The following is a 53,202-nucleotide window of genomic DNA, read 5'->3' as shown; positions in this document are numbered from 1 at the left end:
GGGCGGCCGCCTGCCCCCCCCGGCCCCGCCCCGCCCGACGCGCGTGACGCCTCGGCGAGGTCATTCGACGGAGTCGAAGGTCTCCGGGCGGTGCTCGACGCCGAAGCGGTCGGTGGGCCAGAAGACGACGGCGACGCGGCCGACGACGTCGGAGACGGGCACGAACGCGTTCGAGCAGGCCTCATCGCCCGACTTCTGGCGTTCGGGGCTGCACAGATGGAAGGACGAGTCGGCGGAGTTGGCACGGTTGTCACCCATCACGAAGAGCCGGCCCTCCGGGACGACGGCCTTCCAGCCCCGGCAGCCGCCCTGGACGTAGGACCCGTTGTCCTGCGCCATCGGGCCGTCACAGGTGTCGTTGGGAGCGATGAAGGAGGACTCGTCCAAGGGCGTGCCGTTGACGACGACGCGACCCGAGTCGCAGCACTCCACGGTGTCGCCCGCGACTCCGATGACCCGCTTCACCAGGTGGTCGCCGGTCGGGTAGAGCCCGATCTTGGCGAGCACGGCCCTGAAGCCGGTCGGCGCAGGCGCGATCTGGTTGGCGGAGAGCCAGCCGCCGGGATCGGTGAAGACGACGATGTCGCCGCGCTCGGGCGTGCCGCCCATCCAGTAGGACGGCTTCTCCACCAGCACCCGGTCGTTGACCTCCAGACCGGGCTCCATCGACTCCGAGGGGATGTAGAACGCCTGGGCGAGGAACGTCTTGATGAGGACGGCGAGCAGGATCGCCGTCACCGCGATGATCGCGATCTCGGCGAGCGACCCCAGAACTCCCCGCTGCCGTCGGCCCGACCCTGCCGACGCCTCCCGCTCTGCCCCCATGGTGAGACCCTATCCAGAGGACCGGTCGGGCCCGGACGCTATCCAGAATTCACCGGCGCCGATCCACGAACACGCGTGGACCCCGCCGATAGGGTCGGAGCGTGTCCGACCTCGACCAACGGCTCAACGCTCTCGAAGCGGATCTCAAGACTCGGGGAAGCGTGCTGGTCGCCTTCTCCGGAGGCGCCGACAGCGCCTTCCTCCTGGCGGCCGCGACCAGGGCTCTGGGCAGCGACAACGTCGCCGCCGCGACCGGCTACTCGCACAGTCTCCCGATCGCGGAGAGGGACCCGGCCGCCGAGTTCGCAAGAAGCCTCGGCGTACGCCTCATCACCCCGCAGACCCACGAGATGGAGCGGGAGGGCTACCGGGCCAACGGCACCGACCGGTGCTTCTTCTGCAAGGCGGAGCTGCTCGACACCCTCGTGCCGCTGGCCCGTGAGCAGGGCCTGGTCCACGTGGCCACCGGCACCAACGCCGACGACGCGATCGAGGGGCTCGACGGTCTCCGGCCCGGTATCCGCGCGGCCGCCGAGCGCGGAGCGATCACGCCGCTCAAGGACGCCGGGCTGACCAAGGCGCAGATCCGCGAGGCCTCGCGCCGCTGGGAGCTGCCGACCTGGGACAAGCCGGCCGCAGCCTGCCTCTCGAGCCGGATCGCCTACGGCCTCGAGGTCACCCCGAGGCGCCTCGCGCGAGTCGAGAGAGCAGAGCAGGGCGTACGCAGCGTCCTGGCCGCCCGCGGCCACGACGCCGCCAGGGTGGACCTGCGCGTGCGGGACCACGGGGAGAAGGCGACGGTGGAGCTGTCGGCTACCCTCCTGCCTCTCGACCCCCACCATGCCGACGAGGTGCTCAGGACCGTGACAGACGCAGGATTCCCCGCCGCGGAGATCGACCCACGGGGCTTCCGCTCCGGATCGATGAACCAGGCGGCGAAGTGATCGAGTTCTGGGAGACGATCACCGCGACCCAGACAGTTCCGGAAGCACCGTGGCTGATCGGCGCCGGGCTCGTCGCCCTGGTGCTGGTCGTGTGGCGTGGCACCTGGCGCACCGTACGCCTCGGCGTCACGGTCGTCCACGAGGCCGGGCACGCGGTCGTAGCGGTCCTGGTGGGCAGGCGCCTGGCCGGGATCAAGCTCCACTCCGACACCTCGGGCGTGACCCTCTCGCGCGGCAAGCCCTCAGGACCGGGGATGGTGGCGATGCTCGCCGCCGGCTACCTCGCCCCGGCGCTCCTCGGCCTGTTCAGCGCGACCATGCTCGCCGCGGGTCATGCCCTGGGACTGCTGTGGCTCCTGGTGGCGGCGATGCTCGTGCTGCTGCTGTGGGTACGCAACGGCTACGGCCTCGTCGTCGTCCTGGTGCTCGGCGCGGCGCTGGGCGCGATCAGCTGGTACGCCGACGGTCGCCTGCAGACCATCGTCGCCACGCTGGTCACCTGGCTGCTCCTGCTCGCCTCGCCGAGGCCGCTCCTGGAGCTCCTCGGCCGCGGCGAGCGAGGTCGTCGCGGCTCCGACCCCGACCAGCTCGCCGGCCTGACCGGCATCCCGTCAGTGCTCTGGATACTCGTCCTGCTGGCGGTGAACGTCGCCGGGCTCGTGGTGGGCGTGCAGACCCTGATCCCCGACCTGAGCTGGATCTAGAGCTCGAACTCGTCGGCGATCTGGCGCAGCGCGGGGGAGACCTTCTTGGCCAGCTCGCGCGTGGGCGGGCGGCCCTGGGCGTAGCCGTCGCGGATGTCGTCGAGGAGCTTGATGACGTTCTCGACGATCAGCTCCATCTCCTCGGGGTTGCGGCGCTTGGCGGCCCGCTGGCGTCCGGAGACGGACGGGGAGCGCTCGAGCACGGTCACCGACAGCGCCTGCTCACCGCGGCGCCCCTGGGCGATGCCGAACTCCACCCGGGTGCCGGCCTTCAAGGTCTTGGCAGCGCCCTCGGGGAGCGCGTCGGCATGGACGTACACGTCCGGACCGTCGTCCTGCGACAGAAACCCGAAGCCCTTGGTGGCGTCGAACCACTTGACCTTGCCAGTAGGCACGGCAGCTTGCCCCTTCCTCGCGCATCAGCGCTTCAAACGTACGTCGCCCGGCGACTGTGACGGCCGACGCGGGAGAGCCTAGTCCTCAGCGCCCAGGGACGCGTGAGGTATTCCCCGCTCCGGCATCGACGGCCTCCACGGATGGGTCGCCGTCTCGTCCCTCGGGCAGGTGGGGCCTATACTCCGCCTACCCCTCCATAGATTTGCAAATGATTTCGTACACCATTGGTAATCGAGACCAGTTATGACGTAAGTTTACGTCGCCAAAGACTGCAGACAGGCACGCCCGGGTGCCAGCAGACTTCGCGGCGGGGGACTGGGGTGTGCGCCACAGATGGCGCATGCCTCTCGGGAATGATGTGACATGGCCACGAGAGGGAGTAATGGCCGAGCCATACGCAAGCACAACCCACCGTCCGGAACGTAAGCCCTGGCAGGGAATTCGAGCGCGCCTCATCTTCGTGCTGCTCGTCCCGACCATCGCGGCGATGGTGTTCGGCGGGTTGAGCATTTCGAGCGCCCTCACCGCCCAGGCACAAGCACGCCAGGCCGAGACCGTCGCCCAGGCACTGCCTGACACCTACAACCTCGCGATCAACATCCTGTTCGAGCGTGATGGTGCGCTCGCGGGTGTGCCCGAGGTCGTCATGCGGCCGCTGCAGCAGACGACCGACGAGTCGATCGCGGCCTGGAGCGCCAAGGCCAAGGAGATCGACGCCGGCGACGACAAGGGCCTCGAGAACAGCATCGTCGAGATCCAGCAGGCGCTGAACGGCATCGACGATCTGCGCGCGCAGATCCAGGAGAAGGACACCCAGGTCGAGGCGCAGCTGGCCTACACCACGGTGATGAACAACCTCTTCGGGATCTCGGCCCAGATGCCGACCCTGGAGAACGACGAGGTCTTCTCCAAGATCTCCGCGATCAGCAACGTGCGCCCGGCTTCCGAGGCCATGGGTGTCGAGCGCATGATCATGATGGAGGCGCTGAGCAAGAAGGCCATCGCAGAGTCGAAGGGGGAGACGAACCCGGACGTCCTCAGCGACGAGCAGTTCGCCGAGCTCGCCCGCGCCGAGGCGAAGTGGCGACTCTCGACCGCGGACTACTACGAGAAGACGTCCGACGAGATCCGCCAGCAGCTCGACGAGCTGACCAACGAGACCACCGATCAGGGTTCGGTCGGGGCCCCGGCGCACCGGGTCGTCAACCAGGTCATCTCCAGCGGCAGCATGGACCGGGTCAAGATGACCCCGGACCAGTACACCGGCGCCAGCACGGAGTTCATCCGTGGTCTGCAGAAGATGATCGTCGCGACCGCGCAGGAGATCAGTGACGATGTCGGTGACATCAAGACCGACTCGACCCGCGACGCGGTCGGCATCGGTCTGGTCGTTCTCTTCGTCCTCATCTTCGCCCTCGCCGTCGGCCTGGTCGCGGCCCGCTCGATCCTCTCGCCGCTGAGCCAGCTGCGTCGTCTGGCCTACAACCTGGCCAACCACGACCTGCCGGAGCGAGTCGCCTACATGAACCAGGCCGAAGGCCCGGTGGATACGCATGTGGAGCCTCTGGACATCGCGCGCCGAGACGAGATCGGTGACGTCGCGGACGCGTTCGACGCGGTCCACGTCGAGGCGATCCGGCTGGCCGGTGAGCAGGCAGAGCTGCGAACGAACGTCGACAAGATGTTCATGAACCTCTCCCGCCGTTCGCAGAGCCTCGTCGAGCGTCAGCTCCAGCTCATCGACCAGCTCGAGGCCAACGAGCAGGACCCCGACGACCTCGCGAACCTGTTCCGCCTGGACCACCTCGCCACCCGAATGCGCCGTAACGACGAGTCCCTCCTGGTCCTCGCCGGCGGCGAGATCGGCCACGCGGCTCGTGGTCCGGTCCCGGTCCTCGACGTGCTCCGTGCCGCCGCCTCCGAGATCGAGCAGTTCGCCCGGGTCGACATCGACTCCGACGAGAACGCCGAGTTCGAGGGCGCGATCGCGGGTGACCTCGTGCACCTGCTCGCGGAGCTGATCGAGAACGCCACCAACTTCTCCCCGCCCGACACCGCGGTCACGATCCGCACCTTCCGCGCCGGCCCCGCCGCGCCGCTGCTGGTCGAGATCGAGGACCTCGGTATCGGCATGACGCCGGAGGAGCTCGACGCGGCCAACATGAAGCTGCGCCGTGCGACCGGCCTCGACGCCGACGTCGCCCGGATGATGGGCCTGGTCGTGGTCGCGCGCCTGGCGGCGCGTCACGGCCTCTACATCGAGCTCGTTCCCAACCGCCCCCGCGGTGTGGTCGCGCGTGTCGAGATGCCGGTCACCACGATCGTCGGCGCTCACGCTGAGACCCCGTCCGGCCAGCAGCAGGGCTTCGACGCCTACGCCTTCCAGCAGGGCGGCTACGGCCAGCAGACCGGCGCCTACCCGACCACGGGCGAGCTCCCCTACGAGATGCAGTACGGGATGCCCGCCTACGACGCCCAGCCGTACGCCGGTGGCAACCCCTACGACGTGCCGGTCGGCGCCCTTCCGGCGCCCGAGGCGCCTGTGGCCTCCGCCGCAGCGCCACCGGCGCTGCCGAGCCGTACGCCCGGCGCCTCCAACCACCCCAACCTCTCCGGTGGTGGTGGGTCGGCCTTCTCGCAGCAGCCTGCCAACGGCCTCTCCGGCCAGCACAACGGCTTCGGCCAGAGCGGGCCGCAGACGGGCCAGCAGCCCTCATACGGTGGTGTTCCGCCGATGCCGGGCGATCCGGGCTTCGAGGGTCCGGGCGCGCGCACGGGCAGCTTCCCGGCGCAGCCGCAGCAGTTCAGCGGTGGCCAGCCGCAGTACGGGGGAGACCCGTTCGGTGGCGACCCGTTCGGCGCCAACCAGCCGCCGGCCCCGCAGCAGAGCCCCAGCGGCCAGCAGCAGAACTTCCTGTCCAACATGCTGCCGGTCCGCAAGGCCGAAGACCTGGCCGCGCGCTTCCCCGACGGTCGCTTCGACCCGAGCACCGAGACCGGCGAGCTGCCGCGTCGCGACCCGGGCATCCAGGGCGGCAGCCCGTTCGGCACCGACACCGGCGCGTTCCGCACCTTCGAGCGCCCCAACGAGCGCACCGTGCCGCGTACGCCGCCGCCGGGCTTCGGCCCCGACGACGACCCGTTCGGTCCCGCCGGTGACGCGATCGCCCCGATGGGCCCGATGGCTCCGGAGCCGACCAACTCGCCGAACCCGCTCGACTCGACCACCGAGGTTCCGATCCTCGATGACGAGGGCAGCTCGATCTTCGACGACCTGCAGTCCGAGTGGTTCACCCGTCGTCGCCCGCTCGGTGCGCGCCGGGCGATGGAGTCCAAGGGCGACCCGCTCAGCGACCCGATCGCCCCCGCCGCCAAGGCCGGCCCGGGTCCCGACGTCGACGAGGCCCGTCCGGCGGCCGCCCCCGTGGGCGCCCCCGTGGGCGACCCGCTCGGCGAGCCGCCGGCCCCTCAGGACGACGAGCCGACCACGCCGGTGAGCTGGTCCTCGCCGGGCGACGAGGGCTGGCGCCGTGCGCAGGAGCTGGAGCACCTGCAGGAGCAGGAGCCGGCGACGATCACCCAGGGTGGTCTCCCGGTCCGTGTCCCGGGTCAGAACCTGATCCCAGGTGCGGCACCTGCGGTCACACCACCGTCATCAGGTCCGCGTAACATGGACGCGCGCCGCACCCGTGGCATGTCCAGCTTCCAGAAGGGCGTCAGCCGCGCCCGCAACAACCCCGCTGATGCGGAAAGCAACCCCGAAGGTGAGGAGCAGCAGTGACAACGGCCCCCGCAGGACTGGACTGGCTTGTCGACAGCCTGACCCAGCGCACCCCTGACATCGCTCACGCGATCTTGGTGTCGGCTGATGGCATGCCGATGGCCAGCTCCGTCGACTTCCCCCCGGACCGGGCCGACCAGCTCTCGGCGATCGCCTCCGGTCTCACCAGTCTTACCCAAGGAGCAGCTCGGTGCTTCGCGGCGGGTAATGTCCAGCAGATGGTCATCGAGATGGACGGTGGCTATCTGGTCCTCATGGCGGTTGGTGAGGGTTCCAGCCTTGCTGCCCTCGCCGCCCCCGACTGCGATCTGGGACAGGTTGGCTACCAGATGCAGCTGTTGATCTCGCGTGTTGCCAGCGCCCTCACCCCCGATACCAGAACTGGCGCCTGACCGCGCCCGACCTTAGGACCGAGATCGTGAGCAACCACGCATCCGAACCGCCGCCGCTGGTCAGGCCGTATGCCCTGACCCGTGGCCGCACGCAACCCAAGCGCGTCTTCCCGATGGAAGCCCTGGTGATCACCGACCGTTACGTGATCGATGGCTACGTCCGGTCGCCGGAGGAGCGGACGATCGCGGAGCTCTGCCGCGAAAGCCGTTCCGTCGCTGAGGTTGCGGCGCTCATCCGGGTGCCCCTGGGTGTCGCCCGAGTCCTGATCGGTGACCTTGCGGAGCGCGGCGTGGTGCAGGTGCACGCCAGCAAGGTCCCGGACGCCCCGGACACCGCTCTCCTCGAGCGCGTGCTGTCCGGCCTGAGGAAGCTTTGACAGGAGTAATGCAGTGACCACCGACTCCAAGCAGGCGACGATGTCTGCGAAGATCGTCATCGCCGGAGGGTTCGGCGTCGGTAAGACGACCTTCGTGGGCTCCGTCTCGGAGATCGTCCCCCTGACGACCGAGGCCGTGATGACGCAGGCGACCGCCGGCGTCGACGACCTCTCCGCCGTGCCCAACAAGAAGACGACCACGGTCGCGATGGACTTCGGTCGAGTCTCCCTCGACTCCGACCTGATCCTCTACCTGTTCGGCACGCCCGGTCAGAACCGATTCTGGTTCATGTGGGACGACCTGACCCAGGGCGCCATCGGCGCTGTGGTGCTCATCGACACCCGTCGCCTCGCCGACTCCTTCGGCGCGATCGACTACTTCGAGTCCCGCAACGTGCCGTTCGTCGTGGCCCACAACGTCTTCGGCGCCAACCAGGCCTACAAGCCGGAGCAGATCCGCGAGGCCCTGGCTCTGCGCCCGGACATCCCGATCGTCACCTGTGACGCTCGCGACCGCCAGTCGACCAAGGCGACGCTGATCTCGCTCGTCGAGTACGTCCTCTCCATGGTCTCGACGCGCGCTCTTCAGTAGCAAAGCGTCACCAACACCCGCCGCAGCCACGCTCCGGCGGGTGTTGGCCGTTCATGAGAGGCCGTGACTGTGCAGTAGAGGCGTACGTCTGGGAGGATCACGCGTTGTGCGGAAGTTCAGGTTGTGGTGGCGCAAGGTGACCCCGAAGTGGCACCTGAGGCGCATGTGGGTGAAGATGTGGTCCGTGATCACGACCCCGTACGCCGATGCGACGGCCGTCGCTGCCGTCGACGAGGCCCGCGCCGCGCTCCTGTCCGACGTGCCAGCCGGTGACGTCGGAGAACATCTCGGCCATGTGGTCGAGAAGGGTGCTGGCCCGGGCGTCGTGACCCACCTGTTCGCCTGCAGCCGCAAGGGCTACGTCGGCTGGCACTGGTCGGTCACGGTCGTCTACGTCCCCGTCCTCGGTGACAAGACCGAGCTGACCGTCAACGAGGTCGTCCTCGTCCCCGGAGACGCCGCCATCGTTGCGCCGGCCTGGGTGCCCTACCGCGAACGGATCAAGCCGGGCGACCTCTCGCCCGGTGATCTGCTCCCGGTCGAGGACGACGACGCGCGCCTGGTCCCGACGTACGCCTTCGGCGACGACCCGCTCGACGCCGACGAGAAGGCTCAGGTGCGTGAGGTCGCCAAGGACCTCGGCCTCGGCCGTGTCCGGACCTTGTCCACCTCCGGCTTCGACGCCGCCGCCGAGCGGTGGTACGCCGGTGACGGCGGCCCCGACGCGCCGCTCGCGCAGGCAGCCCCCGACCAGTGCCACAGCTGCGGCTTCCTGGTCCGGCTGACCGGTCACCTGGCCACGAGCTTCGGTGTCTGCGCCAACGGCGACGCCAACGACGACGGCAAGGTGGTCAGCCTCAACCACGGGTGCGGTGCGCACTCGGAGGTGCGGCTGGCGAAGAAGCACGAGCCGCAGCCGCTGCCGGACCCGGTCTTCGACACGATCAGCGTCGACGTCGAGGGCTTCTAGTCGAGGCCCTCGGCGCGTAGCCGGCGGGCCTTGCGGCGGCGGGTCAGCTCGATGCCGATCGCGCCGATGCCGAAGGCGGCCAGGCAGGTCCAGATCCACCAGGTCCAGCCGCGGTCGTTGAGCAGGCCCCAGAAGGGGAGCAGGGCCACGAACCCGACCAGCCAGCCGAGGGTGGCGAGCTCGAAGGCGCGGATGCCGTCCTGGTCGACGAGCTCGATCTTCGGCTCCGGAGCGGCCTGGACCGGCTCCTCGGCAGGCGGCTCGTCGTAGCCGTAGTCCTGGGGGTAGCCGCCGTCTTCGGTGTAGTAGTCGCCGTCGTACCCGTCGTACTGCTGCTCCGGGTAGGTGCCGGAATAGTCGTCGTCGCGGTACTGGTCGCTCATGGGACCTCATCTTATGGGTCGCCGCCAGCCGGTAGGGTGGTGAGGAACGCTGACGACTTTGGAGGTCCCCGATGGCTTCGCTCCGCTGCCCCTGTGGCACCAACTTCCGCACCGAGACCGACGACGAGCTGGTCGAGAAGGTGCAGGAGCACCTCGCGGAGGCTCACCCCGGCCGCACCTACAGCCGCGACGACATCCTGATGCTCGCCGCGATGTCCTGACCCTGTGACGGCGCCCTCACCCGGGCGCCGTCTCTTGCCGGAATAGTTAGCGCCGGTAAGCAGTTATGCTTACCTACATGCCTACCGGACATCCCGCTTCCGCGCCCGACGCGGCCTCCGACATCCCCGAGGTCGCGTCGGTGCTGCGCACCTCTGTCATGCGGATGCGTCGCCGCCTGGCCAACGAGCGCCACCCCGACAACGACCTCTCGCTGGGGTCGATGGCGGTGCTCGGGGCGCTGTACGCCAACGACGAGATGACCCTCGGCGCCCTCGCCGGGCGCGAGCGCGTGCAGCCGCCGAGCATGACCAGGATGGTCAACTTCCTCGAGGAGGGCGGCTTCGTCGTCCGCCGCCAGGGTGAGACCGACCGCCGCCAGGTGCTGGTCTCGATCACCGACAAGGGCCGCCGGACCGTACGCAAGGACCGGCTCAGCCGGGACGCCTGGCTCGCCCAGCAGCTCGTCGACCTCGATGCGGACGAGCTCGCCGCCCTCCGCACAGCCGCTTCGATCATGGAGAGAATAGCCACCAGTTGAGTCCCACGTTCCGTTCCCTGCGCAGCCACAACTACCGCCTCTACCTAGCCGGCAGTGTCGTTTCCAACGTCGGCACCTGGATGCAACGCATCGCCCAGGACTGGTTGGTCCTGAGTCTTGGCGGCGGGGGAGCGGCACTCGGTATCACCACCGGCCTGCAGTTCCTGCCCATCCTTCTGCTCAGCCCCTACGCCGGGGTCATCGCCGACCGCTTCCCGAAGCGCCGTCTGCTGCAGGTGGCCCAGGGCTGGATGGCCCTGATGTCGTTGCTTCTCGGTGTGCTGGCGGTGAGCGGCCACGCCGAGGTGTGGATGGTCTACGTGATCGCGTTCCTCTTCGGCACCGGTGCCGCCTTCGACGGCCCGGGCAGGCAGTCGTTCGTCTCGGAGATGGTCCACCCCGACGACCTCACCAACGCCGTCGGCCTGAACTCGGCCTCGTTCAACCTCGCCCGACTGATCGGGCCGGCACTGGCCGGGCTGCTCATCGGCTCGCTGGGGAGCGGCCCCGAGGCGACCGGCTGGGTGATCCTCATCAACGCCGTCTCCTACCTCGCCGTGATCGGCCAGCTGCAACGGATGAACATCGCCGAGCTGCACTCGCCCGACCCCGTCGCCCGGCGGAGCGGGATGCTGCGCGAGGGCATCGGCTACATCCGTACGCAGCCCAAGATGCTGATGGTCCTCGTGATCATCTTCTTCGTCGGCACCTTCGGGGCGAACTTCCCGATCACCTCGGCGCTGATGGCGACCGAGGAGTTCGGCAAGGGCGCCAGCGAGTACGGCCTGCTCGGCACCGTCCTGGCGATCGGATCGCTCTCCGGCGCCCTGCTCGGCGCCCGCCGCACCCGGATCCCGCTCAAGCTGATCGTGCTGGCGGCGACCGGGTTCGGCCTCACCGTCATCGTGTCCGGGCTGATGCCGACGTACGCACTCTTCGCCCTGGTCGCGCCGGTGCTCGGCTTCTTCACGATCACGACCCTCAACGCCTGCAACGCCACCATGCAGACCGAGGCGGCCCCGGAGTTCCGCGGCCGGGTGATGGCGATCTACATGACCGTCCTGATGGGCGGCACCCCGCTGGGTGCCCCGCTCATCGGCTTCGTCGGCGAGCACTTCGGTGCCCGCGCGACCCTCTACGGCAGTGGCGCTCTGGTGCTGGTGGGTACGCTTGCGGGGGTGCTGCTCCTCGCCGCACTCAGAGGTGGTATCCGGGCCGTTTTGACCCCCTCTCAAGCCGCCGGGTAGCCTCTGAAGCGTGTCTGGGACAACCAGGCCGTCGCGCGTGCTCGGAACAAGTTCGAGAAATGGGTCTCGGACCCGGGTTCGGCGCCCTCAAGTGGGAACTCGGTTCGAAAGATCCGTCTTCGTGCTGTTGAGGTAAGGGCGACACGCCCGACCTCGGGGGCGAGGCGGGACCAGTTGGTATCGCACCACCTGGACGCACAAACATTGGATCCTTCGCGGCAGAGCGCCGCGTAGTGAGAGCAGAAAAGAAGGGGAACCACCAAGGTGCCCACCATTAACCAGCTGGTCCGCAAGGGCCGCGAGGACAAGGCGACGAAGTCGAAGACGCCTGCCCTCAAGGGATCGCCGCAGCGCCGTGGCGTCTGCACGCGCGTCTACACCACCACCCCGAAGAAGCCGAACTCCGCCCTCCGGAAGGTCGCCCGCGTGCGCCTCTCCTCCGGCGTCGAGGTCACCGCTTACATCCCGGGTGTGGGCCACAACCTTCAGGAGCACTCGATCGTGCTCGTCCGCGGCGGTCGTGTGAAGGACCTCCCCGGTGTGCGTTACAAGATCATCCGCGGCACGCTCGACACCCAGGGTGTCAAGAACCGCAAGCAGGCCCGTTCGCGCTACGGCGCGAAGAAGGAGAAGTGACATGCCTCGTAAGGGTCCCGCTCCCAAGCGTCCGCTCGTCGTCGACCCCGTCTACGGCTCGCAGCTCGTAACCCAGCTCGTCAGCAAGGTCCTCCAGGACGGCAAGAAGCAGGTCGCTCAGCGCATCGTCTACTCCGCGCTCGAGGGCTGCCGCGAGAAGACCGGCACCGACCCCGTGGTCACGCTCAAGCGCGCCATGGACAACGTGAAGCCGGCCATCGAGGTCAAGTCCCGCCGCGTCGGTGGCGCGACCTACCAGGTCCCGATCGAGGTCAAGGGCACGCGTGGCACCACGCTCGCGCTGCGCTGGCTCGTCGGTTACGCCCAGGACCGTCGTGAGAAGACGATGGCCGAGCGCCTCATGAACGAGATCCTCGACGCGAGCAACGGCCTCGGCGCCGCTGTGAAGAAGCGTGAGGACACCCACAAGATGGCCGAGTCCAACAAGGCCTTCGCGCACTACCGCTGGTGACGTACGGCGGGGTGTCTGCCGCACAATGTGGACACCCCGCCCATCCAGACCGAAGACAATCTCTTTAAGGAACGCTGAAGACAGTGGCCGTCGACATCACCACGGACCTCAATGTGGTCCGCAACATCGGCATCATGGCGCACATCGATGCTGGTAAGACCACCACCACCGAGCGCATCCTGTTCTACACCGGTATCTCCTACAAGATCGGTGAGGTCCACGACGGCGCTGCCACGATGGACTGGATGGAGCAGGAGCAGGAGCGCGGCATCACCATCACGTCCGCCGCGACGACCTGCTGGTGGAAGGACCACCAGATCAACATCATCGACACCCCCGGGCACGTCGACTTCACCGTTGAGGTCGAGCGCTCGCTGCGCGTCCTCGACGGCGCCGTCGCCGTCTTCGACGGTGTCGCCGGTGTCGAGCCGCAGTCGCAGACCGTGTGGCGTCAGGCGAACAAGTACGCCGTCCCGCGGATGTGCTTCGTCAACAAGCTCGACCGCACCGGTGCCGACTTCTACATGGTCGTCGACTCCATCGTCGACAAGCTGCACGCCACCCCGCTGGTGCTGCAGCTGCCGATCGGTGCCGAGTCCGACTTCATCGGTGTCGTCGACCTGGTCGAGATGCACGCCAAGGTCTGGCGCGGCGAGACCGAGATGGGCGAGGACTACGTGATCGAGGAGATCCCGGCCGACCTCGCCGACAAGGCCGCGGAATACCGCGAGAAGCTGGTCGAGACCCTCGCCGAGGCCGACGACGACATCATGGAGGTCTACCTCGAGGAGGGCGACGTCTTCGACGTGCCCACCCTGAAGGCCGCCATCCGTCGCGCGACCCTGGCCGACAAGCTCAACCCGATCCTCACCGGCACCGCGTTCAAGAACAAGGGCGTCCAGCCCCTGCTCGACGCTGTCGTCGACTACCTGCCCTCGCCCCTCGATGTCGAGTCGATCATCGGCCACGACGTCAAGGACGAGGAGATCGAGGTCACTCGCAAGCCTTCCGACACCGAGCCGTTCTCCGGCCTGGTCTTCAAGATCGCCTCCGACCCGCACCTGGGCAAGCTGTTCTACCTGCGCGTCTACTCCGGCAAGGTCGAGGCGGGTGCGACCGTGGTCAACCCGATCAACGGCCGCAAGGAGCGCATCGGCAAGATCTACCAGATGCACGCGAACAAGCGTGAGGAGATCAACTCGGTCGGCGCCGGCCAGATCGTCGCGGTCATGGGTCTGAAGGAGTCGAAGACGGGTCACACCCTCTGCGACCCGACCCACCCGGTGGTCCTCGAGTCGATGAGCTTCCCGGCCCCGGTGATCGAGGTCGCCATCGAGCCGAAGACCAAGAGCGACCAGCAGAAGCTCGGCACCGCGATCCAGCGTCTCACCGAGGAGGACCCGACCTTCACGGTCAAGTCCGACGAGCAGACCGGCCAGACGATCATCGCCGGTATGGGCGAGCTCCACCTGGAGGTCTTCGTCGACCGGATGAAGCGCGAGTTCAAGGTCGAGGCCACCGTCGGCAAGCCGCAGGTCGCCTACCGCGAGACGCTTCGCAAGAAGGTCCAGAACCACAGCTACACCCACAAGAAGCAGACCGGTGGTTCGGGTCAGTTCGCGAAGGTCGTCATCTCCGTCGAGCCCAACATCGACGAGGAGACCGGTCTCGGTGCGGGCTACGAGTTCGCCAACAACGTCACCGGTGGTCGCGTGCCGAAGGAGTACATCCCTTCGGTCGACCAGGGTGCTCAGGACGCCATGGAGTTCGGCATCCTCGCCGGCTTCCCCATGGTCGATGTGAAGGTTTCGCTCGAGGACGGCGCCTACCACGACGTCGACTCCTCCGAGCTCGCCTTCAAGATCGCGGGCAACCAGGCCTTCAAGGAGGCCGCGCGGATGGCGAAGGCCGTTCTGCTGGAGCCGATGTTCGCGGTTGAGGTGACGACCCCCGACACCTACCTCGGCACGGTCATCGGCGACATCAACTCCCGCCGCGGCCAGGTGTCTTCGCAGGAGGAGCGCCACGGCGACATGGTCGTCCAGGCTCTCGTCCCGCTCTCAGAGATGTTCGGGTACGTCGGTGACCTGCGGTCCAAGACCAGCGGTCAGGCGTCGTACTCGATGGAGTTCGACTCGTACGCCGAGGTTCCCACGAACGTCGCCGACGAGATCATCAAGAAGGCCCGTGGCGAGTGACCTTCGGGTCGCCCGTCCAGGGACTTCGGCAGCAACACATTTCAGTACGAGTCAGTAAGAAAATCACACCAGGAGGAGCCCACAGTGGCTAAGGCGAAGTTCGAGCGGACGAAGCCGCACGTCAACATCGGCACCATCGGTCACATCGACCACGGTAAGACCACCCTTACCGCGGCGATCTCGAAGGTGCTGCACGCGAAGTACCCGGACCTGAACCCGGAGTTCGCGTTCGAGGACATCGACAAGGCCCCCGAGGAGCGCCAGCGCGGGATCACGATCTCGATCGCGCACATCGAGTACCAGACCGAGTCGCGTCACTACGCTCACGTCGACTGCCCGGGTCACGCGGACTACATCAAGAACATGATCACCGGTGCCGCGCAGATGGACGGCGCGATCCTCGTGGTCGCCGCCACCGACGGCCCGATGCCGCAGACCAAGGAGCACGTGCTCCTGGCCCGCCAGGTCGGCGTGCCGTCGATCGTCGTCGCGCTCAACAAGTGCGACATGGTCGACGACGAGGAGCTCATCGAGCTCGTCGAGATGGAGGTGCGCGAGCTCCTCAGCGAGTACGAGTTCCCGGGTGACGACATCCCGGTCGTGCGCGTTGCCGCCTACCCCGCCCTGCAGGGCGAGGAGAAGTGGATGGACTCCGTCGCCGAGCTCATGCAGGCCGTCGACGACTACATCCCGACCCCGGCTCGTGAGACCGAGAAGCCGTTCCTGATGCCCGTTGAGGACGTCTTCACGATCACCGGTCGTGGCACCGTCATCACCGGTCGTATCGAGCGCGGCATCGTCAAGGTCGGCGAGGAGGTCGAGATCGTCGGCATCCGCGAGGGTTCGCAGAAGACCACCGTCACCGGTGTCGAGATGTTCCGCAAGCTGCTCGACGAGGGCCAGGCCGGTGAGAACGTCGGTCTGCTCCTCCGTGGCACCAAGCGCGAGGACGTCGAGCGCGGCATGGTTGTCATCAAGCCGGGCACCACGACCCCCCACACCAACTTCGAGGGCTCTGTCTACATCCTCTCGAAGGAGGAGGGTGGCCGTCACACCCCGTTCTTCAACAACTACCGTCCGCAGTTCTACTTCCGGACCACGGACGTGACCGGCGTTGTGACCCTCCCCGAGGGCACCGAGATGGTCATGCCGGGTGACAACACCGAGATGTCGGTCGAGCTCATCCAGCCCATCGCGATGGACGAGGGTCTGAAGTTCGCTATCCGTGAGGGCGGTCGCACCGTCGGCGCGGGCCGCGTCACCAAGATCACGAAGTGATCGTCTGATCCAACGTGGAAGGTCCCCGGAGCCGCAAGGCGAAGGGGGCCTTTCGCGTTGGACCAGATGCTCCTTGCTGCTTAAGTAAGCGCTGACTCGGCGCAAACGGACCGGAGCGAAGCGAGGACCGGATTGCGCCGCGTCGGCGCGCCACGAGACCAAGGTAAGAAAGTGACTGACCCGATCCGCCCAGCAAGACCCCACCAGAAGCTGCTAGAAGACGGCCGCACGGTAAGAGAGGTCCTCACCTACACCCGCCGAGGCAGCCGTCTGGACGCCAAGCAGCAGAAGGCCTGGGACGCGTACGCCGAGGAGTGGGTGATCCCGGACGAGGCAGTCGACGAGCCAGGCTTCTCCCTGGAGAGCTGGTTCGGTCGCAAGGCTCCTCTGATCGTCGACATCGGCGGAGGCGTGGGGGAGGCCACGGCCGTGCTCGCGGCGGCACGCCCGGCGTACGACATCTTGGCGCTGGAGGTATGGCGGCCCGGCGTCGCGGAGAGCCTCGCCCGGGTGGGCGCGGCGGGTGCGACGAACGTGCGGTTCTGCAGCGTCGATGCGCTCTGGACGCTCGAGAACCTCCTCACCCCGGGGTCGGTCAGCGAGATCTGGACGTTCTTCCCCGACCCGTGGCACAAGACCCGCCACCACAAGCGGCGCCTGGTGACGCCCACCAACGCGCGGATGATCGCGGAGCGGCTCGCGCCCGGCGGGATCTGGCGGCTGGCGACCGACTGGGTCGAGTACGCCGAGCAGATGGTCGAGGTCCTCGACGCCGAGCCGCTGCTGAGCGGTGGTGTCGTCGAGCGTTGGGACGAGCGCCCGGTGACCAAGTTCGAGCGCAAGGGACTGGCCAAGGACCGGGTCATCACCGACCTGCTCTACCGACGTTGATCCGAACTACCCGTGTCGTGACTGATCTGTAGGCGCGGAACCGCCAAGATCGGCGACATGAAGTTGTACGCCGACAGGCCCCCGCGCCTCGCCGCCCAGTTGTTCGCCGATCTGCTGACGGTGGCGTGGATCGTCGGCTGGATCCTCATCGGCAGGTTCGTCCACGAGATGATCTCGGCGCTCGCCGTCCCCGGAGAGAAGATGGACGACGCCGGCACCTCGCTCTCGGCGAAGCTGCTCGAGGCGGCGGGGAAGGTCGATGACCTGCCGCTGGTCAAGGACGGCATCGCGGTCCCGTTCGAGGGCGCCGCGAAGGCCGCCGACCAGCTCCGCGCGGCGGGGGAGGCCCAGGTCGAGGCCGTCTCCACCATCGCGATCTGGCTGGCCGTCGGGGTCGCGGTCGTACCGGTGCTGATGTGGCTGATGGTCTACGTGCCGCTGCGGTGGCGGTTCATCCGCAACGCCACCTCGACCCAGCGGTTCCTGGAGGCCGGCACCGCGGCCGATCTGGTGGCGCTGCGGGCGATGGCGACCCAGCCGCTGCACAAGCTGGTCAAGATCAGCGACGACCCGGTCAGGGCCTGGCGTGACCGTGACGCCGACGTGGTGGCGAGGCTGGCTGAGCTGGAGCTGAGGTCGGTCGGGCTGAGCGGGAAGCGGCTGAAGCAGGCGACGAAGGGGTAGTCCGGGAGCGAACTGCCTATTACTCGCCAGTATTCGGGCAGTTCGCTCCCGGACTACCCCCGCGTCCCGGCATCCACCACACGCGCTCGACTACCTCCAGCTGACCCCGGTCCGCTGAGAGCGGGCTGATCAGGAGCGCGCGGTGAGGCGGGTTCGGAGCTCACCGTCCCGGGCCAGCCTCGCCGCGTCGCGATCACGTCGGGTGGCGAGCACGGCGGCCAGGTAGGCCTCGGGTGGTGTGCCCGGAGGCGGGCCAGGGGCGACGTACGTCTGCATGTGGGTGGCGAGACGCTCGGCGAGAGCATGGCGGCGGACCGGGTCGGTGTAGGTGCCGACCTCGCCGGAGAGGAACCGCCGCACCGCCAGGCTGAGGCCGACGGGGATGGTGGCGACATCTGTCCGGGAGGCCCAGGCGGCGAGCCCTGGGGGCATCTGGATCGGTGTCGGCGGACGGAGCGGCACCCGTACGCGGATGACGTACGTCCCGGCCGCGATGTCGCCGAGCCGCTTGCCGCGGGGGTGGATCATCGCGGTGAGGAAGGCAACGGCGCCGCTGGTGGCGTAGATCTCGACGACGCCGATCAGGGCGCGTACGAACGCGTGGTGGAAACTGATCGCCCCGCCGTCGTCGCGCACCGTGCGCAGGCCGAGCGCGAGCTTGCCGAGCGAGCGGCCGCGGGTGAGCGTCTCGAGGACCGTGGGGAAGACCACCAGGACCGAGGCGGTGGCCGCGATGTAGGCGGCCCAGCCCAGGGCCTCGTCGGTCGCGGGAGCGGCGGTCATGAAGACGAACAGCGTCACGATCAGCAGTGCCATCACCACGACCACATCGATGAGGCCCGACAGGAGCCGCATCCCCAGCCCGGCGGCCGGCAGGTCCAGGGCGACCGCATCCCCGGTGATCAGGTCGTCGTCGGTGAGCAGCTCCCGCTCTTGCGATTGCGGCGCGGAGGTCATGGCCGTCAGCGTACGCTGCGGGCGTGGATCTCGATGCGTATCTGGCCGCTACCGCCGCCGACCGGACCAGGCTCGAGCAGCTGCTGGCCGAGCGCCGGCTGAGCGGTGCGCAGGCCGACGAGCTGGTCGAGCTCTATCAGCGGGTGAGCACCCAGCTCTCGGTCGTACGCAGCAACGCCCCCGACCCCACGGTCGTCCAGCATCTCTCGGTCCTGCTGGCCGCTGCCCGCAACCGCACCACCGGCACCCGGACGAGCACCTGGTCAGGCTTCCTGCGGTTCTTCACCCACCGATTCCCGGCCGCGCTCTACCGGCTGCGTTGGTGGTGGCTGGGGATGATGGCAGCCAACGTGGTGGTCACCGCGGTCATGATCTGGTGGCTGCTGCGCCACCCGGAGGTCGAGCAGTCGTTGCTCGGGCCGGAGCAGGTCAAGCAGCTGGTCGAGCACGACATCGAGGGCTACTACAGCGAGCACGCGGCATCGTCGTTCGCCACCCAGGTCTGGGTCAACAACGTCTGGGTCTCGTTCATCTGCATCGCGCTGGGTGTGCTCGGGCTGCCGGTGATCTACTCGATGTTCCAGAACATCTCCAACCTGGCGATCCTCGGCACCCTGATGCACCGCCACGACCGCGGCGGACTCTTCTGGGGCCTGATCCTTCCCCACGGGCTGCTCGAGCTGACCGCCGTCTTCGTCGCCGGCGGCGTCGGCCTGCGGATCTTCTGGTCCTGGATCGACCCCGGCTCGCTGACCCGTGGGCAGTCGATGGCCCGTGAGGGCCGCACCGCCGCCGGCATCGCCCTCGGCCTCATCGTCGTGCTCCTGATCTCCGGCATCATCGAAGCCTTCGTCACCCCCTCGCCCCTCCCCACCTGGGCCCGGGTCGGCATCGGCGTCCTCGCCGAGCTCGCCTTCTTCGCGTACGTCTTCATCGTCGGCCGCGCCGCCGCCTCCCACGGCGAGACCGGCGACATCGACGACCGCCTGCTCGAGGACCGCGTCGCCACTCAGGCCTAGCTCTCAGAGCTGGCCGGTGGCCTTGAGCTGTAGGTAATGGTCGGCGAGAGCGGGTGGGAGGGACTCGGCGTCGGCGTCGACGATGTCGACGCCGAGGGTGCGGAGCATGGCGGCGGTGTGGTCGCGGCGGCGGAGGGTCTGCTCGGCGGCGGCCGCGGCGTAGACGTCCTCGAGGGTGTCGCGGGAGGCGGCGGTCGCCTCGAGCTCGGGGTCGCGGACCGAGGCGATGACGACGCGGTGGTGCTGGGTCAGGACCGGGAGTACGGGGAGGAGCGACTCCTCGATCGCGTGCGGGTCGAGGGGCGTCAGCAGGACGACGAGCGCGCGGTGACGGCCGAGGCCGGCGACCGCGCCGGCGAGGTTGGACCAGTCGGCCTCGGCGATGACCGGCTCGAGGTCGGCCATCGCCTCCTGCAGCCGCTGGGTGACGTCGCGCTGGCCGGCGAAGCGGACCCGGGAGCGTACGCGCAGGTCGCCGGCGATGAAGTCGATCCGGTCGCCGGCCCGGGAGGCGATGGCGGCGAGCAGCAACCCGGCATCCATCGCGGAGTCGAGCCGCGGCACCCCGCCGCCGGCGCCCTCGATCCGGCCGGCCGAGGTGCGGGAGGTGTCGAGCACCAGCACCACGCGACGGTCCCGTTCCGGCTGCCAGGTGCGGACCACGACGGTGCGGGAGCGGGCGGTGGTGCGCCAGTCGATGGAGCGTACGTCGTCACCGCGGACGTACTCCCGCAGCGAGTCGAACTCCGTCCCCTGCCCGCGCACCCGGACCGCGGCCCGGCCGTCGAGCTCGCGCAGGCGCTGCAGCCGCGACGGCAGGTGTTTGCGCGACTCGAAGGCGGGCAGCACCCGCACCGATCCCTCCACCGGGATCGTGCGCTGCCGGGCCCCCAGACCCAAGGGCCCGTACGCCCTCACCGTCACGCCCGACGCCCGCAGATCTCCGCGGCGCCGCGGCCGCAGCGGCGTACGCAGCCGGGTGCTGTCGCCGCGACCGAGCCGGATCCGATGCCGATTCTGAGCGGCGCCGGCGGTCGGCTGCCAGGCATCACGCACGAGCGCCCGGAAGTGGCGCGCGGGGGAGCGGACGACCAGCTCCGACGTCGTCGACTCGCCCAACCGGATCCCGCCCAAGGGCACCCTGCGGATCTCCAGGGTCGCCGGCTTGGGCGCCAGGAACATGTCGAGGAGCGCCAGCACCACCACGAGCAGGATCCAGACTGCCGCCGTGCCGGCGCTCGGCCGCAGCACCACCGGCACGATGCCGGCCAGCATCAGCAGCGGGACCCGCCAGGTGATGGTCATCGGGGGACGGGGACGGCGCCGATGGCGGAGGAGAGGACCTGGGAGACCTGGACGCCCTCGAGCTCGGCCTCGGGGCGCAGCGCAAGGCGGTGGGCGAGGGTGGCGTGGGCGAGAGACTTCACGTCGTCGGGGGTCACGAAGTCGCGGCCCGCGAGCCAGGCCCAGGCGCGCGCGGAGCGGAGCAGGGCGGTGGCGCCTCGCGGCGACACCCCGGCCGAGAGCGACGGGGACTCGCGGGTCGCCCGGGCGATGTCGACGATGTAGCCGGTGACCTCGGGGGACACCTGGACGGAGCCGACGTGCTGCCGGGCGGCCTCGATGTCGGCGCCGGACGCCACGGCGGTGACGCCGGCACCGGCGACGTCGCGCGGGTCGAAGCCGGAGGCGTGCCGGTTGAGGATCTGCACCTCGTCGGAGCGCGACGGCACCGGCAGGACGACCTTCAGCAGGAACCGGTCCAGCTGGGCCTCGGGAAGGGGGTAGACACCCTCGTACTCGATCGGGTTCTGGGTCGCGGCCACCAGGAACGGGCGCGGCAGCGCGCGGGTGACCCCGTCGACCGAGACCTGGCCCTCCTCCATCGCCTCGAGCAGCGCCGACTGTGTCTTCGGCGGGGTTCGGTTGATCTCGTCGGCCAGGAGCAGGTTGGTGAAGACCGGCCCCTCCCGGAAGGTGAGCTCGCCGTGGGACGACTCCACCACCATCGACCCGGTGATGTCGCCAGGCATCAGGTCGGGGGTGAACTGCACCCGGCGGGTCTCCACCGAGAGTGCCGCCGACAGGGACCGCACCAGCAGGGTCTTGGCGGTGCCGGGTACGCCTTCCATGAGCACGTGGCCGCCACAGACCAGCGCGACCAGCAGCCCGGAGACCGCGGCGTCCTGCCCGACGACCGCCTTGGCGACCTCGGCCCGGACCGCGGTGAGTCGCTCGCGCGCGCCGTCGGGCGAGACGTTGGCGATGGTCTCGGATTGGGTCATGGGTGTCGTACCTCTTCCTCAAGGGCCGCCAGCGCGTTGGCCAGCGTGATCAGGTCTTGGTCGGTCTCGATCGGGGCGTCGGTGAGCAGCGCGGAGACCTCGAGATCGGGGCGTCCGGTGTGCTGGGCGACGGCGCGTACGACGGCCTCCGGGGTGGCATCGCGACCCAGCCGCAGCCGCCGGGCGAGGCGGGTGCGGGCAGCCTGCCGCAGGGTCGTCGCGGCGTGCGTGCGGTCGCCGGAGCGGCGGTAGAGCCGGCCCAGGCTGCGGGTCGTCTCCCCGGCACGGACGTGGACCGGCAGCGGCTCGACCGCCAGCGGACCCAGCCGCCGTCCGTGGGCGATGGCGAAGGCGACGACCGCGAGCAGCAGGAGCCACAGCGCCGGGTTGATCCAGCGTGGCAGCAACGAGTTGGGGGAGTGGGTCTCGTCGGGGGCGAGGTCGTCGAGGGAGGGGACGTACCAGACCAAGTGATCGTTCTCGCCCAGCAGCCGCAGGGCCACCGCCGCGTTGTCCGCCCGCAGGATCTGGTCGTTGGTCAGCACCTGCGGCGCACCCCAGACGGTGAGGCCCTCCGCTGGTGCGAGCACTGCGCCGCCCTCGTGCGCGAAGCAGGTGCCGGCGTCGTACGCGGTGACCGCATCGGCCTGGATGCTGAGCCCTTCCCAGCGCTGGTCGTCGCAGCCCGCCTCGACCTTCTCGGGCGTCTGGGCGACCGCGTAGGGGATGCCGAGCATCGCCGACACGTAGGGGGTGGGCTCGGCCAGGATCAGGTCGGCGGCGTCGCCGGTGCGCTCACGCAGCCGGGTGGCGGTGTCCTCTCCGAGCGCGTCGGTGCCGGTCACGAAGACCGTCGTGTCCCGCCCGATCTCGGTGCTCTCCAGACGCTTCGACGAGCGGACGATCTCCACCTCGACCCCGTGGTCCTCGAGCACCTGGACCAGGGCCCGGGTGCCGTCGGGGTCGGGACTCTCGGGGTCGTAGGCGGCAAAGGAGTCGCCGCCCTTCGGCGTCGCGACGTATGCCAGCACGACCGCGATCATGAAGGCCAGCGCGACGATCAGGATCGGCCGGTTCCGTCGGAACCAGCTCAGCGGTCCGGCGGCCGAGTCCGCGGTGGTCGTCGGGGCCGGGGTCTGCGTGGTCATCGCGCCACCGCCAGCTCCTGCTCGAGAGCGAGTACGCCCTCGGCCTGTTCACGCGTGGCGGGGTGGTCGCCGTAGAGGACCTCGTTGAACAGCTCCGCGGCCCGTCCGGCGCGGCCCTCGAGCGACATCTCCCGCTCCAGGCTCGCCGCGACCTCGGCGGCGGTCAGCCCGGGGTCCTCGGCGAGCCGGCCGCGCTCGACCTGTCGCCTGGCCAGGGCCCGGAATCCGTCGACCACCGCGGCGCCATGATCTCCCGAGGCGTACGCAGCCTCGGCCCTCGCCCGGAGCGCGGCCGCGGAGAGCGACTCGTCGGTGAGGACGTCGCCGTTGCGGTCGCGGGCGACCCGGGGACTGCGCCGGGCCCGCGAGACCAGCAGACCGATCCCGACCAGGAGCGCCGCGAAGACGACCATCGCGGCGACGGTCTGGGCCCAGGGTACGTCGCCGACCGACGGCAGGCCGTCGGACAGGGTGCGCTCGATCCAGCGCAGGATCCGCTCGATGAGGTCGAGGTCGTGGTATTCCGGTCCGGCCAGCTCGCGCCGGAGCCAGGAGCGACTCTCCTCGGGCGTCGGGGTCAGAGGAGGAGTCGGTTGGAGGAGGATCATCTGCTCAGCAGCCCGGCCTGCTCCATCAGTTCGACCTCGTAGGACTCCTTGCGGATCCGCTGGTCGAGATACTGCAGGTTGGTCACCGCGCCGCTGAACGGCGCCACGATCGCAGCGGAGACCACGGTCGAGACGGCGCTGCCGGCGATGGTCGCGAGGAAGTAGAGATCGGGCTGCACGATGCCCACGATGCTCGCGACCAGGCTGATCGGGAAGGCGACGACCTGGGAGGCGAACCCGACGATGATGGCGGCCAGCAGCCAGATCCCGAAGAGCCGCCAGAACTGTCTCGCCGACAGCTGCCAGGCCCGCTTGATGGCACCGAAGACCCCGGTGCTCTCCAGCATCAGCGCGGGCACCGCGAGCAGATAGAGCCGCACCGTCAGGAAGAGGGTGGCCACGATCAGCAGCAAGAACATCAGGATGCCGACCAGGATGGCCGGGACGGGACTGTCGACGACGATCGCGAGGACCACCACCGGGGTGGCTGCGACCGCCAGGACCAGGGTGAAGACCACCCCGCTCAGCAGCGCCAGCCCGATCAGCCGCCAGCGGTTGCCATGGGTCGCCGCCCACGCCTGCGCGAGGGTGAGCTTGCGGCCGATCGCCGCGGCGTGGGCGACATGGGAGATCATCCCCGCCACCAGGATCGCGCCGATCGCCTGCAGGACCGAGCCGAGGAAGAGGGAGCCGACGGCGATCAGCATGCCGATGATCTCGGAGCCGCCGGGCGCGTAGTCAGGGTCCTCGAGGCCGGCCCCGAGCCCTTCCAGGGCGTCGCCGGTGAACGTCATCGCCGCGGTCACGCCCAGCGGGATGGCCATCGCGACCGCCGCCACGAGGACCGAGGCGCCCACCGTCGCGCCGGGGTTGAAGCGTACGAGCCGGAAGGCGCCGTCGAGCATGTCGCCGAGGCCCAGAGGACGCAGCGGGATCGCTCCCGGCTTGTGGGCCGGCGGCAACGGCTGGGCCCATGCCGGTGGCGCCGGTCGGGGCTGCACCGGGTAGCCCGGCGGGGGCGGGGCCGACGGGTTCGTCGCGCCCTGTTGAGGTTGCTCACCCGGTGGGGGTGGCCACACTCCTGACATCTGGATGCTCCTCGTCGCGACGACCGGCGAACTCGCTCGGTTGGGGGCATCCTCTCAGAGCGACCCAGGCGACATCGTTGATTTGGAGCCACCTGCGTACGCGTGACAAGATTCTCTGGTTGCTCCAGTGAACTGTTCGCTGGGGTGTGCACACCTTGACTACTGAATCGCGTCACCTGAGCAGGCTGATCAGCCTGTCCGGATGTGGTCTGTGGTCGTCGTGTGCCCATCCCGAAGGCGTGGTTCCAGTGAAGCTGATGGTGAAAGTCTCGTCGAGAAGTCGGCGTTCGCTTGTGAAAAATAAGCGACACGCCCGACCTCGGGGGTCGGAGCCAGAGGTGAGCAACCGGGCCGACTCAGCCGGAGGAAGCCTGTAGCACGCGGCACGCTGACCAAGAAGGACGAGAGAGACAGATGGCGGGACAGAAGATCCGCATCAGGCTCAAGGCCTATGACCACGAGGTGATCGACACCTCGGCGCGAAAGATCGTGGACACGGTCACCCGTACGGGTGCCAAGGTCGCCGGCCCGGTGCCGCTGCCGACCGAGAAGAACGTGTACTGCGTCATCCGCTCGCCCCACAAGTACAAGGACTCGCGCGAGCACTTCGAGATGCGCACCCACAAGCGCCTCATCGACATCATCGACCCGACCCCGAAGACTGTTGACTCCCTCATGCGGCTCGATCTGCCTGCTGGTGTCGACATCGAGATCAAGCTCTGAGGTTGACGACATGACGATCGAACGCAACGTGAAGGGTCTCCTGGGCACCAAGCTCGGCATGACCCAGCTGTGGGACGAGAACAACGTCGTCGTCCCCGTGACCGTCATCGCGGCGAACACCAACGTCGTGACCCAGGTCCGCACCCCCGAGGCCGACGGCTACAACGCCGTGCAGATCGGCTACGGCGAGATCGACGGCCGCAAGGTGAACAAGCCGGGCGCCGGCCAGTTCGAGAAGGCCGGCACCACGCCGCGCCGCCACCTGGCCGAGATCCGCACCGCCGACGCCGCGTCGTACGCCGCCGGCCAGGAGCTCCCCGTCGACACCTTCGCCATCGGCGAGGAGATCGACGTGACGGGCACCTCGAAGGGCAAGGGTTTCGCTGGTGTCATGAAGCGTCACGGCTTCCACGGCGTCGGTGCCTCCCACGGTGCCCACCGCAACCACCGCAAGCCGGGATCGATCGGCGCCTGCGCCACCCCGGGTCGCGTCTTCAAGGGCGTCCGCATGGCCGGTCACATGGGTACTGACACCGTCACCACCCAGAACCTGACCGTGCACGCCGTCGACACCGAGAAGGGCCTCATCCTGGTCAAGGGTGCCATTCCTGGCCCCAAGGGTGGCCTCGTGGTCCTCCGCTCGGCTGCTAAGAAGCTGGAGGCCTGATCATGGCTATCAAGACCGTCAAGGTCGACTTCCCGGCTGAGATCTTCGATGTTGAGGTCAACATCCCGCTGATCCACCAGGTCGTCGTCGCGCAGCGGGCCGCTGCGCGCCAGGGCACGCACTCCACCAAGACCCGCGGCGAGGTCCGCGGTGGTGGACGCAAGCCCTACAAGCAGAAGGGCACCGGTCGCGCCCGCCAGGGTTCGACCCGCGCGCCGCAGTTCGCCGGTGGTGGCGTCGTCCACGGCCCGCAGCCGCGTGACTACAGCCAGCGCACCCCCAAGAAGATGAAGGCTGCCGCCCTGCGCGGTGCCCTCTCCGACCGGGCCCGTGCCGGCCAGATCCACGTGGCCGAGTTCGCCCTCGAGGCGCCCTCGACCAAGACCGCGCTGACCGCCCTCAAGGCGATCTCGGACGTCAAGCGTTACCTCGTCGTCCTGGACCGCTCCGAGTCCGTCGCCGCGCTGAGCCTGCGCAACGCCCCTGAGGTGCACCTGCTCTGGGCCGACCAGCTCAACACCTACGACGTCCTCGTCTCCGACGACGTTGTCTTCTCCAAGCCGGCCTTCGAGGGGTTCATCTCGGGCAAGCCGGTCGTCGCCGCCAAGGAGACCGTCACCATCGGTGAGGTCGAGAAGGACGCGATCAAGGAGGCTGCCGTCGAGCCCGCCAAGGAGATCGACCTCCCCGAGGGCGCTGTCGCGCCGCTCGAGGACGGCTCGGCCCCCGAGGGCTTCGACATCAAGGGCAACGTCAAGGGCAAGGACAAGAAGTTCCACGCCCCGGGCGGCCGTTGGTACGAGTCCACCAAGGCGGAGTTCTACTTCAAGTCCGCCGAGGACGCTATCGCGGCTGGTTTCGTTGAGGCCGGCAAGAAGAAGGAGGCCGACAAGTGAGCACGCTGCACTACGACCCCCGCGACATCCTGATCGCGCCGGTGGTCTCCGAGAAGAGCTACGGCCTCCTCGACCAGAACAAGTACACCTTCATCGTTCGCCCCGACGCGAACAAGACCGAGATCAAGATCGCGGTCGAGAAGGTGTTCGACGTCAAGGTGACCTCGGTCAACACGATCAACCGCAAGGGCAAGGCCCGTCGTACGCGTTACGGCCTGGGCAAGCGCCCCGACACCAAGCGCGCGATCGTCTCCCTGGCCGTGGGCGACCGCATCGACATCTTCGGCGCGTGAGAAGGACTGACTGAACATGGCTATTCGTAAGTACAAGCCGACCACCCCGGGCCGTCGTGGCTCGTCGGTGGCCGACTTCGCCGAGATCACTCGGACCACGCCGGAGAAGTCGCTGACCAAGCCCCTTCCCAAGAAGGGCGGCCGCAACAACCAGGGTCGCATCACGACCCGCCACATCGGTGGCGGTCACAAGCGTGCGTACCGGATCATCGACTTCCGTCGCTACGACAAGGACGGCGTGCCGGCCAAGGTCGCTCACATCGAGTACGACCCGAACCGCACCGCCCGTATCGCCCTGCTGCACTACTTCGACGGCGAGAAGCGCTACATCCTCGCGCCCGTCGGCGTCAGCCAGGGCACCGTCGTCGAGTCCGGCCCGACCGCCGACATCAAGCCCGGCAACAACCTCCCGCTGCGCAACATCCCGGTTGGTACCACCATCCACAATGTTGAGCTGCGTCCTGGTGGCGGCGCGAAGATCGCCCGCTCCGCCGGTATGAGCGCCCAGCTGGTCGCTCGTGAGGGCTCCAAGGCAACGCTTCGCATGCCTTCGGGTGAGATGCGCTTCGTCGACGTGCGCTGCCGCGCCACCGTCGGCCAGGTCGGCAACGCCGAGCAGTCCAACATCAACTGGGGTAAGGCCGGCCGCATGCGGTGGAAGGGCGTTCGCCCGACCGTCCGCGGTGTCGTCATGAACCCGGTCGACCACCCGCACGGTGGTGGTGAGGGTAAGACCTCTGGTGGCCGTCACCCGGTCAGCCCCTGGGGTAAGCCCGAGGGCCGTACGCGTAAGCGCAAGGCCTCTGACTCGCAGATCATCCGCCGCCGTAAGAGCGGGAAGGGTAGGAAGTAAGCAATGCCTCGCAGCCTGAAGAAGGGCCCCTTCATCGACGACCACCTTCAGAAGAAGGTGGACGCCGAGAACGAGAAGGGCACCCACAACGTGATCAAGACCTGGTCGCGCCGCTCGATGATCGTGCCCGAGATGATCGGTCACACCATCGCGGTGCACGACGGTCGCAAGCACGTCCCGGTCTTCGTGTCCGACTCGATGGTCGGTCACAAGCTGGGCGAGTTCGCCCCGACCCGCACGTTCAAGGGTCACATCAAGGACGACCGGAAGGGACGCCGTCGATGACCACCACCGAACGGCAGCGCATCAGCGCCCGCCGCGACTCCCTGCTCGGCGACCAGCCGGGTGCCTTCGCGAGTGCCCGCTTCGTGCGGATCACCCCGCTGAAGGCACGCCGCGTCGTCGACCTGGTCCGCGGTCTGCCCGTCGACGAGGCTCTGTCCCTGCTGCAGTTCGCGCCGCAGGCAGCCTCCGAGACTGTTTACAAGGTTCTCGAGAGCGCCATCGCCAACGCGGTGTCGACCGAGGGTCTGGACCGTGACGACCTCGTCGTCTCGGTCGCCATGGTCGACGAAGGTCCGACCATGAAGCGCTGGCGCCCCCGCGCCCAGGGTCGTGCGACCCGCATCAACAAGCGGACCTCGCACATCACCCTGGTCGTGCAGCCGGCCGACGTCGTCGAGAAGGGCGGTAAGAAGTAATGGGTCAGAAGATCAACCCGAACGGCTTCCGCCTGGGCATCTCGACCGACCACAAGTCGCGTTGGTACGCCGACAAGCAGTACAAGGAGTACGTCGGCGAGGACGTCAAGATCCGCAAGCTGCTCAGCAAGGGCATGGAGCGGGCCGGCATCGCCAAGGTCGAGATCGAGCGCACCCGTGACCGCGTCCGTGTGGACATCCACACCGCGCGTCCCGGCATCGTCATCGGTCGCCGCGGCGCCGAGGCCGACCGCCTCCGCACCGAGCTGGAGAAGCTCACCGGCAAGCAGGTTCAGCTGAACATCCTCGAGGTCAAGAACCCCGAGGTCGACGCTCAGCTGGTCGCTCAGGGTGTCGCCGAGCAGCTCAGCGGTCGCGTGCAGTTCCGTCGCGCGATGCGCAAGGCCATGCAGACCACCATGCGCTCCGGTGCCAAGGGCATCCGGATCCAGTGCTCGGGTCGTCTGAACGGCGCCGAGATGTCGCGTACCGAGTTCTACCGCGAGGGCCGCGTTCCGCTGCACACGCTGCGTGCCGACATCGACTACGGCTTCTACGAGGCCCGCACGACCTTCGGCCGCATCGGCGTGAAGGTCTGGATCTACAAGGGCGAGGTCTCCGGCTCGCGCGCCGAGCGTCAGGCCGCCCAGGCCGCCCGCGCCGGCGTCCCGGGTCGCGGTGGCAACGACCGTCGCGGTGGCCGCGGCGACCGTCCGTCGCGTGGCTCCCGTGGTGACCGCCCGAACCGCGCTGACCGCGCGGCGAAGACTGAGGCGCCGGCTGCCGCTGAGGCTCCCGCCGCCGAGACCACGACCCAGGAGGGCTGATCCATGCTGATGCCCCGTCGAGTCAAGCACCGCAAGCAGCACCACCCGAAGCGCACTGGCGTTGCCAAGGGTGGCACGAAGCTGGCCTTCGGTGACTACGGCATCCAGGCGATCGAGGGTCACTACGTGACCAACCGCCAGATCGAGGCAGCGCGTATCGCGATGACTCGTCACATCAAGCGAGGCGGCAAGGTGTGGATCAACATCTACCCCGACGTCCCGCTGACCAAGAAGCCCGCCGAGACCCGCATGGGTTCCGGTAAGGGTTCGCCCGAGTGGTGGGTTGCCAACGTCAAGCCGGGCCGCGTCATGTTCGAGCTCTCCGGTGTCGACGAGACCACGGCCCGCGAGGCGATGCGCCGCGCGATCCACAAGCTGCCCATGAAGTGCCGTTTCATCACGCGAGAGGCTGGTGAGTTCTGATGGCTAACTCCCTGCAGGCGTTCGAGCTGGACGAGCTCACCGACGTCGACCTCGAGGCGAAGCTGCGCGAGGCGAAGGAGGAGTTGTTCAACCTCCGGTTCCAGGCGGCCACCGGCCAGCTGGAGAGCCACGGTCGGCTCCGCACCGTCAAGAAGGACATCGCCCGGATCTACACCGTGGTGCGTGAGCGCGAGCTCGGCATCCGCGTGGCCCCGGGCACCGAGACCACCGAGGAGGCCTGAGATGGCTGAGACCACCACTGAGGGCACCGAGCGCAACACGCGCAAGGTGCGCGAGGGCCTCGTCGTCAGCGACAAGATGGACAAGACCATCGTCGTCGAGGTCGAGGACCGCGTGAAGCACCCGCTCTACGGCAAGGTCATGCGCCGTAGCAGCAAGCTCAAGGCTCACGACGAGCAGAACACCGCCGGCATCGGCGACCGCGTCCTGGTCATGGAGACCCGGCCGCTGTCCGCCACCAAGCGGTGGCGCCTCGTCGAGGTCGTCGAGCGCGCCAAGTGATCCTCGTCTCCTAGGAGACGGATCCGGCCGGCTTCAAACGCCGCCAAATTGACCAAAGGGCGCAGGTCCAGCGACCATTGTTCGCTGGGCCTGTGCCCATCAAATCCCATTACGTTCGGCAAGGCTCACCCGCCCTGGAGCGGGGAGAGAACCAGCTCGACAAGGAGAAGTAATGATCCAGCAGGAGTCGCGACTCAAGGTCGCCGACAACACTGGTGCGAAGGAGATCCTTTGCATTCGTGTGCTCGGTGGTTCCGGTCGTCGCTACGCCGGCATCGGCGACACCATCGTCGCCACCGTCAAGGACGCTATCCCCGGTGGCAACGTGAAGAAGGGTGACGTCGTCAAGGCCGTCATCGTGCGCACCGTCAAGGAGCGCCGCCGTGCAGACGGCTCGTACATCCGCTTCGACGAGAACGCCGCCGTCATTCTCAAGAACGACGGCGAGCCGCGAGGCACCCGCATCTTCGGCCCGGTCGGCCGTGAGCTGCGCGACAAGAAGTTCATGAAGATCATCTCGCTCGCGCCGGAGGTGCTGTGATGGGTCGCTCGCACATCAAGAAGGGCGACACCGTCAAGGTGATCGCTGGTAAGGACAAGGGCGGCTCCGGCAAGGTGATCGCTGTCCTCACCCAGGAGGACCGTGTGATCGTCGAGGGCATCAACCTCGTCAAGAAGCACACCAAGGTCCAGGACCAGGGCGGTCGCGCCGGCACCACCGGCGGCATCGTGAACACCGAGGCCCCGATCCACGTTTCCAACGTCCAGCTGCTCGAGGGTGGCGAGCCGGTTCGCGTCGGCTACCGCCGTGAGACGGTCCAGAAGCGTCGCCCCGACGGGTCGACGTACGCCGCCGAGCGCAGCGTTCGCATCTCGCGCAAGACCGGTAAGGACATCTGATCATGACCGACACCGCTGTGGCCCCGCGCCTCAAGACGAAGTACCGCGAGGAGATCGCCCCGGCCCTGCAGGCCGAGTTCGAGATCCCGAATGTCATGCAGATCCCCGGTCTGACCAAGATCGTCGTCAACATGGGTGTGGGCGAGGCTGCTCGCGACTCCAAGCTGATCGAGGGCGCTGTCAACGACCTGACCGCGATCACCGGCCAGAAGCCGCTGATCAACAAGGCGAAGAAGTCCATCGCGCAGTTCAAGCTGCGTGAGGGCATGCCGATCGGTGCGCACGTCACGCTGCGCGGCGACCGCATGTGGGAGTTCCTCGACCGCCTGCTCTCGCTCGCTCTGCCCCGGATCAGGGACTTCCGTGGTCTCAACGGCAAGCAGTTCGACGGCAACGGCAACTACACCTTCGGTCTCACCGAGCAGGTCATGTTCCACGAGATCAACCAGGACAAGATCGACCGCTCGCGGGGCATGGACATCACCCTCGTGACGACTGCCACCAACGACGACCAGGGTCGCGCGCTGCTCAAGGCGCTCGGCTTCCCGTTCAAGGAGAACTGAGATGGCGAAGACCGCTCTCAAGGTGAAGGCCGCCCGCAAGCCGAAGTTTGCGGTCCGCGGTTACACCCGCTGCCAGCGCTGCGGCCGCCCGAAGGCTGTGTTCCGCAAGTTCGGCCTGTGCCGTATCTGCCTGCGCGAGATGGCCCACCGCGGCGAGCTGCCCGGCGTCACCAAGTCCTCCTGGTGAGCGATCACCGTTCCAACCACTGACGTTGAAGGTCCTCATGACTCCGTGTCGTGAGGAAACCACTACGAGAAAGGGCCGTTCGGCCAATGACGATGACTGACCCGATCGCAGACATGCTTACTCGTCTGCGCAACGCCAACCAGGCGTTCCACGATACGGTTTCGATGCCGTACAGCAAGCTGAAGCAGGGCGTCGCTGAGATCCTCCAGCAGGAGGGTTACATCAGCAAGTACGAGGTGCTGGAGCCCACCGAGGGCCAGGTCGGCAAGACCCTGGCGATCACCCTCAAGTACGGCCGCAACCGTGAGCGCTCGCTCGCCGGTGTCCGCCGCATCAGCAAGCCCGGTCTGCGTGTCTACGCGAAGCACACCGGTCTCCCGAAGGTGCTCGGCGGCCTCGGCGTCGCGATCATCTCGACGAGCCAGGGTCTGCTGACCGACCGCCAGGCGAACAAGAAGGGCGTAGGTGGGGAAGTCCTCGCCTACGTCTGGTAATCAGGGAAGGGAGAGAGAAGAAATGTCGCGTATTGGCAAGCTCCCCGTCCCGGTTCCGGCCGGCGTGGACGTCACCATCGACGGCCAGGTCGTGAACGTCAAGGGCCCCAAGGGCACCCTGTCGCACACCGTGGTCGACCCGATCACCGTCGAGAAGGGTGACGGCGTCCTCGACGTCAAGCGCCCCGACGACAGCCGGGACAACAAGGCCCTCCACGGCCTGTCCCGCACGCTGATCAACAACATGGTCCTGGGTGTCACCGAGGGCTACGAGAAGAAGCTCGAGATCGTCGGCGTGGGTTACCGCGTGCTGTCGAAGGGCCCGACCAAGCTGGAGTTCCAGCTGGGTTACTCCCACTCGATCGTCTTCGACGCGCCCGAGGGCATCACCTTCACCACCGACGGTCCGACCAAGCTCGGTGTCGTCGGCATCGACAAGCAGCTCGTCGGTGAGGTTGCGGCCAACATTCGCAAGCTGCGCAAGCCGGAGCCCTACAAGGGCAAGGGCGTTCGTTACGCCGGCGAGAACATCCGCCGCAAGGTCGGAAAGGCTGGTAAGTGATGGCCATCTCGCTGTCGAACAACAAGCACACCGCTTCCCGTGTCCGCTCGCGCCTGCGTCGTCAGGCCCGCGGTCGCAAGAAGATCGAGGGTACGCCGGAGCGCCCGCGCCTCGTCGTGACCCGCTCGGCCAAGCACATCACCGCCCAGGTCGTCGACGACCTGGCCGGCAAGACGCTTGCCTCGGCTTCGACCATCGAGGGCGACCTGCGGTCGGCCTCCGGTGACAAGACCGCCAAGGCCAAGCAGGTCGGCGAGCTGGTTGCGTCGCGTGCCAAGGCCGCTGGTGTGGAGACTGTCGTCTTCGACCGTGCCGGCAACAAGTACCACGGCCGTGTCGCCGCGCTCGCTGATGGCGCGCGCGGGGCCGGTCTGACCTTCTGATCGCAACGATCGAACGAGAGAAGAGGAAAGTCTGATGAGCGGAGCCCAGCGCGGACAGCGTGGTGGCGAGCGCCGAGGTCGCGACGACCGTCGTAACCAGAGCGCCGACAAGACCGCCTACATCGAGAAGGTCGTCGCGATCAACCGAGTTGCCAAGGTCGTGAAGGGTGGTCGTCGCTTCAGCTTCACCGCCCTTGTGATCGTCGGTGACGGTGAAGGTCTGGTCGGCGTCGGCTACGGTAAGGCGAAGGAAGTTCCCGCGGCGATCGCCAAGGGTGTCGAGGAAGCGAAGAAGCACTTCTTCCGCGTTCCCCGCATCCAGGGCACGATCCCGCACCCGGTGCAGGGTGAGAAGGCCGCTGGTGTGGTCCTTCTCCGTCCGGCCGCCCCTGGTACCGGTGTCATCGCCGGTGGTCCGGTGCGCGCCGTCCTGGAGTGCGCCGGCATCCACGACGTGCTGAGCAAGTCGCTCGGTTCGTCCAACCAGATCAACATCGTCCACGCGACGGTGGAGGCCCTCAGGATGCTCGAGACGCCTGAGGCCGTCGCCGCCCGTCGTGGTCTCCCCGTTGAGGACGTCGCCCCCGACGCGCTGCTCAAGGCGCAGGTCGAGGCCGCGGCTCCCGCCGCGGAGGTGTCGGCCTGATGGCGCAGCTCAAGGTCAAGCAGCTGAAGGGCCGCGTTGGTCTGAAGCAGAACCAGCGCGACACGCTGCGTACGCTCGGTCTCAAGCGGATCGGCGACGTGGTCGTCAAGGAGGACCGCCCGGAGATCCGCGGCATGGTCCAGACCGTCCGTCACCTGGTGACGGTCGAGGAGGTCGACTGATATGGCACTCAAGGTGCACAACCTGGCGCCGGCTCCCGGTGCCAAGAAGGCCAAGACCCGTGTGGGTCGTGGTGAGGCGTCCAAGGGTAAGACGGCCGGCCGTGGTACCAAGGGCACGAAGGCCCGTTACCAGGTCCCCGCTTACTTCGAGGGTGGCCAGACCCCGATGCACATGCGACTCCCCAAGCTGAAGGGTTTCAAGAACCCCTTCAAGGTGGAGTTCCAGGTCGTCAACCTCGACAAGCTCAACGAGCTTTTCCCCGAGGGTGGCGTCGTCACCCCCGAGACCCTGATCGAGAAGGGTGCCGTCCGCAAGGGCCACCCGGTCAAGGTCCTGGGCCAGGGTGACCTGACCGTCAAGGTCGAGATCAGCGCCAACGCCTTCTCCGGCACTGCCAAGGAGAAGATCGAGGCCGCTGGCGGAACTGTCACGGTTCTCTGACAGTTCTACTAACGTAGAGCCTGTCACGTGGGAGCGCGGCCGGGTCGCCCCTTCGGGGTCCCGACCGCGCTCCCGCTGTTTCAGCCCTACGTGCAAGAACTGCCGTGGGGGCTGTTAGGCTGCCACGGGTTTTCGCATCGGCGCAGGCCCTGCGACCCCTGATTGTCGAAAGAGGAACCATTCGTGCTTGGCGCGTTCGCATCAGCGTTCCGTACCCCGGACCTGCGCAAGAAGCTGCTCTTTGTTCTCTTCATCGTCGTGATCTTCAGGGCTGGGTCCCAGATCCCGGCTCCTGGCGTTCACGTCGCGAACGTCCAGCAGTGTCTTGACGCGGCTCAGACCGGTGACAGCGCCGGCCTCTACAACCTGGTCAATCTCTTCTCCGGTGGCGCCCTGCTGCAGTTGACGATCTTCGCGCTCGGCATCATGCCGTACATCACCGCGAGCATCATCCTGCAGCTTCTCGTCGTGGTGATCCCGCGGCTCGAGGCCCTCAAGAAGGAGGGCCAGGCCGGGCAGACGAAGATCACCCAGTACACCCGCTACCTGACCCTCGGCCTTGCGGTCCTGCAGGCCACCGGCATCGTCGCGCTGGCCCGCTCCGGCGATCTGCTCCAGGGCTGCACCCAGCCGCTGCTGCACGACGACGGCACCGCCACCTTCCTGGTCATGGTCATCACCATGACCGCCGGCACCGCGGTCATCATGTGGCTCGGCGAGCTCATCACCGAGCGCGGCATCGGTAACGGTATGTCGATCCTGATCTTCACCCAGGTCGTCGCCACCTTCCCGGCCACGATGTGGGCGGTCAAGAACGACAAGGGCTGGTGGACCTTCGCGATCGTGATCGTCATCGGTCTGGCGATCATGGCGGCGGTCATCTTCATCGAGCAGGCCCAGCGCCGGATCCCGGTCCAGTACGCCCGCCGGATGGTCGGTCGCAAGATGTTCGGCGGCTCCTCGACCTACATCCCGCTCAAGGTGAACCAGGCCGGTGTCATCCCGGTCATCTTCGCCTCGTCCCTGCTCTACCTGCCGGCGATGGCGGCGCAGTTCAACCAGAACGCGCAGAACCCGCCGGCGTGGGTCGACTGGATCAACAACTACTTCGTCCGTGGCGACCACCCGGTCTACATGGCGACGTACTTCGCGCTGATCATCTTCTTCACCTACTTCTACGTGTCGATCACCTTCAACCCACCGGAGGTCGCCGACAACATGAAGAAGTACGGCGGCTTCATCCCAGGTATTCGAGCCGGGAAGCCGACTGAGGACTACCTGTCCTACGTTCTGTCCCGTATCACCCTGCCGGGCTCGCTCTACCTCGGTCTGGTTGCGCTCATCCCGCTGATCGCGCTGGCCCTCATCGGCGCCAACCAGAACTTCCCGTTCGGCGGCACCTCGATCCTCATCATGGTCGGCGTCGCCCTCGACACGGTGAAGCAGATCGAGAGCCAGCTCCAGCAGCGCAACTATGAAGGGTTCCTCCGATGAGACTGATCATCATGGGCCCGCCGGGAGCCGGCAAGGGCACCCAGGCGAAGTTCATCGCCGAGCACTTCGGGATCCCCGCGATCTCGACCGGTGACATCTTCCGCGCCAACATGAGCGAGGGCACGCCCCTCGGCATCGAGGCGAAGTCCTACGTGGACAAGGGAGAGTACGTCCCGGACTCGGTCACGAACCTGATGGTGCGCAACCGCATCGACCAGGACGACGCCTCGCAGGGGTTCCTTCTCGACGGTTACCCGCGCACGCTCGCCCAGGTCGAGGAGCTCGACGGGATGATCAAGTTCACCGGCCACGCCCTCGACGCCGTGGTCGTGCTGACGGTCGACAAGGACGAGATCGTGCAGCGACTGCTGCAGCGCGCCCAGCTCGAGGGCCGCGCCGACGACACCGCCGAGGTGATCCGTCGCCGCCAGGAGGTCTACCTCGAGGAGACCGCGCCGTTGATCGAGGTCTACAAGGGTCGTGGCCTGGTCCACGAGATCGATGGACTGGGTGAGGTCGCGGACGTGACCAAGCGGATCTTCGACGAGCTCGACATCGTCCCGGAGTCCTGACCAGAACATGTACGCAACGGGGGAGCAGTGGGCTTCTTGAACAAGGTCCAGATCAAGACCCCTGAGCAGATCGAGAAGATGCGTAGGGCCGGCCTCGTGGTCGGCGAGACGCTCGAGGTGCTCCGGGCCGCCGCGCGGCCCGGAGTCACCACATCCGAGCTCGACGCCATCGCCGAGGACTCGATCCGGTCCCGGGGTGGCGTCCCGTCGTTCAAGGGCTACCACGGCTTCCCGGGCTCGATCTGTGCCTCGGTCGACGAAGTGGTGGTCCACGGCATCCCGGGTTCCCGAGTGCTCCAGGACGGCGACATCATCTCCATCGACTGCGGCGCCATCGTCGAGGGCTGGCACGGCGATGCCGCGATCACGGTGGCCATGGGCTCGGTGTCCGAGGAGGTCTCCGAGCTGATGCGTGTCACCGAGGAGTCCATGTGGCACGGCATCGCCGCTGCCCGCCTGGGCGGACGGGTCACCGACATCTCGCACGCCATCGAGACCTACGTCGACTCCCAGGGCGACTACGGCATCCTCGAGGACTTCAGCGGCCACGGCATCGGCACCGAGATGCACATGGAGCCGTCGGTGTTCAACTACGGCAAGCCCGGCAAGGGCCCCAAGCTGCAGCGTGGCATCGCGCTCGCCGTCGAGCCGATGCTCACCCTCGGTGGCCCCGAGGTCACCACCCTGGACGACGACTGGACCGTCGTGACCGACGACGGCTCCTGGGCGGCCCACTTCGAGCACACCTTCGCGCTCACCTCCGACGGCGCCTGGGTGCTCACCGCGCTCGACGGTGGCGAGGAGATGCTCGGCAAGCTCGGTGTGCCCTGGGGCGGTCACTGAGCCGCGGCATGACCGAGATCGTGCGCTTCGCGGCAGTGGCCGAGGTCGACGCCGATCTCGGGCTGCTCACAGCCGCGGAGCGGGCGCGTCACGAACGGCTGGTCGCCGATGCCGACAAGCAGGCGTACGCCGCCGCGCACGTCCTCGTCCGCGAGTGCGCCGCGGAGCTGGTGGGCGCTGAGCGCAAGGAGATCGTGATCGAGCAGCGCTGCGCTCGTTGCGGCAGTGCCGAGCACGGCGCGCCGTCGGTGGCAGGTGCGGCAGCGATCCGAGTGAGCCTCAGTCACACCCGCGGCCAGGTCGCCGCGGTCGCAGCCGGCCGGCGCTGCGGCATCGACGTGGAGAAGGTCTCGCGCGGACCCGATCGGGCGCTCTCGCCGCGCGAGGCGGCCTGGGTCGTGGGGCAGGAGGACGCTGCGTACGCGTTCACGCGGTTGTGGGTGCGCAAGGAGGCGTTGGTCAAGGCCGGCCACGGGAGCATGGCGGCTGCGCAGCGCCTCGACGTCCTCGACGGCGGGGTCCCGGCGGACCAGGTCGGGGAGATCCGACTCACCCAGTGGGAGGGCCCCGGACTCCTCGGCGCGGTCGCGATCTGTGCCGACATGCGGACCGAAAACTGCTAGGAACCTGATAGGAAACTGAGCGATTGCCGCCTATCCGAGGCTTTGACTAGCGGATATGCGACATCACCTGTCAGTTGACAGAGAAAGGGACCTCGGCATCTCGCGTGCGGCCCCGACTGTGAGTAACTTGGTCAGCCCGCGGGGACAGAGAGAGCCCCGTGCTCGGGAGGAAGAACCGGATGAGTACGCAGTTGCGACCACCAACGGCCGTGCGACCCAATCCATCAGCACGGACGCGAAGCGCGATCATCGACCGCCTCAGTCCTGAGGACATCGACATGTTCTGGGACCAGATCGCCACCTCGCTCCCGCTTGTCGAGGAGACAGGCGCCGGCGCCGCGGACGACGAGGTGATCGTCACCTTCTGCTGGCGCGATGACGAAGCCGAAGAGGTGCTCCTCTTCGCCAACCGGCTGACCGACGAGCGTCATCTCGCCGAGACGATGCTCGAGCGGAAGGCCGGCACCGACCTGTGGCACGCCTCGTTCCTGATGAAGGGCGACTGGCGGGCGTCGTACTCCTTCCTGTGCAAGCACTCCGGTGAGCCGGCCCCGTGGGAGAGCGAGGGCCAGGTCGAGCTGCGTGCCGTGCTGCACCGCGGCTACCTCGACCCGCTCAACCCCGACTGGTGCCACAACCGGCAGGGCACCAAGCAGTCGGTGGTCTCGCTGCCGGATGCTCCGCTGCAGCCGTGGCTGTTCCGGCGCGACGACGTCGTCGCCGGCACCGTGACGCTGGAAGTGGGTCCTGACGGTCGCGACGTCTGGCTCTACGACCCCGCCGGTGCCGGTCTCAACGTCGACCTGCCGCTCGTGGTCGCCCTCGACGGTGAGATCTGGACCGACCACCACTCGCTGCCGACCACGCTCGACAACCTGATCGCCGACGGCCACCTCCGCCACGTACGCTGCGTCCTGCCCGCCTCCGGCGGCCGCGACAAGCGGTGGGAGGAGCTCGCCGGAGGTGAGGGTGCCGACTACATCGTCAACCAGCTGCTGCCGTGGGTGCGGGAGCGTCGCGCGGTCTCCGAGGAGACCTACGTCGTGGGCCAGAGCCTCGGCGGCGTCACCGCGCTGCGTGCCGGACTGACCTATCCCGAGCACATCCACGGTGTTGCCAGCCAGTCGGCCTCGCTGTGGCTCGATGACCTCGCGGACGCGGTCACGGCGGAGGCGAAGACCCGTGTGCACCTGGCGCACGGCACCCAGGAGTGGGTCCTCGACGAGCTCCACCACGACCTCGTCGACCGTCTCCGTGCCGCCGGGGTCGACGTCACCTCCGCCGAGCACAACGGTGGCCACGACTACGCCTGGTGGCGCTCGGCCGTCGCCGACGGCCTGCGCGCGCTGCTGCCACCGGAATAAGCGACCCCTCGGACGGGGTTGAGACCTCACGTGAAGCTGAGCGTTCTCGACCTCGTCCCGGTCCGCAAGGACCAGTCCTCCGCAGATGCCCTGGCCGCGACGCTGTCGTTGGCGAAGGTGGCCGACGAGCTCGGGTTCGAGCGCTACTGGCTCGCCGAGCACCACAACATGCCGGCGGTCGGGTCGACGAACCCGCCGGTGCTGATCTCACTGGTGGCCGGCGCGACCGAGCGGATCCGGGTCGGGTCCGGGGGAGTGATGCTGCCCAACCATGCACCGCTGGTGGTGGCTGAGCAGTTCTCGCTGCTCGAGGCGGCGTTCCCGGGACGGATCGACCTCGGCATCGGCCGTGCGCCGGGGACGGACCCGGTGACCTCCTGGGCACTGCGTCACGGCGCCGGTGGCGTGAGCGAGGACGCGGTCAACCGCTTCCCGGAGTACCTCGACAACATCGTCGCGATGATGGCGCCGGAAGGCGTCGGGCTGATGGCCGGAGGCCGCCAGCACGTCCTGCACGCGACCCCGTCGGCCGCGTCCGTCGCCGAGCTCTGGCTGCTCGGCTCCTCCGACTACTCCGCGCGCCTGGCTGCCGAGAAGGGCCTGCCCTATGTCTTCGCCCACCACTTCGCGGGCAACGGCACCGACACCAAGGCGATGATCGAGCTCTACCGCTCGACCTTCCAGCCCTCCGAGCTCCTCAGCGAGCCCAAGACGTTCCTGACCGTGAACGCGAGCGTGGCCGAGACCTCCGAGGAGGCCGAGCGCCGGGCCCTGCCGCAGCTGCTGACGATGCTGAAGCTGCGCACCGGTCAGCCGCTGACCGCGCAGCCCAGCATCGACGAGGCCGAGAAGACGGAGATCCCCGAGGCCCACCAGGGGCTGGTCGAGACGATGCGCGGCCGTTGGATCATCGGCGATGCCGCGTACGCGAAGGCTCGCCTGGCCGGGATGGCCGAGGAGTACGGCGTGGACGAGGTCATGGTGAACCCGGTCGGATCGGCGTACGAGGGGACGGACCCGCGCACCGCGCCGGCCCGTGAGGAGACCCTGCGGCTGCTGGCCAGGTGAGTTGGGCGGCCGCGTAGGATCGGGCCACCTCGTCGCGAGCGGACGGCGCGCCTGAGCCACTTGGGACGAGGGACCTAGGACACTGTCTGCTTCTGGGCGCGTAACTCTGCGCTCGCGCGCCGGTTGTGCCAGTCTGATCAACGCTCTGTTTCCTTCTCCACATTTGAAAGTGCCGCCTCATGACACGCTGGAGCCTGCGCTGGTTGAAGCGCCGGGGGCCCCAGACTGCGACGCTCGCTGAGCAGTCAGATCCGGGTCTTGCTCGCTCGTTCCCTCCGACCGGGGGGCTGGCCCTGCCTTTCTCTCCGGTGCCATCGAACCCCGCCATGCCACCGACCTCGTCCACGCCGATCTCGTCCACACCACCTCCCCTCCAGGAGGACGAGGACGAGGCCTGGCCCGAGATCATGGAGCAGTTCGGGCTCCACCTGATCAGCCTGGCCGAGCAGATGCGCATCTCGCTCGACGGGCTCGAGGCAGACGAGGACGACCCCGATCGCTTGAAGCAGCTCTACGAGGTCGACCACGCCGTCACCCGCATGCGCCGCGCGACCCGCGACATGCGCACCCTCGCCGGCCGCGCCGAGGATGAGATGGGTGGCATCGACACCTCGCTGCTGGACATCATCCGGATGGCGCTGTCGGGCATCGAGCGCTACAACCAGGTCACGATCGGCCGGGTGAGCGAGCTCGCCGTCATCGGCTACGCCGCCGACGACGTCTCCTGCCTGATCGCCGCGCTGCTCGACAACGCGACCAAGTACTCCCCGGGTGCGGTGACCGTCAACGTCCACCTGGCCGACGCCGGGGACGTGCTGTTCCGCATCGAGGACACCGGCATTGGCATCCCGGAGCGGTCGGTGGGTCGCCTCAACGCGCTGCTCGCGGGCCCGATCGTGGAGCTGGTCAGCAAGTCCGGGAGCCACACCGGCTTCCCGGTGGTGCACCGGATCGCGCGCAGGTACGACATCGACGTACGTCTCGCCACCCGCCCCGCGCCCGGCAACGGGATGATCGCGATGGTGACAGTGCCCGCCCAGCTCCTGTGTGAGGTGCCGGTCACCCCGCTCGAACCGGCCGAGCTGCCGCGGACCTCGAGTGCGAGCAGCGTCGCGGTCCTGCCTCCCGCCCCGCGGCGGCGCCGTGGACCCGAGTCCATGCCGCAGCCGGCCGCCCGGCCCGTGCGGCGAGAGCTGCGTCCGTCCACGCTCGAGCCGGTGCGCCGGCCGATGCCGCCGACCGAGCAGGCTGCGCCGCAGACCGGGCAACAGCCCGCGCTGCGACAGCCTCTGCAGCAGCCGGCGGCCCAGTTCGCGCCGGCGCCCAGCGAGCAGCCGTCGCCGGATCTCGCCACCGACACCATGAAGACGTCGATCCCGCTCCCTGGCGAGACGGATGGGACGGATGAGACGAATGAGGCCTCCGTGCCCGCTGAACAGAGCAGCCCAGTAGAGTCAGGCGCGCTCCCGCGCCGGGAGCCGGTCAGCCTGCGCAGCAAGCAGACCGTGCCCGAAGCAGCCGCTGGACCGCAGCCGGATGAGTCCTCGCCCGAGGACCAGTCGGCGGCCCGGCACTCCTTCGCCGACGATCTCGACGCGTTCTCCCTTGGTAGCTAAGCCCCAGCAGTGAAAGGAACCCTTTCGTAATGGAAAGCCCGGTCGTCCCCCGCGACCCCAAGGAATTCAGCTGGCTGATCGACAACTTCGCCAGCTCCACCCCGGGTGTGACCCATGCGCTCATCGTCTCCTCCGACGGACTCCCGCTGATCGGTGCCGGCGGCATGTCCGCCAACGTCGCCGACCCGCTCGCCGCGATGACGGCGGGAGTGATCAGTCTCGGCAACAACATCGCGCGCGAGGTCGGTGAGCCCGGCTGTGACCAGGTGATGCTGAAGTTCCACACCGGACACTTCCTCTTCATGGGCATCGGTGACCTCGCGGGCTTCGCCGTCCTCGTCGGCGCCGGAGCCAACCTGGGCGTCGTCGCCCACAAGATGGCCCAGATGGTCGACGCCGTGGGCCACGTACTCACTCCCCAGATGCGCGACGAGCTGCGCCAGATGACGGTCAGCTCGATGGCGGGGGAGCGCGCGTGAGTGTAAACCCGTGGGTACGTCCTTATGTGCTCACCGGCGGCCGCACCAGGACCAACCACCAGCTGTACGTGCACACGCTGGTCTCTGCGGCGCACTTCGACGCGCGCGCGGCCGCCAAGCTGACGCCCGAGTCGCGCCGGCTCTACGACCGCGTACGGCTCGGTCCACAGTCGGTCGCGGAGCTGTCCGCGCATTGCGGGATCTCACTCGGGGTGACGCGCGTGCTGCTCGAGGACCTGGCCTCGACCGAGCACCTGCAGATCAACGAGGGGGCTTACGACTCCCCGTTCGACCACCGTCTGTTGAAGAGAGTTATCGATGGCCTTTCCGAGCTCGGCTGACCGCCCGGCACTGACCGTCACCTCCGCCAAGATCGTGGTCGCCGGGGGTTTCGGCGTCGGGAAGTCGACCCTGGTCGCCTCGGTCTCGGAGATCCCGCCGGTCAACACCGAGGCGTGGATGACGCAGGCCGGTGAGTCGGTGGACCCGCTCTCGGACTCGAGCGCCAAGACGACCACCACTGTCGCGATGGACTTCGGGCGGGTCACCCTCGCGCCCGATCTGCTGCTCTACCTGTTCGGCACCCCGGGCCAGCCCCGGTTCTGGCCGATGTGGGACGACCTGTGCCGAGGCGCCAGCGGCGCCGTCGTCCTCGTCGACACCCGCCGGCTCGACGGGTCCTTCCCGGCGGTCAACTACTTCGAGAACGACACCGACGTCCCGTTCATCGTGGCGGTCAACCTGTTCGACGGGCAGCTGACCCACTCGCTGGAGAAGGTGCGCGACGCGCTCTGTCTCGACGAGCGGACGCCACTGGTGACCGTGGATGCCCGCGACCGCAGGTCGACGGCCAAGACGTTGGTCGCCTGCCTGTCGCACACGATGAAAAACACCCCCACACGCGCCTGAGCCCGGAGGCGTCCCCACTCCGAAGGAGTTTCATTGCGCAAGATCCTGATCGTCGGCGCCGGACAGGCGGGCATGCAGCTCGCTCTCAGCCTCCAGGCCGAGGGCTATGAGGTGACGGTCATGTCCGCGCGTACGCCCGACGAGCTGCGCCACGGCTGGCCGATGTCGACCCAGGTCATGTTCGACCCTGCGCTTGCCTACGAGCGCGTCTACGACCTCAACCTCTGGGAGGACGAGGCGCCCCGCATCCCCGCGGTCGGCATCTCGGTCAGCCCGGAGCCCGGCGTGCGCGCGCTCAAGTTCGACGGGCCCTGGGAGCCGTACGCCATGTCCGTCGACCAGCGCCTGAAGATGTCCGCCTGGCTCGAGCTGTTCGAGGACCGGGGCGGCCGGATCATCTATCACCCGGTGATGACCTCCGACCTCGCCGGCCTGTCCTCGATGTACGAGCTGACCCTGATCGCTGCCGGCAAGGGCGAGATCGTCGAGCTGTTCGACCGTGACCCGGTCCGGTCCAAGTACGACACCCCCGGCCGTGCGCTCTCGGCCATCTACCTCCACGGCATGGTCGAGCCCGACGACTTCCCGGCCGGGAGCATGCGGATCAACGTCGCGCCCGGCGTGGGGGAGCTTTTCGTGATCAGCGCCCTGACCCAGGCCGGGCCGAGCCGGGTCGCGTTCGTCGAGGCGATCCCCGACGGCCCCTTCGACTGCTTCTGGGACCGTCCGCGTCCCGACGAGCACCTGCGCCGGCTGCAGCACGTGATGCTCGAGCACATGCCGTGGGAGGGCGAGCTGATGCTCGACTGCGAACCCACCGACGCCCGTGCTTCGCTCTCGGGCGCGTTCACCGGCATGATCCGCAAGCCGTACGCAGAGGTCGGGGACGGAGCGTACGTCTTCGGCATGGGCGACGTCGTCGTGGTCAACGACCCGATCGCGGGCCAGGGGTCCAACAACGCCGCCCACTGCGCCGGCATCTACACCCAGGCGATCCTCGATCGCGGCGACCTGCCGTTCGACCCCGCCTGGATGCGGGCGACCTTCGAGACCTTCTGGGAGACCCGTGCCCAGCACTCGACCGGCCTGACCGACGCGCTGCTCAACCCGCTGCCCGACCACGTGCAGCAGGTGCTCGGCGCGGCCACCCAGCATCAGGCGGTGGCGGACCGGTTTACCCGGCTGTTCCCGCACCCCGAGGATCTCGGGCCGTTCCTCGGTGACCCGGAGGTGGCGCTCGCGTACGTCGCGGAGGTCGCTCAGGCCGACGCGGCGGCCAGGGCCTGAGCGAGCGTCAGCGAGCGACCCGAAGGTTCAAGCCGCCACGTCCGTATTCATCGCATTGCTCTACGGATGTGGCAGCTTGACGATTAGGGCATTGCTGTTCTAGGGGTCTAGGCTTGGTAGTCGGTCCAACGTGGGTCTGTCTCGTCGTGCCTCGCGGCTGCCCGGTCAGCGCGCTTCTGTGCGCTCGCGGGTGAGACATGCAGATGGCTTCACGAGGTCCACTCCGAGTTCTCGGAGAGGTTCCCGGACCGCCCGCGGGTCATCCGATCCGTGGTTTGAACGGTAGATGACCGACCAACAGATTGCAGAGGGCATGCCGAAGAAAGAAGGCGTGATCGAGATCGAGGGCACCGTAGTGGAGGCCCTCCCCAACGCCATGTTCCGTGTGGAGCTGAGCAACGGACACAAGGTTCTCGCCCACATCAGCGGCAAGATGCGACAGCACTACATCCGGATCCTTCCCGAGGACCGCGTGGTGGTGGAGCTGTCTCCCTACGACCTGACCCGCGGTCGGATCGTCTACCGGTACAAGTAAGCCGGTCTAGACAAAGAAAGGGCTGACATGAAGGTCAACCCGAGCGTCAAGAAGATCTGTGACAAGTGCAAGGTGATCCGTCGCCACGGCCGCGTCATGGTGATCTGCGAGAACCCGCGCCACAAGCAGCGCCAGGGCTGAGTCCCTTTCTCGCGCACAACTGAATATTCGCATCGAGTCGCTAGGAGGCGTACGCCTCCGAAGCACCTCCGGTTCAGAGGCCGGAGCCCGAGGGTGCCACCCCGGGGCGCGACCCGAACGACACCTCTGACGAACGAGAAGGAACGACATGGCACGCCTCCAAGGTGTTGACCTTCCGCGCGACAAGCGCGTGGAGATCGCTCTCACCTACATCTACGGCATCGGCCGTACCACCTCGCAGAAGCTCCTCGAGGCCACCGGCGTCAACCCGAACACCCGGGTGCACGCTCTGGCTGAGGACGAGCTGGTCAAGCTCCGTGACGAGATCGAAGCCCAGGGCATCCAGACCGAGGGTGACCTCCGTCGCGAGGTCCAGGCTGACATCCGTCGCAAGATCGAGATCGGCAGCTACCAGGGTCGCCGCCACCGTCAGGGCCTTCCGGTCCGCGGCCAGCGGACCAAGACCAACGCGCGTACCCGCAAGGGCCCGAAGCGCACCGTCGCCGGCAAGAAGAAGGCCAAGTGATCCGACGCCTGTACCGGATTCTTCCGGGCAGCGTTGATCCGGCTTTCGCCTCGATCTCACAGACCAGCCAACACAGGAGTTAATGCATGCCTCCGAAGACCCGACAGGGTGCGACGAAGGTTCGTCGCAAGGAGAAGAAGAACGTCGCTCAGGGCGAGGCCCACATCAAGAGCACGTTCAACAACACGATCGTCACGATCACCGACCCGACCGGTGCGGTGATCTCGTGGGCCTCGGCCGGCACCGTCGGTTTCAAGGGCTCGCGTAAGTCCACCCCGTTCGCCGCTCAGATGGCCGCCGAGGCCGCTGGCCGCCGCGCGATGGACCACGGCATGAAGAAGATCGACGTCTTCGTCAAGGGCCCGGGCTCGGGCCGCGAGACCGCGATCCGTTCCCTGGGTGCGATCGGCCTCGAGGTCGGCACCATCCAGGACGTCACGCCGGCCCCGCACAACGGTTGCCGTCCGCCCAAGCGCCGTCGCGTTTGATCCCCACCGAGACATAGAAGGAGACTGAAGAGTAATGGCCCGTTACACCGGACCCATGACCCGCAAGTCGCGCCGTCTCGGTGTCGACCTTGTCGGCAACGACGCGGCGTTCGAGAAGCGCCCCTACCCTCCCGGCCAGCACGGCCGCGGCCGCATCAAGGAGAGCGAGTACCTCCTCCAGCTTCGTGAGAAGCAGAAGGCTCGCTTCACCTACGGCGTGATGGAGAAGCAGTTCGCTTCCTACTACGCCGAGGCCCACCGTCGCGGTGGCAAGACCGGCGACAACCTCCTGGTGCTCCTCGAGGGCCGCCTGGACAACGTCGTCTACCGTGCCGGCTTCGCCCGCACCCGCCGCCAGGCCCGCCAGCTGGTCGTTCACGGCCACTTCCTGGTCAACGGCAAGAAGGTCAACGTGCCTTCGTTCCAGGTCTCGGCTCACGACGTCATCGACGTTCGCGAGAAGTCCCTGGAGATGACCCCGTTCATCGTGGCTCGCGAGACCCACGGCGAGCGCGTCGTCCCCGCGTGGATCGAGGCCGTGCCGTCGCGCATGCGCATCCTGATCCACCAGCTTCCGGTCCGGGCGCAGATCGATGTCCCGGTCCAGGAGCAGCTGATCGTCGAGTACTACTCGAAGCTCTGATCAACCCTCAGCAGTAACCACGGCGAGTCCCCGGCGTTCAACTTCATACGAAGTCGTACGCCGGGGCCTTGCCAGCCCCACAGCCTTCCGTCATCACCCCTTGAAGTTCGGGTCCGTCAAATAGCGGTCGGCCCGGAAAGGACAAATCAGTGCTTATCGCACAGCGCCCCACCCTGTCGGAAGAGTCCGTCGAGGAGTTCCGCTCCCGCTTCGTGATCGAGCCCCTCGAGCCGGGCTTCGGTTACACGCTGGGCAACTCTCTTCGGCGCACCCTGCTCTCCTCGATCCCCGGTGCTTCGGTCACCTCGATCAAGATCGACGGCGTTCTCCACGAGTTCTCGACCATCGAGGGCGTCAAGGAGGATGTCACCGAGATCATCCTCAACCTCAAGGGTCTGGTCGTCTCCTCCGAGCACGACGAGCCCGTCACCATGTACCTGCGCAAGTCCGGCGCCGGTGACGTCACCGCTGCCGACATCGCGCCGCCCGCCGGTGTCGAGGTGCACAACCCCGACCTGAAGATCGCGACCCTGTCCGACAAGGGCAAGATCGAGCTCGAGCTCGTGGTCGAGCGTGGCCGCGGCTATGTCTCCGCCGTCCAGAACAAGGGCGCCGAGAACGAGATCGGCCGCATCCCGGTCGACTCGATCTACTCGCCGGTCCTCAAGGTCAGCTACAAGGTCGAGGCGACTCGTGTCGAGCAGCGTACCGACTTCGACAAGCTCGTCATCGACGTCGAGACCAAGCCGTCGATCGCTCCCCGTGACGCGATCGCCTCGGCCGGTAAGACCCTGGTCGAGCTCTTCGGTCTGGCCCGCGAGCTGAACGTCGACGCCGAGGGCATCGACATCGGCCCGTCGCCGGTCGACGAGCAGCTCGCCGCTGACCTCGCCCTCCCGGTCGAGGACCTGCAGCTGACCGTTCGCTCCTACAACTGCCTCAAGCGTGAGGGCATCCACACCGTGGGTGAGCTCATCTCGCGCTCGGAGCAGGACCTGCTCGACATCCGCAACTTCGGCGCCAAGTCGATCGACGAGGTCAAGCTGAAGCTGCACGAGATGGGCCTGTCCCTCAAGGACAGCGCTCCGGGCTTCGACCCGTCCGCCGCCCTCGCCGCCTACGGCGACGATGACGACGACGCGTTCGTCGAGGACGAGCAGTACTGAGTTTCCACCAAACCGCCCCGTGAGGGGCGTCTACCCCGGTACCTGATACGGCCGGAGAGAAGGAGCAGGCACGATGCCTACCCCGAAGAAGGGTGCCCGTTTCGGCGGTTCGCCCGCGCACCAGAAGCTGATCCTCTCGAACCTCGCCACCGCGCTGTTCGAGAACGGCCGCATCACCACCACCGAGGCCAAGGCTCGGCACCTCCGCCCCGTCGCGGAGAAGCTGATCACCAAGGCCAAGAAGGGTGACCTGCACAACCGTCGCGAGGTCCTCAAGACCATCCGCGACAAGTCGGTCGTGCACACCCTCTTCACCGAGATCGCCGAGCAGTTCTCGGAGCGTCCGGGTGGCTACACCCGGATCACCAAGATCGGTCCCCGCAAGGGCGACAACGCTCCGATGGCTGTGATCGAGCTCGTCAACGAGGCCTACGAGCCGAAGACCAAGGCTGCTCCGGCTGCCGCGGCTCCGGTTGCCGCCCCCGTTGAGGAGAAGGTCGAGGAGACCCCGGTCGAGGAGACCGAGGTCGTCGAGACCGAGGCTGCCGAGGAGGCTCCCGCTGCGGAGACCACCGAGGACGAGGCCAAGGCCTGATCTGGTTCTGAACTGTGGCCCGTCACCCGCGAGGGTGACGGGCCACTGTCATCTCCCGACTGTCACTGCCCGGCGGTCTGCTCGGTGCGGGCCAAGAGCCAGCAGATGACCCCGCCCAGGACCATGACCACGGTCGTCGCGACGGTCGAGAGGGCCGAGAGCAGCTGCGCGGCGGCGATGTTGTCGAGCGACATGGCGGGCGCCAGCACGAGCGACAGCGGAACCTGCACCACGATGAGCAGCACGTAGGTGATGGGCAGCCCGATCAGCCACCGCCGGCCGGTCCAGGCGGCACATCCCCAGCCGGCCAGGACCAGCATGAGGAACATCGGCGAGAGGAAGCCGATGACGGCCGGGTTGTAGAAGTCCAGCAGCCGGACGAACCCGTACCAGAACACCGTGCTCAACAGCCAGGAGAGCATCGGCAGCACGATGCCGAGGATCCGGCCCGTCGGGGTGCGAGCGATGTACGCGGCGCCACCTGCGACCACGGCGTACAGCAGCGCGTTGAGCACGATGGTTACGACGTTGGAGACGGACATGCTCGCGATCGTGCCTCCGAGGAAGTACGTCAGGAGGAAGCCGATCAGGGCGATCGCGATCTGCAGGATCAGCACCGCCACGATCACGAAGATGGTGGCACCCATGGTCGATCGAGGGGCGGAGCCGGTGAGGTGGGTCGGCGGCGACGGCGAAGGGGGCGGTGGGGGAGGAGGCGCGGCGTAGCTCATGGCAGGCAGCCTGCCGGAGCCGCTGCGCACCTGACCACCCCTATTCCGAGCGGGACTGTCAGAGGCCCGTGAGGAACGCGGTGCCGTCGAGAGAGCCGGGTTCTGCGCCGGTGCGGGCGATGTCGTGGACCGCGCGCTGGATGGCCTCGTTGGCGGGCGTCGGGACACCGTGGAGGCGACCGAGCAGCACGATCTCGCCGGAGAGGTAGTCGATCTCGACGCCGGTGCCGCGGGTGAGGCTCTGCCAGGTCGAGCTGTTGTTGGCATGGCCGCGGCCGGTGATGTGGCCGGCCCGCCGGGCCCGGTCCTGGTCGGCGGTCACGACGTCGATGCCGGCGGCGGCGAGGGCGGTCTCCGCCTCGGCCAGGCAGCGGGCGTAGATCTCCTCGTCGCTGGAGCCGGGGGCGATCGCGGCGTTGACGCCGTTGCCGAGGTTGTTGAGGAGCTTGCGGTGCTTCCAGGCCATGATGTCGGCGCGCGGCTCGCTCAGGAACCCTGCCTTGACCAGGTCGTTCGCGATCGCCGTGGTGACTTCGTCGACGCCGGTGGGGTAGCGGCCGATGTCCAGGACGCCGGGCTTGTTGCCGGAGTCCTGGACGACGGCGCCCGGGGTCAGGAAGGTGGCGGGAAGGATGACATGGATGGCGTACGTCCGGGCGAACCGCCGCAGGATCCGGGGCTCGTTCGCGACGCCGTTCTGCAGGGAGACGACCGGTGTGCCCGGCGGGGCGTACGCCGCCAGGTCCTCGAGCGCGGCCTCGGTCTGCTGGCCCTTGACGCTGAGGAGCACGACGGTGTCCTCGGTCCAGACGACCTCACCGGCGTCGCCGACGGCGGGTACGTCGAGGGTCAGCACGCCGTCGGGGGTGTCGAGGCTGAGGCCGAGGTCCTGGATCGCGCGGAGGTGCTCACCGCGGGCCACCAGGGTGACCTCGATCCCTGCCCGGTGCAGCAGGCCGCCCACGACGCCGCCGACCGCTCCTGCTCCGAAGATCACATAGCGCATGCGCCGAGTCTGGCAAACGACGTGGTCGCTGCGAGAATGGGGCCGTGCGCATCAGGATCGACCTCGCCTACGACGGCACCACGTTCCACGGCTGGGCGACCCAGCCGGGGCTGCGTACGGTCCAGGGGGAGCTCCAGGGAGCGCTCGCGACCGCGCTGCGCGTGCCGGGCACGGGGGAGCGGTCCCAGGTGTGGGTGACGGTCGCCGGGCGGACGGACTCGGGTGTGCACGCCCGCGGCCAGGTGGCCCACTTCGACATCGACGCCGACGTGCTCGAGTCCTCGCGCGGACGCTCCGAGCAGTCGCCGCTGGCCGCGCTGGTGCGCCGCCTGAACGGGATCCTCCCCGCCGACGTGCGGGTTCGGGCCGCCGTCGAGGCGCCGGTGGGCTTCAACGCCCGGTTCTCGGCGTTGTGGCGACGCTATGTCTACCGGATCGTGGACGACCCGGCGTACGTCGACCCGCTGCTGCGCGGGCACGTGCTCTACCGGACGCGGCCGCTCGACCTGTCGCTGATGAACGTCGCCTCTGCGGATCTCGTCGGGCTCAACGACTTCGCCTCCTTCTGCAAGCCGCGCGAGGGCGCGACCACGATCCGCGACCTGCGCCAGCTCAGCTGGGAACGGCGCCCCGACGGGATCATCGAGGCGACCGTCCTCGCCGACGCCTTCTGCCACTCGATGGTGCGCTCGCTGGTCGGCTGCCTGATGGTGATCGGGGAGGGCCGCAAGGACGTCACCTGGGCCAAGGAGTCGCTGGCCTCGCGCTCGCGGTCCTCGTCGATCCCGATCGCGCCGGCCAACGGGCTGACCCTCGAAGAGGTCGCCTACCCGCCCGACGAACTGCTGGCGGCCCAGCACGAACGCACCATGAACCGCAGAGAGGCGCACGAGGTTGACCGGGACTGACGACGAGCACTACTTCTCCGCCGACCCGTCGGTGCCCTTCGAACGGATCCCCGTCTCGACGACCGTGTGGGACCTCGACCTCTCGCTGGTCTCGGGGTCCGGCGTCTTCGCCAAGGGGCGCCTGGACATCGGCACCTCGGTGCTGTTCAAGGAGACCGAGCCGCCCGCTCTGAAGCCGGGCGCGCGCGTCCTCGACCTCGGCTGCGGCTACGGCGTGATCGGGCTCGCGCTGGGTCTCGCGGTGCCGGAGGCGTACGTCACCGGGGTCGACGTCAACGAGCGCGCCGTCCTGCTGGCCAACGAGAACGCCGCCGCCCTCGGGCTCGGCGACCGCTATCGCGCTGCCGTGCCGGGCGAGGTCGACCCCGCAGTGACGTACGACGAGATCTGGAGCAACCCGCCGATCCGGATCGGCAAGCAGGCCCTCCACGAGCTCCTCCTGACCTGGCTTCCCCGGCTCGCCCCCGGCGGTCGCGCCGTCATGGTCGTCGGCAAGAACCTTGGCGGCGACTCCCTCCAGCGCTGGCTCGGAGAGCAGGGCTTTCCGACCGAGCGCATCGGCAGCGCCAAGGGGTTCCGCGTCCTCGAGACGCGCCGCTCCTGACCTGTCCAGGTGTGGGTTTCCGCCGTTTCGCGCGTTTCGCGGCCGGTCGCGACGGGTGCACTGCGAGACTCCGCCCATGACCAACCCCGCGATGACGACCCCCGTCCTGACGAACCGTGAGCGCTTGGCCCGCTCCTACAAGGCCTGGGGCGTCGCCGCGCTGCTGAGCCTGGTGACGGTGCTGCCCGTCTACCTTGCCGTCACGAGCTCCGGGATCGAGCTGTCGCGGCTGGCGAGTGTGGCGGTGATGGTCGTCGTGGGGCTGATCGGGCCGGTGGTCGGGGCTTATCTGAGCGGGCGTGCCGGGCTGGGGCGGTTCTGCACCGGGATCGCCTTCGTGATCATCGCGACCCCGATGACGAGCCTGCCGCTGCTGGCGATCCCGGCGTACATCCTGGCCCCATGGATCGCCGTGGCGATCACCGAGGAGCCGGCGCCTCAGCGTCAGAACGGCTGAGAGCTCGGGCGGGACCGGAACCTAGGCCGCATCGCCGAGCGCCCTCAGCGACGGCGGACGGGGCGTTGTCCGGGGCGAACGAATCTTCGTTCGCACGCAGGTCAGACCAAGCGACTTCGAGTCAGCGCACTTGGGTATCCGTGCGGATGTACCTTCCGCATTGTTCGGCCAGGCTCGATGGGTGAGCAGACCGAACCCGACTTGGCACGGCAACGTCATCCGTGGTGACGCTCCACCTGAGCCCCCGC

At 68.1% G+C, this 53,202-nt stretch carries 70 protein-coding genes; 59 read left to right on the top strand and 11 right to left on the bottom strand.

The genetic code is table 11. From position 1 onward, the window contains the following. Positions 1-60: 60 nt before the first annotated feature. Positions 61-825, bottom strand: a complete 765-nt coding sequence (lepB, locus tag ACFU7D_RS06560) for a signal peptidase I (protein ID WP_378724804.1) — start codon at positions 823-825, stop codon at positions 61-63. Between the two features lie 101 nt (positions 826-926). On the opposite strand from lepB, the gene ACFU7D_RS06555 reads away from it, so the two are divergent. Then, on the top strand, positions 927-1,769 hold the full coding sequence (locus ACFU7D_RS06555) for an ExsB family transcriptional regulator (protein ID WP_378864771.1): 843 nt from the start codon (positions 927-929) through the stop codon (positions 1,767-1,769). Beyond that, positions 1,766-2,473, top strand: a complete 708-nt coding sequence (locus ACFU7D_RS06550; RefSeq protein WP_378724808.1) for a M50 family metallopeptidase — start codon at positions 1,766-1,768, stop codon at positions 2,471-2,473. The genes ACFU7D_RS06555 and ACFU7D_RS06550 overlap by 4 nt, the downstream gene beginning before the upstream one ends. Here ACFU7D_RS06550 and ACFU7D_RS06545 read toward each other — a convergent pair. Next, positions 2,470-2,868, bottom strand: a complete 399-nt coding sequence (locus ACFU7D_RS06545; protein ID WP_378724810.1) for a cold-shock protein — start codon at positions 2,866-2,868, stop codon at positions 2,470-2,472. The genes ACFU7D_RS06550 and ACFU7D_RS06545 overlap by 4 nt on opposite strands. Positions 2,869-3,329: 461 nt before the next feature. Between ACFU7D_RS06545 and ACFU7D_RS06540 the strand changes: the two genes are divergently transcribed. The 5 genes from ACFU7D_RS06540 to ACFU7D_RS06520 all read left to right on the top strand — a co-directional run bounded on the left by ACFU7D_RS06540 (position 3,330) and on the right by ACFU7D_RS06520 (position 8,981). Continuing rightward, complete coding sequence (locus tag ACFU7D_RS06540; protein ID WP_378724812.1) at positions 3,330-6,650, top strand: nitrate- and nitrite sensing domain-containing protein; 3,321 nt, start codon at positions 3,330-3,332, stop codon at positions 6,648-6,650. Beyond that, the gene (locus ACFU7D_RS06535) at positions 6,647-7,042 is read left to right on the top strand and encodes a roadblock/LC7 domain-containing protein (protein WP_350660704.1); all 396 of its coding nucleotides are present in this window, start codon (positions 6,647-6,649) and stop codon (positions 7,040-7,042) included. Before ACFU7D_RS06540 ends, ACFU7D_RS06535 begins: the two co-directional genes overlap by 4 nt. Positions 7,043-7,068: 26 nt before the next feature. Continuing rightward, positions 7,069-7,419 carry a DUF742 domain-containing protein gene (locus ACFU7D_RS06530; RefSeq protein WP_008360948.1) on the top strand — a complete coding sequence of 117 codons (351 nt, stop codon included), beginning with the start codon at positions 7,069-7,071 and terminating at the stop codon, positions 7,417-7,419. Positions 7,420-7,459: 40 nt separating this feature from the next. Next, positions 7,460-8,011 carry an ATP/GTP-binding protein gene (locus tag ACFU7D_RS06525; protein WP_084101379.1) on the top strand — a complete coding sequence of 184 codons (552 nt, stop codon included), beginning with the start codon at positions 7,460-7,462 and terminating at the stop codon, positions 8,009-8,011. Between the two features lie 175 nt (positions 8,012-8,186). After that, positions 8,187-8,981, top strand: a complete 795-nt coding sequence (locus tag ACFU7D_RS06520) for a DUF3027 domain-containing protein (protein ID WP_378864774.1) — start codon at positions 8,187-8,189, stop codon at positions 8,979-8,981. Here the strand turns inward: ACFU7D_RS06520 and ACFU7D_RS06515 are convergent. After that, entirely contained in the window at positions 8,978-9,364 is a 387-nt protein-coding gene (locus tag ACFU7D_RS06515; RefSeq protein WP_378864767.1) for a DUF2530 domain-containing protein, read from the bottom strand. The genes ACFU7D_RS06520 and ACFU7D_RS06515 overlap by 4 nt on opposite strands. Before the next feature lie 71 nt (positions 9,365-9,435). On the opposite strand from ACFU7D_RS06515, the gene ACFU7D_RS06510 reads away from it, so the two are divergent. From ACFU7D_RS06510 to ACFU7D_RS06470, 9 genes are all read left to right on the top strand, one after another. Further along, on the top strand, positions 9,436-9,585 hold the full coding sequence (locus ACFU7D_RS06510) for a DUF1059 domain-containing protein (protein WP_091052351.1): 150 nt from the start codon (positions 9,436-9,438) through the stop codon (positions 9,583-9,585). A 77-nt stretch (positions 9,586-9,662) separates the two neighbouring features. After that, positions 9,663-10,124, top strand: a complete 462-nt coding sequence (locus ACFU7D_RS06505; protein WP_378864764.1) for a MarR family winged helix-turn-helix transcriptional regulator — start codon at positions 9,663-9,665, stop codon at positions 10,122-10,124. Further along, on the top strand, positions 10,121-11,371 hold the full coding sequence (locus ACFU7D_RS06500; protein WP_378864761.1) for an MFS transporter: 1,251 nt from the start codon (positions 10,121-10,123) through the stop codon (positions 11,369-11,371). Before ACFU7D_RS06505 ends, ACFU7D_RS06500 begins: the two co-directional genes overlap by 4 nt. A 264-nt stretch (positions 11,372-11,635) precedes the next feature. Next, positions 11,636-12,007 (top strand): 30S ribosomal protein S12, encoded by a 372-nt coding sequence (gene rpsL, locus ACFU7D_RS06495; RefSeq protein WP_091052356.1) that lies wholly within the window; start codon positions 11,636-11,638, stop codon positions 12,005-12,007. Position 12,008: 1 nt separating this feature from the next. Beyond that, entirely contained in the window at positions 12,009-12,479 is a 471-nt protein-coding gene (gene rpsG / locus ACFU7D_RS06490; protein ID WP_378724819.1) for a 30S ribosomal protein S7, read from the top strand. 134 nt (positions 12,480-12,613) lie between these two features. Next, positions 12,614-14,677 carry an elongation factor G gene (gene fusA, locus ACFU7D_RS06485; RefSeq protein WP_378724884.1) on the top strand — a complete coding sequence of 688 codons (2,064 nt, stop codon included), beginning with the start codon at positions 12,614-12,616 and terminating at the stop codon, positions 14,675-14,677. Positions 14,678-14,761: 84 nt separating this feature from the next. Next, complete coding sequence (gene tuf, locus ACFU7D_RS06480) at positions 14,762-15,955, top strand: elongation factor Tu (RefSeq protein WP_091052360.1); 1,194 nt, start codon at positions 14,762-14,764, stop codon at positions 15,953-15,955. Positions 15,956-16,126: 171 nt separating this feature from the next. Then, positions 16,127-16,846, top strand: a complete 720-nt coding sequence (gene trmB, locus ACFU7D_RS06475; protein ID WP_378864757.1) for a tRNA (guanosine(46)-N7)-methyltransferase TrmB — start codon at positions 16,127-16,129, stop codon at positions 16,844-16,846. Positions 16,847-16,903: 57 nt separating this feature from the next. Next, complete coding sequence (locus ACFU7D_RS06470; protein WP_378864754.1) at positions 16,904-17,530, top strand: hypothetical protein; 627 nt, start codon at positions 16,904-16,906, stop codon at positions 17,528-17,530. 129 nt (positions 17,531-17,659) lie between these two features. Here the strand turns inward: ACFU7D_RS06470 and ACFU7D_RS06465 are convergent, their stop codons facing one another. Further along, positions 17,660-18,487 (bottom strand): RDD family protein, encoded by an 828-nt coding sequence (locus ACFU7D_RS06465; RefSeq protein ID WP_378864751.1) that lies wholly within the window; start codon positions 18,485-18,487, stop codon positions 17,660-17,662. Positions 18,488-18,510: 23 nt separating this feature from the next. Between ACFU7D_RS06465 and ACFU7D_RS06460 the strand changes: the two genes are divergently transcribed. Further along, entirely contained in the window at positions 18,511-19,506 is a 996-nt protein-coding gene (locus ACFU7D_RS06460) for a stage II sporulation protein M (protein WP_378864748.1), read from the top strand. Between the two features lie 3 nt (positions 19,507-19,509). On the opposite strand, the gene ACFU7D_RS06455 is transcribed toward ACFU7D_RS06460, so the two are convergent. The 5 genes from ACFU7D_RS06455 to ACFU7D_RS06435 are packed head-to-tail and all read right to left on the bottom strand — an operon-like array spanning position 19,510 to position 24,635. Then, positions 19,510-20,811, bottom strand: a complete 1,302-nt coding sequence (locus ACFU7D_RS06455; RefSeq protein ID WP_378864745.1) for a DUF58 domain-containing protein — start codon at positions 20,809-20,811, stop codon at positions 19,510-19,512. Next, positions 20,808-21,791 (bottom strand): MoxR family ATPase, encoded by a 984-nt coding sequence (locus ACFU7D_RS06450; RefSeq protein ID WP_160026998.1) that lies wholly within the window; start codon positions 21,789-21,791, stop codon positions 20,808-20,810. Before ACFU7D_RS06450 ends, ACFU7D_RS06455 begins: the two co-directional genes overlap by 4 nt. Beyond that, positions 21,788-22,939, bottom strand: a complete 1,152-nt coding sequence (locus tag ACFU7D_RS06445; RefSeq protein ID WP_378864742.1) for a DUF4350 domain-containing protein — start codon at positions 22,937-22,939, stop codon at positions 21,788-21,790. Before ACFU7D_RS06445 ends, ACFU7D_RS06450 begins: the two co-directional genes overlap by 4 nt. Further along, on the bottom strand, positions 22,936-23,547 hold the full coding sequence (locus ACFU7D_RS06440; RefSeq protein WP_378864739.1) for a DUF4129 domain-containing protein: 612 nt from the start codon (positions 23,545-23,547) through the stop codon (positions 22,936-22,938). Before ACFU7D_RS06440 ends, ACFU7D_RS06445 begins: the two co-directional genes overlap by 4 nt. Then, positions 23,544-24,635 (bottom strand): hypothetical protein, encoded by a 1,092-nt coding sequence (locus tag ACFU7D_RS06435; RefSeq protein WP_378864736.1) that lies wholly within the window; start codon positions 24,633-24,635, stop codon positions 23,544-23,546. Before ACFU7D_RS06435 ends, ACFU7D_RS06440 begins: the two co-directional genes overlap by 4 nt. Positions 24,636-25,049: 414 nt before the next feature. On the opposite strand from ACFU7D_RS06435, the gene rpsJ reads away from it, so the two are divergent. The 39 genes from rpsJ (at position 25,050) to rplQ (ending at position 49,248) form a co-directional block, all read left to right on the top strand. Continuing rightward, positions 25,050-25,358: a 30S ribosomal protein S10 gene (rpsJ, locus tag ACFU7D_RS06430; protein WP_008360994.1), complete on the top strand. Its 309-nt coding sequence runs from the start codon at positions 25,050-25,052 to the stop codon at positions 25,356-25,358. A 10-nt stretch (positions 25,359-25,368) separates the two neighbouring features. Next, positions 25,369-26,025, top strand: coding sequence for a 50S ribosomal protein L3 (rplC, locus tag ACFU7D_RS06425; protein ID WP_378724836.1), 657 nt, complete (start codon positions 25,369-25,371; stop codon positions 26,023-26,025). A gap of 2 nt (positions 26,026-26,027) precedes the next feature. Further along, positions 26,028-26,921 carry a 50S ribosomal protein L4 gene (gene rplD / locus ACFU7D_RS06420; protein ID WP_378724838.1) on the top strand — a complete coding sequence of 298 codons (894 nt, stop codon included), beginning with the start codon at positions 26,028-26,030 and terminating at the stop codon, positions 26,919-26,921. Then, entirely contained in the window at positions 26,918-27,214 is a 297-nt protein-coding gene (gene rplW, locus ACFU7D_RS06415; RefSeq protein WP_378724840.1) for a 50S ribosomal protein L23, read from the top strand. The genes rplD and rplW overlap by 4 nt, the downstream gene beginning before the upstream one ends. A 16-nt stretch (positions 27,215-27,230) precedes the next feature. Beyond that, the gene (gene rplB / locus ACFU7D_RS06410; RefSeq protein ID WP_091052382.1) at positions 27,231-28,067 is read left to right on the top strand and encodes a 50S ribosomal protein L2; all 837 of its coding nucleotides are present in this window, start codon (positions 27,231-27,233) and stop codon (positions 28,065-28,067) included. 3 nt (positions 28,068-28,070) lie between these two features. Next, positions 28,071-28,352 carry a 30S ribosomal protein S19 gene (gene rpsS / locus ACFU7D_RS06405; RefSeq protein WP_008361004.1) on the top strand — a complete coding sequence of 94 codons (282 nt, stop codon included), beginning with the start codon at positions 28,071-28,073 and terminating at the stop codon, positions 28,350-28,352. Then, positions 28,349-28,768, top strand: a complete 420-nt coding sequence (rplV, locus tag ACFU7D_RS06400) for a 50S ribosomal protein L22 (RefSeq protein ID WP_091052384.1) — start codon at positions 28,349-28,351, stop codon at positions 28,766-28,768. Before rpsS ends, rplV begins: the two co-directional genes overlap by 4 nt. Further along, positions 28,768-29,595 carry a 30S ribosomal protein S3 gene (rpsC, locus tag ACFU7D_RS06395; protein WP_045550115.1) on the top strand — a complete coding sequence of 276 codons (828 nt, stop codon included), beginning with the start codon at positions 28,768-28,770 and terminating at the stop codon, positions 29,593-29,595. The genes rplV and rpsC overlap by 1 nt, the downstream gene beginning before the upstream one ends. A 3-nt stretch (positions 29,596-29,598) precedes the next feature. Further along, on the top strand, positions 29,599-30,018 hold the full coding sequence (gene rplP, locus ACFU7D_RS06390; protein WP_378724842.1) for a 50S ribosomal protein L16: 420 nt from the start codon (positions 29,599-29,601) through the stop codon (positions 30,016-30,018). After that, on the top strand, positions 30,018-30,260 hold the full coding sequence (gene rpmC / locus ACFU7D_RS06385; protein ID WP_008361011.1) for a 50S ribosomal protein L29: 243 nt from the start codon (positions 30,018-30,020) through the stop codon (positions 30,258-30,260). Before rplP ends, rpmC begins: the two co-directional genes overlap by 1 nt. 1 nt (position 30,261) lies before the next feature. After that, complete coding sequence (rpsQ, locus tag ACFU7D_RS06380) at positions 30,262-30,540, top strand: 30S ribosomal protein S17 (RefSeq protein ID WP_357335433.1); 279 nt, start codon at positions 30,262-30,264, stop codon at positions 30,538-30,540. A gap of 172 nt (positions 30,541-30,712) precedes the next feature. Then, positions 30,713-31,081 carry a 50S ribosomal protein L14 gene (rplN, locus tag ACFU7D_RS06375; protein WP_008361015.1) on the top strand — a complete coding sequence of 123 codons (369 nt, stop codon included), beginning with the start codon at positions 30,713-30,715 and terminating at the stop codon, positions 31,079-31,081. Then, complete coding sequence (gene rplX, locus ACFU7D_RS06370) at positions 31,081-31,440, top strand: 50S ribosomal protein L24 (RefSeq protein ID WP_091052390.1); 360 nt, start codon at positions 31,081-31,083, stop codon at positions 31,438-31,440. The genes rplN and rplX overlap by 1 nt, the downstream gene beginning before the upstream one ends. Positions 31,441-31,442: 2 nt before the next feature. Further along, the gene (gene rplE, locus ACFU7D_RS06365; RefSeq protein WP_091052391.1) at positions 31,443-32,003 is read left to right on the top strand and encodes a 50S ribosomal protein L5; all 561 of its coding nucleotides are present in this window, start codon (positions 31,443-31,445) and stop codon (positions 32,001-32,003) included. A gap of 1 nt (position 32,004) precedes the next feature. Further along, positions 32,005-32,190 (top strand): type Z 30S ribosomal protein S14, encoded by a 186-nt coding sequence (locus tag ACFU7D_RS06360; RefSeq protein WP_017932844.1) that lies wholly within the window; start codon positions 32,005-32,007, stop codon positions 32,188-32,190. An 86-nt stretch (positions 32,191-32,276) separates the two neighbouring features. Continuing rightward, positions 32,277-32,684: a 30S ribosomal protein S8 gene (gene rpsH, locus ACFU7D_RS06355; RefSeq protein ID WP_378724845.1), complete on the top strand. Its 408-nt coding sequence runs from the start codon at positions 32,277-32,279 to the stop codon at positions 32,682-32,684. Between the two features lie 22 nt (positions 32,685-32,706). After that, positions 32,707-33,246 (top strand): 50S ribosomal protein L6, encoded by a 540-nt coding sequence (gene rplF, locus ACFU7D_RS06350; RefSeq protein WP_378724847.1) that lies wholly within the window; start codon positions 32,707-32,709, stop codon positions 33,244-33,246. Next, positions 33,246-33,629: a 50S ribosomal protein L18 gene (gene rplR / locus ACFU7D_RS06345; protein ID WP_378677861.1), complete on the top strand. Its 384-nt coding sequence runs from the start codon at positions 33,246-33,248 to the stop codon at positions 33,627-33,629. The genes rplF and rplR overlap by 1 nt, the downstream gene beginning before the upstream one ends. A 34-nt stretch (positions 33,630-33,663) precedes the next feature. Beyond that, a complete protein-coding gene (gene rpsE / locus ACFU7D_RS06340) occupies positions 33,664-34,275 on the top strand; it encodes a 30S ribosomal protein S5 (RefSeq protein WP_378724849.1) in 612 nt (203 codons plus the stop codon). After that, positions 34,275-34,457 carry a 50S ribosomal protein L30 gene (gene rpmD, locus ACFU7D_RS06335; RefSeq protein WP_378724850.1) on the top strand — a complete coding sequence of 61 codons (183 nt, stop codon included), beginning with the start codon at positions 34,275-34,277 and terminating at the stop codon, positions 34,455-34,457. The genes rpsE and rpmD overlap by 1 nt, the downstream gene beginning before the upstream one ends. Before the next feature lies 1 nt (position 34,458). Next, the gene (gene rplO / locus ACFU7D_RS06330; protein WP_091052397.1) at positions 34,459-34,899 is read left to right on the top strand and encodes a 50S ribosomal protein L15; all 441 of its coding nucleotides are present in this window, start codon (positions 34,459-34,461) and stop codon (positions 34,897-34,899) included. A gap of 183 nt (positions 34,900-35,082) precedes the next feature. Beyond that, positions 35,083-36,393, top strand: a complete 1,311-nt coding sequence (gene secY / locus ACFU7D_RS06325) for a preprotein translocase subunit SecY (protein ID WP_091052399.1) — start codon at positions 35,083-35,085, stop codon at positions 36,391-36,393. Further along, positions 36,390-36,965: an adenylate kinase gene (locus ACFU7D_RS06320; protein ID WP_378864731.1), complete on the top strand. Its 576-nt coding sequence runs from the start codon at positions 36,390-36,392 to the stop codon at positions 36,963-36,965. The genes secY and ACFU7D_RS06320 overlap by 4 nt, the downstream gene beginning before the upstream one ends. Positions 36,966-36,992: 27 nt before the next feature. Further along, positions 36,993-37,808, top strand: a complete 816-nt coding sequence (map, locus tag ACFU7D_RS06315; protein ID WP_378724854.1) for a type I methionyl aminopeptidase — start codon at positions 36,993-36,995, stop codon at positions 37,806-37,808. A gap of 8 nt (positions 37,809-37,816) precedes the next feature. Then, positions 37,817-38,431, top strand: coding sequence for a 4'-phosphopantetheinyl transferase family protein (locus tag ACFU7D_RS06310; RefSeq protein ID WP_378864728.1), 615 nt, complete (start codon positions 37,817-37,819; stop codon positions 38,429-38,431). A 278-nt stretch (positions 38,432-38,709) separates the two neighbouring features. Beyond that, entirely contained in the window at positions 38,710-39,795 is a 1,086-nt protein-coding gene (locus tag ACFU7D_RS06305; protein WP_378864725.1) for an enterochelin esterase domain-containing protein, read from the top strand. Between the two features lie 30 nt (positions 39,796-39,825). Further along, positions 39,826-40,863 (top strand): LLM class flavin-dependent oxidoreductase, encoded by a 1,038-nt coding sequence (locus ACFU7D_RS06300; RefSeq protein ID WP_378724860.1) that lies wholly within the window; start codon positions 39,826-39,828, stop codon positions 40,861-40,863. 326 nt (positions 40,864-41,189) lie between these two features. After that, complete coding sequence (locus ACFU7D_RS06295; RefSeq protein ID WP_378864721.1) at positions 41,190-42,479, top strand: ATP-binding protein; 1,290 nt, start codon at positions 41,190-41,192, stop codon at positions 42,477-42,479. Between the two features lie 29 nt (positions 42,480-42,508). Next, complete coding sequence (locus tag ACFU7D_RS06290) at positions 42,509-42,958, top strand: roadblock/LC7 domain-containing protein (protein ID WP_091052410.1); 450 nt, start codon at positions 42,509-42,511, stop codon at positions 42,956-42,958. Continuing rightward, positions 42,955-43,299 carry a DUF742 domain-containing protein gene (locus ACFU7D_RS06285; RefSeq protein ID WP_378724865.1) on the top strand — a complete coding sequence of 115 codons (345 nt, stop codon included), beginning with the start codon at positions 42,955-42,957 and terminating at the stop codon, positions 43,297-43,299. Before ACFU7D_RS06290 ends, ACFU7D_RS06285 begins: the two co-directional genes overlap by 4 nt. 34 nt (positions 43,300-43,333) lie before the next feature. Continuing rightward, positions 43,334-43,867 carry an ATP/GTP-binding protein gene (locus ACFU7D_RS06280; RefSeq protein WP_378724886.1) on the top strand — a complete coding sequence of 178 codons (534 nt, stop codon included), beginning with the start codon at positions 43,334-43,336 and terminating at the stop codon, positions 43,865-43,867. A 33-nt stretch (positions 43,868-43,900) separates the two neighbouring features. Beyond that, complete coding sequence (locus ACFU7D_RS06275) at positions 43,901-45,154, top strand: styrene monooxygenase/indole monooxygenase family protein (protein ID WP_378724867.1); 1,254 nt, start codon at positions 43,901-43,903, stop codon at positions 45,152-45,154. A 313-nt stretch (positions 45,155-45,467) separates the two neighbouring features. Then, positions 45,468-45,689, top strand: coding sequence for a translation initiation factor IF-1 (gene infA, locus ACFU7D_RS06270; protein ID WP_011757309.1), 222 nt, complete (start codon positions 45,468-45,470; stop codon positions 45,687-45,689). A 27-nt stretch (positions 45,690-45,716) separates the two neighbouring features. Next, positions 45,717-45,830: a 50S ribosomal protein L36 gene (gene rpmJ, locus ACFU7D_RS06265; RefSeq protein ID WP_008361054.1), complete on the top strand. Its 114-nt coding sequence runs from the start codon at positions 45,717-45,719 to the stop codon at positions 45,828-45,830. A 148-nt stretch (positions 45,831-45,978) separates the two neighbouring features. Next, a complete protein-coding gene (rpsM, locus tag ACFU7D_RS06260; RefSeq protein WP_008361056.1) occupies positions 45,979-46,356 on the top strand; it encodes a 30S ribosomal protein S13 in 378 nt (125 codons plus the stop codon). 86 nt (positions 46,357-46,442) lie between these two features. Beyond that, positions 46,443-46,844 (top strand): 30S ribosomal protein S11, encoded by a 402-nt coding sequence (gene rpsK, locus ACFU7D_RS06255; protein WP_091052417.1) that lies wholly within the window; start codon positions 46,443-46,445, stop codon positions 46,842-46,844. A gap of 34 nt (positions 46,845-46,878) precedes the next feature. Continuing rightward, positions 46,879-47,487 carry a 30S ribosomal protein S4 gene (rpsD, locus tag ACFU7D_RS06250; RefSeq protein WP_357335413.1) on the top strand — a complete coding sequence of 203 codons (609 nt, stop codon included), beginning with the start codon at positions 46,879-46,881 and terminating at the stop codon, positions 47,485-47,487. Between the two features lie 149 nt (positions 47,488-47,636). Then, complete coding sequence (locus ACFU7D_RS06245; protein WP_008361061.1) at positions 47,637-48,653, top strand: DNA-directed RNA polymerase subunit alpha; 1,017 nt, start codon at positions 47,637-47,639, stop codon at positions 48,651-48,653. Positions 48,654-48,726: 73 nt separating this feature from the next. Beyond that, the gene (gene rplQ, locus ACFU7D_RS06240; RefSeq protein ID WP_378864717.1) at positions 48,727-49,248 is read left to right on the top strand and encodes a 50S ribosomal protein L17; all 522 of its coding nucleotides are present in this window, start codon (positions 48,727-48,729) and stop codon (positions 49,246-49,248) included. Positions 49,249-49,310: 62 nt separating this feature from the next. Here rplQ and ACFU7D_RS06235 read toward each other — a convergent pair whose 3' ends face one another. Next, complete coding sequence (locus ACFU7D_RS06235) at positions 49,311-49,979, bottom strand: hypothetical protein (RefSeq protein ID WP_378864715.1); 669 nt, start codon at positions 49,977-49,979, stop codon at positions 49,311-49,313. A 58-nt stretch (positions 49,980-50,037) separates the two neighbouring features. After that, positions 50,038-50,985 carry a ketopantoate reductase family protein gene (locus ACFU7D_RS06230; RefSeq protein WP_378864712.1) on the bottom strand — a complete coding sequence of 316 codons (948 nt, stop codon included), beginning with the start codon at positions 50,983-50,985 and terminating at the stop codon, positions 50,038-50,040. Between the two features lie 44 nt (positions 50,986-51,029). On the opposite strand from ACFU7D_RS06230, the gene truA reads away from it, so the two are divergent. From truA to ACFU7D_RS06215, 3 genes are all read left to right on the top strand, one after another. Next, entirely contained in the window at positions 51,030-51,893 is an 864-nt protein-coding gene (gene truA, locus ACFU7D_RS06225; RefSeq protein WP_378864709.1) for a tRNA pseudouridine(38-40) synthase TruA, read from the top strand. Next, positions 51,880-52,497 (top strand): class I SAM-dependent methyltransferase, encoded by a 618-nt coding sequence (locus tag ACFU7D_RS06220; RefSeq protein ID WP_378864706.1) that lies wholly within the window; start codon positions 51,880-51,882, stop codon positions 52,495-52,497. Before truA ends, ACFU7D_RS06220 begins: the two co-directional genes overlap by 14 nt. A gap of 76 nt (positions 52,498-52,573) precedes the next feature. Then, positions 52,574-52,954, top strand: a complete 381-nt coding sequence (locus ACFU7D_RS06215; protein WP_378864703.1) for a hypothetical protein — start codon at positions 52,574-52,576, stop codon at positions 52,952-52,954. The last annotated feature ends 248 nt before the right edge of the window (positions 52,955-53,202 follow it).

This window comes from Nocardioides sp. NPDC057577, from assembly GCF_042801335.1.
Classification (GTDB): domain Bacteria; phylum Actinomycetota; class Actinomycetes; order Propionibacteriales; family Nocardioidaceae; genus Nocardioides.
Note: the sequence above shows the minus strand (reverse complement) of the source record. Positions and strands in the feature narration are given on the sequence as shown.

What these genes read in the sequence shown, in the direction of transcription:
- ACFU7D_RS06235 (WP_378864715.1), bottom strand. Translation starts at nt 49,979, where the DNA reads ATGAGCTACGCCGCGCCTCCTCCCCCACCGCCCCCTTCGCCGTCGCCG.
- rplN (WP_008361015.1), top strand. Translation starts at nt 30,713, where the DNA reads ATGATCCAGCAGGAGTCGCGACTCAAGGTCGCCGACAACACTGGTGCG.
- ACFU7D_RS06515 (WP_378864767.1), bottom strand. Translation starts at nt 9,364, where the DNA reads ATGAGCGACCAGTACCGCGACGACGACTATTCCGGCACCTACCCGGAG.
- ACFU7D_RS06470 (WP_378864754.1), top strand. Translation starts at nt 16,904, where the DNA reads ATGAAGTTGTACGCCGACAGGCCCCCGCGCCTCGCCGCCCAGTTGTTC.
- ACFU7D_RS06525 (WP_084101379.1), top strand. Translation starts at nt 7,460, where the DNA reads ATGTCTGCGAAGATCGTCATCGCCGGAGGGTTCGGCGTCGGTAAGACG.
- rpsD (WP_357335413.1), top strand. Translation starts at nt 46,879, where the DNA reads ATGGCCCGTTACACCGGACCCATGACCCGCAAGTCGCGCCGTCTCGGT.
- fusA (WP_378724884.1), top strand. Translation starts at nt 12,614, where the DNA reads ATGGCGCACATCGATGCTGGTAAGACCACCACCACCGAGCGCATCCTG.
- rpmC (WP_008361011.1), top strand. Translation starts at nt 30,018, where the DNA reads ATGGCTAACTCCCTGCAGGCGTTCGAGCTGGACGAGCTCACCGACGTC.
- lepB (WP_378724804.1), bottom strand. Translation starts at nt 825, where the DNA reads ATGGGGGCAGAGCGGGAGGCGTCGGCAGGGTCGGGCCGACGGCAGCGG.
- ACFU7D_RS06295 (WP_378864721.1), top strand. Translation starts at nt 41,190, where the DNA reads ATGCCACCGACCTCGTCCACGCCGATCTCGTCCACACCACCTCCCCTC.
- rplO (WP_091052397.1), top strand. Translation starts at nt 34,459, where the DNA reads ATGGCACTCAAGGTGCACAACCTGGCGCCGGCTCCCGGTGCCAAGAAG.
- rplC (WP_378724836.1), top strand. Translation starts at nt 25,369, where the DNA reads ATGACGATCGAACGCAACGTGAAGGGTCTCCTGGGCACCAAGCTCGGC.
- rplV (WP_091052384.1), top strand. Translation starts at nt 28,349, where the DNA reads ATGACCACCACCGAACGGCAGCGCATCAGCGCCCGCCGCGACTCCCTG.
- rpsE (WP_378724849.1), top strand. Translation starts at nt 33,664, where the DNA reads ATGAGCGGAGCCCAGCGCGGACAGCGTGGTGGCGAGCGCCGAGGTCGC.
- ACFU7D_RS06435 (WP_378864736.1), bottom strand. Translation starts at nt 24,635, where the DNA reads ATGTCAGGAGTGTGGCCACCCCCACCGGGTGAGCAACCTCAACAGGGC.
- ACFU7D_RS06440 (WP_378864739.1), bottom strand. Translation starts at nt 23,547, where the DNA reads ATGATCCTCCTCCAACCGACTCCTCCTCTGACCCCGACGCCCGAGGAG.
- ACFU7D_RS06445 (WP_378864742.1), bottom strand. Translation starts at nt 22,939, where the DNA reads ATGACCACGCAGACCCCGGCCCCGACGACCACCGCGGACTCGGCCGCC.
- rpmD (WP_378724850.1), top strand. Translation starts at nt 34,275, where the DNA reads ATGGCGCAGCTCAAGGTCAAGCAGCTGAAGGGCCGCGTTGGTCTGAAG.
- rplX (WP_091052390.1), top strand. Translation starts at nt 31,081, where the DNA reads ATGGGTCGCTCGCACATCAAGAAGGGCGACACCGTCAAGGTGATCGCT.
- rpsS (WP_008361004.1), top strand. Translation starts at nt 28,071, where the DNA reads ATGCCTCGCAGCCTGAAGAAGGGCCCCTTCATCGACGACCACCTTCAG.
- rpmJ (WP_008361054.1), top strand. Translation starts at nt 45,717, where the DNA reads ATGAAGGTCAACCCGAGCGTCAAGAAGATCTGTGACAAGTGCAAGGTG.
- rpsG (WP_378724819.1), top strand. Translation starts at nt 12,009, where the DNA reads ATGCCTCGTAAGGGTCCCGCTCCCAAGCGTCCGCTCGTCGTCGACCCC.
- ACFU7D_RS06320 (WP_378864731.1), top strand. Translation starts at nt 36,390, where the DNA reads ATGAGACTGATCATCATGGGCCCGCCGGGAGCCGGCAAGGGCACCCAG.
- ACFU7D_RS06465 (WP_378864751.1), bottom strand. Translation starts at nt 18,487, where the DNA reads ATGACCTCCGCGCCGCAATCGCAAGAGCGGGAGCTGCTCACCGACGAC.
- rplQ (WP_378864717.1), top strand. Translation starts at nt 48,727, where the DNA reads ATGCCTACCCCGAAGAAGGGTGCCCGTTTCGGCGGTTCGCCCGCGCAC.
- ACFU7D_RS06305 (WP_378864725.1), top strand. Translation starts at nt 38,710, where the DNA reads ATGTTCTGGGACCAGATCGCCACCTCGCTCCCGCTTGTCGAGGAGACA.
- rplP (WP_378724842.1), top strand. Translation starts at nt 29,599, where the DNA reads ATGCTGATGCCCCGTCGAGTCAAGCACCGCAAGCAGCACCACCCGAAG.
- rpsJ (WP_008360994.1), top strand. Translation starts at nt 25,050, where the DNA reads ATGGCGGGACAGAAGATCCGCATCAGGCTCAAGGCCTATGACCACGAG.
- rplR (WP_378677861.1), top strand. Translation starts at nt 33,246, where the DNA reads ATGGCCATCTCGCTGTCGAACAACAAGCACACCGCTTCCCGTGTCCGC.
- ACFU7D_RS06450 (WP_160026998.1), bottom strand. Translation starts at nt 21,791, where the DNA reads ATGACCCAATCCGAGACCATCGCCAACGTCTCGCCCGACGGCGCGCGC.
- ACFU7D_RS06215 (WP_378864703.1), top strand. Translation starts at nt 52,574, where the DNA reads ATGACCAACCCCGCGATGACGACCCCCGTCCTGACGAACCGTGAGCGC.
- infA (WP_011757309.1), top strand. Translation starts at nt 45,468, where the DNA reads ATGCCGAAGAAAGAAGGCGTGATCGAGATCGAGGGCACCGTAGTGGAG.
- ACFU7D_RS06290 (WP_091052410.1), top strand. Translation starts at nt 42,509, where the DNA reads ATGGAAAGCCCGGTCGTCCCCCGCGACCCCAAGGAATTCAGCTGGCTG.
- ACFU7D_RS06505 (WP_378864764.1), top strand. Translation starts at nt 9,663, where the DNA reads ATGCCTACCGGACATCCCGCTTCCGCGCCCGACGCGGCCTCCGACATC.
- rplB (WP_091052382.1), top strand. Translation starts at nt 27,231, where the DNA reads ATGGCTATTCGTAAGTACAAGCCGACCACCCCGGGCCGTCGTGGCTCG.
- ACFU7D_RS06360 (WP_017932844.1), top strand. Translation starts at nt 32,005, where the DNA reads ATGGCGAAGACCGCTCTCAAGGTGAAGGCCGCCCGCAAGCCGAAGTTT.
- rpsQ (WP_357335433.1), top strand. Translation starts at nt 30,262, where the DNA reads ATGGCTGAGACCACCACTGAGGGCACCGAGCGCAACACGCGCAAGGTG.
- rpsK (WP_091052417.1), top strand. Translation starts at nt 46,443, where the DNA reads ATGCCTCCGAAGACCCGACAGGGTGCGACGAAGGTTCGTCGCAAGGAG.
- ACFU7D_RS06520 (WP_378864774.1), top strand. Translation starts at nt 8,187, where the DNA reads ATGTGGTCCGTGATCACGACCCCGTACGCCGATGCGACGGCCGTCGCT.
- rplF (WP_378724847.1), top strand. Translation starts at nt 32,707, where the DNA reads ATGTCGCGTATTGGCAAGCTCCCCGTCCCGGTTCCGGCCGGCGTGGAC.
- rplE (WP_091052391.1), top strand. Translation starts at nt 31,443, where the DNA reads ATGACCGACACCGCTGTGGCCCCGCGCCTCAAGACGAAGTACCGCGAG.
- ACFU7D_RS06310 (WP_378864728.1), top strand. Translation starts at nt 37,817, where the DNA reads ATGACCGAGATCGTGCGCTTCGCGGCAGTGGCCGAGGTCGACGCCGAT.
- rpsM (WP_008361056.1), top strand. Translation starts at nt 45,979, where the DNA reads ATGGCACGCCTCCAAGGTGTTGACCTTCCGCGCGACAAGCGCGTGGAG.
- rpsH (WP_378724845.1), top strand. Translation starts at nt 32,277, where the DNA reads ATGACGATGACTGACCCGATCGCAGACATGCTTACTCGTCTGCGCAAC.
- rplD (WP_378724838.1), top strand. Translation starts at nt 26,028, where the DNA reads ATGGCTATCAAGACCGTCAAGGTCGACTTCCCGGCTGAGATCTTCGAT.
- ACFU7D_RS06510 (WP_091052351.1), top strand. Translation starts at nt 9,436, where the DNA reads ATGGCTTCGCTCCGCTGCCCCTGTGGCACCAACTTCCGCACCGAGACC.
- rpsC (WP_045550115.1), top strand. Translation starts at nt 28,768, where the DNA reads ATGGGTCAGAAGATCAACCCGAACGGCTTCCGCCTGGGCATCTCGACC.
- ACFU7D_RS06230 (WP_378864712.1), bottom strand. Translation starts at nt 50,985, where the DNA reads ATGCGCTATGTGATCTTCGGAGCAGGAGCGGTCGGCGGCGTCGTGGGC.
- ACFU7D_RS06455 (WP_378864745.1), bottom strand. Translation starts at nt 20,811, where the DNA reads ATGACCATCACCTGGCGGGTCCCGCTGCTGATGCTGGCCGGCATCGTG.